Source organism: Niabella terrae, from assembly GCF_054783135.1.
Map to the genome: position 1 here is coordinate 1 of NZ_BAAGRD010000041.1, position 57,671 is coordinate 57,671.

The window sequence follows — 57,671 nt, forward strand, 5'->3', positions numbered from 1 at the left end:
ATATCCTGAAATAATATTATAGGAGTAAAGTTCAGGATTTTAACCGGAATCCTAAAAGCAGCCGGGAAAATGCTCCCCATACAGATTTTTATTCAAATATCATAGGCCGTCCTCGTTGGATGTTTACCACTTTTAAATCATGATTGCCGGCAATAGTTGCAATTTTGCGTTTGCGGACTTCAGCAATTACTTCATTGGGCCAGATATGATATCCCACCAGGTCTCCCAGGCAATAAACTGCATCGGGCTGTTGCTGATCCATATCCCCCAGCATGGCTTCAAAAGCGGGCAGGTTCGCGTGTACGTCAGAAAAAAAAGCTAATCTCATATATTATTATCCGTTTCTTAACATATCTGCATAGGCATTCGGCAAAGGGCTGTCTTCTACTGCTTTTGCAGCTTTCTCCACATCATATTCAAAGCGGATAAATTCAACCTGAACACTATCCTTATCTTTAATAGAACTGTTTTCGTTGATTGTCAGCAGCACATAGCCGCCCCTGGGGTCGGAATCTTTGGGTTTACCCACAGAGCCAATATTTACGGCATGGCGATAATGTACGTCTTCTGTAACTTCAGTTGGTAAAATACGGTGGTAGGGCTTGTGCGTATGGCCAAAGCACATTACATCTGCATCGGCTTGCTCCATAATACGCATCAGGCTTTTTTCGTCCCGGTCTTCAAACAGGTATTCATTTACCTTTCTTGGACTGCCATGTACCAGGAGCACATTTAATTTGTCGTTGTTCAACTGGAACTCTAACCGTATATGTGCGGGAAGGGTACGTAAGTAGGCACGTTGTTCATCTTTTACAACTTCATTGGTGTAGGATATAGATACCTTGCCCATTGCTTTTTCTTCATCCGTTTTGTAGGCACAGCCACAATCATCACTGGCACGTCCAATGCCAAAATCATAATTCCCGGCGATAGTTGGAATGTGCCTTTTACGAATTTCATTGATCACCTCATTAGGCCAGATATTATACCCCACCAGGTCACCCAAACAATAAATGGCATCAGTGTTACGGGTTTCTACATCCTTAAAGAAAGCCTCCAGTGCAGGCAGGTTTGCATGAATATCGGAGAATAGTGCAATTTTCATTTTTTATTTGATTGTGTTACTGTATTGCTTTTGCCGGTTGGTAATATTTATCCCGGAGCCAAAAAGCCAGGTTCACCAAGGCAATAAGGGCTGGTACTTCTACCAGTGGCCCTATAACGCCTACAAACGCCTGTCCGCTGTTAATACCAAATACGCCAATGGCAACAGCAATGGCCAGTTCAAAATTGTTGCCCGCGGCGGTAAACGCTATGGAGGCGCTTTTGGAATAATCTGCGCCCATGCGCTTCCCTGCAAAAAAGCTCACCAGGAACATGATGGCAAAATAGATAACCAGCGGAATGGCTATCCTGATTACATCCATTGGTATCTGAACGATTAGTTGACCCTTTAGGCTGAACATTACCACGATCGTAAAGAGCAGTGCAACTAATGTAATGGGCGAGATAACCGGTACATATTTATTTTGAAACCATTCTTCCCCTTTAAGTTTAATGAGGACATACCGGCTCACTACGCCAGCAACAAATGGGATGCCAAGGTAAACACCTACACTCTTTGCAATTTCGCCAATGGTAATATGTACTTCCAGTCCTTTAATACCGAATAACGGCGGCAGGACGGTAATAAAAACATAGGCATAAACACTATACAGCAATACCTGGAAAATGCTGTTCAGTGCAATTAAGCCCGCCGCATATTCCCTGTTTCCTTCGGCCAGTTCGTTCCAAACCACTACCATTGCAATGCAACGTGCCAGCCCGATCAGGATAAGGCCAATCATATATTCCGGATAACCTTTCAGGAACAGGATGGCGAGGGCAAACATAAGGATCGGCCCCACAATCCAGTTCAGGAAAAGAGACGTACCTAACACTTTTGTATTTTTAAAAACTTCACCCATCTTTTCATACCGCACTTTAGCCAGCGGTGGATACATCATCAGGATGAGGCCGATAGCCAGGGGAATGTTTGTAGTGCTACTGGAAAAGGAATTAATAAAAGTGGCAGAAGATGGAAAGAAATAACCTATCCCAACACCAACAGCCATTGCCAAAAAAATCCACAGGGTGAGGTATCGATCCAGGAAACTTAATTTTTTTCGTTCGTGAGCGGGGGCACAATTTTGAGCAGACATAGTTTTTTTCGATTTAGAAACCAATATTATCTTTTACAAAGTCCTGGCTATATTTTTTAATCATATCACGTACCCGGCGGAACTCGTTCATCACCTCTTCATCAGTACCGGTAGCCTTTGCCGGGTCAGGGAAATTATAATGAAATTTTTGCGCTTTGGAAGGGAATACTGGGCAGCTTTCTTTAGCGTTATCGCAAACAGTAATCACATAGTCAAAGTCAATACCAGCATATTCATTTACATTGTTTGAGGTGTGGCCGGAAATATCCATCCCGCTTTCTGCCATTACCTGTATTGCTTTGGGATTTACGCCGTGCGTTTCAATCCCGGCACTGTAAATTTGTGCCTTATCGCCCGCAAAATGCCTCAGAAAACCTTCTGCAAGCTGGCTCCTGCAACTGTTCCCGGTACAGAGTACCAATACTTTTTTCATTATTCTAAATTTTAATCGCCTGCCTGTTTTCGTACAGGTTAGGTCATCGTTTTTGCTTTATTAAATGCACTTAAAACTTCTGCCGCAATTTGCGTAAACAATTTATCCGCATCATCTTCGGTAATCCCGGCGTCCGGATTTACAAATGGTAATGCCTCTTTATAAAATGCTCCTTTCATATCAGGGCAGGTATTATCCGCCACGGGGCACATTTTCATTTGTAAAAAACTACCCGGTATCGTAGCATCATTACTATTCTTTGCGTAAACAGTAGATGTAGGCATATTAGTACCAAAAGTAACCGAATATGCTTTTTTCCCATTTACTGCGGCTGCTTCAGCAACTTTATACCCATGCTTAGTTAAAACTTTTATCAAAACAGGGTTAATATCCGTTGCCTGGTAACCGCATGATGTTACGCCCAGTTTATTGCTCTTATTGGCCCACAGCAGGGATTGTAAAACAAGCTGTGCTGAAACACTTGCAAAAGAATTGTCCTTATCACATAAAACCAAATCTATTTTCTTTTCACTTCCCATTCCCTGAAGTATGTACTTCTGGAGATCGCTCAAGCCCAGTGCATGTTGCGGATCGGGCGAAACAGCATTCAGGCTTTCATAAAACTTTTTTAGTTCCGGAAACAATTCAGGTTTTGGCCCCCCGGCCATCACTGGCAAACTGGCAAGTAATAAAAGGGGCATACTTAGCAGAAAAAGTAACTTTTTCATATTTTATTTTTTTGGTTGATTTGTTTAGCAGCAGCCGCCTCCTGGTGTGCAGCAGCTTTCTTTGGCAGTTGCCAGCTCTGTCAGTGGCAGGTACTGTTTATCAGCCGGTACCCCACATTTTTCTTGCGCAAGGCAGGCCGTGGCTGTTGACACTAACAGGAAGGCTTCGCCATTAAAATCTAATGTGTATTTGCCGATCGTATCGCCCTGGTATTCCACTTCTATATCCAACGCTTCATTGATACTTAATTTTTGTTCACTTAGCTTTATGATGTTCAGCAATTTGCCGGGCTTTAAACGGTGCTCAAAATCATTTGCATTCCATAATTGAAAGTTCACCTTAGATTCATAACGGGTAGTGCCTCCACAATCAATAAAATGTTTGTTTACTATACCCACTTCTGTAACATGGAAATGCTCAGGCACTTTTGTTCCGTCTGGCAGAATAAATTCAACATTATCAAGTACCGGCAGTATGCTTTTAATTTCAGATAATTTCATTTCTATATTTTTATTGTTTTATAATATTGCATTATTGCGATGTATTGAATCAAATTTTTTTAGCAACAACTATTTTCAGCCCCATCATAAGAGCCTAAGAAATCGGACAGTTCCTTTTTTACCTGCCCCCATACTTTATTATCAATACAGTAGCAAATACTGGTGCCCTCAATAGTCCCCTGAATGATGCCGATATTTTTTAATTCTTTCAGGTGTTGGGAAATAGTAGCCTGTGCCAAACCCAATTCATCTACCAGGTCATTACAAATGCAAGCTTTTGATTTTATAATATGTTGGAGGATGGCAATACGTGCAGGATGGGCCAACGCTTTTAGCGTTGTGGCCAGTTTATTCTGCTGTTTATTAAATATGTCCGTGCGGGTAATGCCCATTAGTATTAATTACATTGCAATATTACGATAAATATATTAACTCAACAAAAAAAACTGTAAGTTCCTTTTAAGTCTTTGGTTTTAGAAATGTTTTTAGCATTCCGATCAGGTTATTTTTGTGAGCAGGTGAATGAGTGTACCCTCTTGTTAACAACAACAGGATTCTCCTTTTTGAATCGGAGGACATTTTACAGTACCATAACTGCAATAAACACAACAGTCGCCCTGTTTTGGCTTTAATCTTGTCTTGCAATTTTCGCATTCGTAGAAATATTGGCAGGCATCTGTAGGCATTGTCTCTTCCTTCTTATGTCCACAATCAGGGCAGGTAATGACAGATTGTAGTATTAGTGTTTTTTCCATTATTGCTTAATTACTGTTTGAGAAATTACTTTGTAACCCGTGTTATTAATAGCAGTAGCGATGTTGTCAACCGAAGTTTTACTGTTGTCAAATTTTACAGTGCTGCTTCTCTTTTCATAAGATGTATTAAAGGTAATTACGCCCGATGTTTTTGAGAGTTCGCTGTTTATATGTTCTGTACACCCCTCACAGGTCATACCCTTTATTTTAAATTCCGCAGTCTGTATTTTGCTTTTATCAACAATAATAACTTTTGTATCCTGCGGCTTGGGGTAAAATACTTTGGCATAGTATGGAAATGCGATCAATAATCCGGCGAGAACTGTAACAATAGCTAAAAATGATTTTGATTGCCAAAATAACTTTTTATTGTCAGCTTCACAGTCGCAGTTAACCTGTTTCTTCTGTTTTAGTTTTTGATACCACGCAAATGCAAAAACTGCAATGGTCAACCCGATTAAATATGGACGATAAGGCTCAATCCATGAAAACGAAGAAGCAAGCCCGCTTGCACCACCTAAGAAAGCCAAAGCAGGTGTAATGCAACAAAGCGATGCTGCAATGGCAGCAAGAATGCCGGCGATCCAGCTTTTATTATTTTTTGTTGTCGCTGTCATATTGGTTGCGTCGATTTTTTTTACATCTTCATGCCAGCCATTGGCGAAGCACCTTTCTTAAAAATATATTCACTGTTAATTAAATATGCGCCTCTTGTTACAACTGCTTCGCCCTGCATTAAGCCGCCGGTAATTTCTATCCGGTCACTGTTTTCCGCGCCGGTTGTTATCATTTTACTTTTAAAAGTATGCTGCCCCGTTTGCACCCAAACGGTGGCTCCGTCAGCATTTCTAATTACAGCATCGGCAGGCAATGATAAAACATTTTGTTTACTCTCTCCTAATACAACGTAAGCAGGCATACCGGGTTTTAACTGGTTACCCTCGTTGGGTATAGTAACTCTTATTAAATTTATCCGCTTATCCGGACTGATCTCAGGATTTACAAATTCGACCTTTCCTTTTATCGTTTTGCCTATGTCTGGCAGTTGTACCGTCACACTGCTGTTTGTATTCAACTGTGAAAATAAACTTGTATAAACCTGCGCCTCAGCCCAAAGTGTTGACAAATCAGCCAATTGCATTATTGTACTGCCTTCTGATACATAGGCACCCTCCTGGGCATCTAATTCCGTAATGTAGCCGCTTTCATTACTGTAAATAGTGGTGGTCAGACTGGTTTTATTATTATTCCCAAGTGCATTTACCTGGGCTTCACTCATGCCCCACAAGCGTAGTTTTGTTTTGGCGCTGCTAATAACCTGGTCAAAATTGATGAGCGAATTATCAAGCTGCTTTTTTCGTTCTAAGGCGAGTAAATATTCCTGCTTTGCATTGTTCAATTCTTCGCTGTACACATCCATTAAGGGCTCACCTTTTTTAACATAGTCACCGATGTTTTTGTGATAAAGCCTGTCGATTCTTCCGGTTAATTTAGCGCTTATAGCTGATAGTTTTTGCTGGTCGTAATTCAAAGTGGCCGTTAATACCGTTTGATTGCCAATCACACCTTTCCCGATCGTATCTACCCGGATATTACCCAACTGCATCTGTTGTTCACTTAACTCAATTTCATCGGCTTTCGGTACGTTACTCTTTTGTACCGGGATTAAATCCATTCCGCAAATGGGGCATTTACCCGGTTTGGGCTCCATTATCTGCGGGTGCATCGAACAGGTGTAAAAAACATCATTCTTTGCAGTTTGTTTTTTAGGCTGCTTACATGATGCTAAAGTAATAATCGAACTGGCAAGCATTGACAGCATAAAGAATTTATATTTTAAGTCCATATCTACTGTTTTACTTTGATGAAACTTTCACTATCGAAAAGATATTGAACATTGGCCGCGACGGTATCTGTAACTGTTAAACCACTTATTATTTGCACCAGGTTATTTTGCCTGATACCGGTTTGTATTTTTTTGGCTATAAAACCACCATCAGATTTTGTAAATGCAACCTGGTTTAACCCTAACGACAAAACGGCTTCCTGCGGCAACCAATCGGCATTTGTAATAGTACTGGAAATAGTCGCCCGGAGCTGGCTGCCAATGGGGAGATGCAAAGCAGCATTTTTAAAATATACCCTTGCCGTTATCGTTTTACTTCCGGATCTGTAAAAAGGTTCAATGAAATTGACTTTTGAATTAAAGGCTTTTTGCGGCATCGCTTCCGGTATGATTCTTACCGGATCGCCCACCTTTACAAGGTTTTGATTCTCCGGGAAAATATTTAAAATGGCCCAAGCTTTTTCTGGATTGGTCAATGAAAATATTTTTTGCCCAAGCTGTACATACATGCCTTCCTTTACAGCCAATGGCAATGTTTCGGCTGATGCAGTTTGCATTTGCCCGGTTACTCCCATTGTTTCCTGACCCGCTTCATGTATATGCCCCATCGCATTGGAATATACAGATACAGTGAAAGTTGCTTTTTGTGTCCGCATCAATTGCTGTAATTGTCCAATACTCATTCCCAGCAATAACAATCTTTGTTTAGCCGCTTCAATCAATGAAGTATTTGCTCCGTCGTTCCTTAAAAGAAATATGAGGTTCTGTTGGGCAGTGGCGATTTCAGGGCTGTATATATCCATGATCTTATCTCCCGGCATTACCATTTGATAGCGATAACGAATGTATAATTTTTCAATTCTTCCGGTGGCTTTTGCAGATATAGTTGCAAATTCCCGGCTGTCGTTCTGAATATTTCCGGTTGCTTCAATCGTGAATGCTTCATTGCTTTTTTTGATGGCGGTTACCGGAACCGAGCTGATCACAAATTCGTTGACAGGTTTCAACAAATCTTCCAATTGTATATCATTTATTTTTTTTGCATTATCGACCTTCTCGATTAATTCCATGCCACAGATGGGGCATTTGCCTGGTTTATCCCTGATAATCTGCGGATGCATGGAACAGGTGTATAATTGCTTGTTATTTGCGATCTCCTGCGTTTCTGTTTTATTCTTTGCGTTCCCGCATGATGAACCGGCAACTGCAATAATTATGCTTGCAAAAAAAATCAGTAAATATTTGTTGTACTTCATGAACAGTGTCATCGTTGATAATTTTATTTCAGCTCCAATATCCTTTCCATTTCTGCCTGCATGGTTAATAGCTGTTGCAACTGGTCAAGATATTCAAGTTGTGTTTTATTCAATGTTTGCCACGCATCAAAGAGCGTAAATAATTGCTCTGTGTTTTGCTGGTAACCCAATTGTATTACCATATAATTTTTCCGTAGTGCCGGAATGATATTTTCTTCAAAAAGGGTTACCTGCTTTTTTTTCGCTTCAATTCCTTTACTGATGCCGCCTGCCATACCCGATGCTTCATTTAACAGCATTTGTTTTTGTTGTGCCAGGGCCTCCGATTTCCATTTCAGACTTTCTACATTGGCTTTGGATGCCCTGTTAGCCTTGCCAATGGGTATCTTTGCTTTAGCCATTAAACTGTATTGCATAGGCAGTCCGCCAAAACCAAACATGTGGTCATATTCAATGCCAAATTCTGGTTTCGTTTTCGATTTTTCTACGGCTTGTTGCAGGTAGGCTAATTGTATATCCTTGTCTATGGCTTTTATATCACTCCTTGCGTGTAAAGATGTTGTATCAAAGGAATTAAAATCTTTCATTGTATAAACCGTGTCAATATCAAACAGTACCGATTTATCCCTGTTCATTAGGGTGTTTAAGAAAATCCGTTTCTGGTTGACCTGGTTCTCCAGTTCAACTTTCATGGTTGCAACATTGCCCAGTTCTGCCTTTGCCTTGTAATAGGCGCTTAACCGGTCAAGCCCGTTCTTATAGCGTATTTCTGCATCTTTGATCATGAAGTTCAGGAGCTTTTCATCCTCATTAAGAATGCCGATTTTCTTTTTAACAATTAACCATTCGTAATAATTCTTCTTTGCATCGGCATACAATTGGTTCAATGCATATTTTTTTGTTTCCTTTTCCGAAGCCGACATTCCTTCCATATAGGCAGCTTCTGCATCCTGCTTTTTTCTGTTGGGAAACATTTGCTGCACCGAAAACATATACTGCCCCATACCGGTAGCGCCATTATCAGCTTTTCGCCACATTGCGGGGTTATAGGGCGTCATCCAGAGACCTGTTCCAAACTCAGTGGGCATCCAGCTTCTGGCACCCTTGGCCGCTTCATCCATAGAACGTATTTGCGCATCATACATTTTTGCAGAAGGGTTAGTGCTGTCTATTTTTTGAATGATTTCACCTAATCCAATTACTTGCTGGGCATTAGCTACGCCGCAGATCAACAGAACAGAAACGATGAATAATAATTTAACTTTCATGTTTAATGTTTTACTTCAAGTACATCAATTTTTCCATGTTTCCTTAACTCATATTCTTTCGTCATTAGAAAAATTAACGGCGTTACTAATAAAATATGTGTTGCTGAGGTAATAACACCTCCAATCATAGGCAGCACGATTGGTTTCATCACATCGCTGCCTACGCCCGTGCTCCAGAGAATGGGGATTAAGGCGAACAGGGAAACACTCACCGTCATTAGCTTTGGCCGCAATCTTTTTGCTGCGCCAGCAATTACAAATTCTTTTAAATCAGTTCTTGTAATCGTTTCGTTTGAATTGCCTTTTAAAGCCACCAACTGTTGCATGGCATCATTCAGGTAAATAACCATTACAATGCCTGTTTCTACCGCCAGGCCAAATAATGCGATGAAGCCAACCGCAACAGCGACTGAAAGATTAACACCCCAGAAATAAATCATAAAAGCGCCGCCAATTAATGCAAACGGAATGGAGATCAAGCTAAAGAAAGCTTCTCTTGCTGAGTGGAATGCAAAATACATTGACAGAAAGATGATGATTAACACTACCGGCAATATCAACTTTAATGTTTTTTCGCTTCTTATTAAATTTTCGTATTGCCCGCTCCATTCAATAAAATAGCCTTTAGGCATTTTGCCAATCATCTTTTCCAGGTTTGTTTGTGCTTCTTTTACCGTCCCCGCAAGGTCGCGGCCCCTGACATTAAATAAAACAGTACCTCGTAACAGTGCATTCTCTGAATTGATCATCGGCGGGCCTTCCGTAATTTTTACATCCGCGACAGCAGCTAAAGGGATAGGACCAAAATTCATTGTCTGCACTTGCAGTTGTTTAATAGCTTCAAGATTATTCCGGAAATCCTGCCCAAACCTGGCATTAACAGAAAACCGTTGCCTGCCTTCAATAGTAGTTGTCAGCTTCATGCCTCCCAATGCCGTTTCAATAACCGTATTTACATCATCAACGCTTAACCCATACCTGCCGATTTCATCTCTCTTGATGGCTATATCAATGTACTTGCCCCCGGTTATCGGTTCAACATATAAATCGTTTACACCGGTTATTCCTTCTAAAGCAGTTCTTACTTTTTGTGCAAATACATTGATGGTGTCTAAATGCTGGCCATACACTTTTACCCCCACATCGGTGCGGATGCCTGTTGAAAGCATATTGATACGGTTGATGATGGGCTGTGTCCAGCCATTGGTAACGCCAGGTATCTGAAGTTTTCCGTTTAACTCATTAATGATTTGTTCCTTTGTAATACCGGCCCGCCATTCATGTTTCGGTTTTAAGGTGATGATGGTTTCAATCATGCTGATGGGGGAATTATCCGTAGCCGTATTTGCCCGGCCAGCCTTGCCTAAAACATTAGCCACTTCAGGCACTGATTTGATCAATTTATCCTGCACCTGCAATATTCGTTTTACTTCGGCGTTGGACACATCAGGCAGCGTTACCGGCATAAAGAGAATGGAGCCCTCATCCAAAGGCGGCATAAATTCCCGTCCTAAACTAAATACCAGTGGAATACTTATGATCAACGCGATAATATTAATGGCGATGGTTGTTTTTCGCCATTTGATACAGATCCTTATTACAGGTTCATATACCCGTTCAAGAAAACGGTTTACTGGGTTCGCATTTTCTCCCCTGAACCGGCCTTTCATAAAGAGCGAAATGAGTACGGGCGCTAATGTCAATACCAGTATAGCATCCACCACCATTATAAAAGTTTTGGTATATGCCAGCGGGCCAAACAATTTTCCTTCCTGCCCGGTAAGCATAAATACCGGGAGAAAGGATGCGATAATAATAATAGTAGAAAAAAACACGCCCCGCGATACCTGTTTGCTCGATTTGGCAATAATATCAACCCGGACATCTTCAGGAATTTTTGTGTAATCCTGTTGCTTAAACAGTTTCTTGCTGTGTTTAAAGAATTTCATGTCAGACTTTTTTATTTGCAGGATTATTTTGCCATGCTGAAAGATTCCGGTACGCGTTTTCGCTCATAATTATCCCATTGTCCACGATAACCCCGATTGCGAGGGCAATACCTGTTAATGACATAATGTTTGATGAAATACCGAAAGCATTGAGCAATATAAAACTGATGGCAATGGTTACCGGTATTTGTATAATGATGCTTAATGCGCTTCGCCAGTGCAGTAGAAAAAGGATAACAATAATACAGACGATGGTGATCTCTTCTACCAGCTTTGTTTTAATGGTTTCAATGGCGGCTTCTATTAAACTGCTCCTGTCATAAGCAATTTTGAATTTTACACCATCCGGCAATCCTTTTTCTATATCCTTCATTTTTTCTTTCACCGCCTTAATAACCTTATCCGCATTTTCGCCATAACGCATTACTACAATTCCGCCTACGGCTTCACCTTCTCCGTTATTATCAAATATGCCTAAGCGCAGATCGGCCCCCATTTGAACACTGCCTACATCTTTAATCCGTACAGGAACGCCATTGTTATTGGATAAAGCAATACTTTCCACATCTTCTTTGTTTTTAATATAACCCAGGCCCCTTATAATATAAGCCATGTCCGACATTTCAAACTTCCTTCCACCTACATCATTATTGTTTGATTTTACTTTGTTCATTACATCCATCATAGAAAGGTTGTAGAACTGGAGTTTAACAGGGTCAATAACTACCTGGTACTGTTTTTCAAAACCTCCAAAAGATGCCACTTCGGCAACGCCGGGAACAGTTTGCAGCCCGAACTTTATATACCAGTCCTGTAGCGCTCTTTGTTCCCCTAAATCCATGCCTTTTGTGTCTAATGTGTACCAAAAGATATGTCCGACACCTGTGCCGTCAGGCCCCAGTGTTGGCGTTACGCCTTCGGGCAACAATCGCTGGGCATAATTCAATCGTTCCAATACCCTTGTTCTTGCCCAATACACATCGGCATCATCGTCAAAAATGATGTAGACAAAGCTCATCCCGAACATCGACGAAGCTCTTATATTCTTAACCCTGGCGATACCCTGCAAATTGCTTACCAACGGGTAGGTTACCTGGTCTTCAATTACCTGGGGACTTCTGCCATTCCATTCCGTAAATACAATTACCTGGTTTTCGGACAAATCGGGTATGGCGTCAATAGGATTTTTATTGATAGAGTAAATACCCCATGCGAACAAACCCATTGCAACAAGCAGTACAATGAGCCTGTTGTGCAGGGAAAAATCTATGAGTTTATTAACCATGATTTTATTCTTTTGGCTTTACATAAGTGCCTTCTTTCATCATTTTCATTTGTGCCTCGGTCATTTTTTGTTTTACCAGCTCCATACCACATTTGGGGCATTTGCCGGGGTGGTCACTCATCACCTCGTTGTGCATGGTACAGGTATAAGTTTCGTCTTTTGCCAGTTGCTCCGTTTTCTTACTATCTTTTCCTGAGCAAGCGGTAAAAACAAAACCTATCGTCAAGAGCACCGCTGCTATAAAAAATATCTTTTTCATTAGTTTGATTTTTTAAACAGGAGGCAGCAATTATTGCTGCCTCCTGGGTTGTTATTATTTTTTTATTGACGCGCTATTTTTTGCCATCTTCCTTTTAACCAATTGCATACCGCATTCCGGGCATTTGCCTGGCTTGTCGGCCTGAACATTAGGGTGCATCGGGCAAGTGTACATTTTCGTCACCTCCATTTTCATTTGTTCTTTTTTTGAAAGAACCAAATCCATATTGCACTTAGGGCATTTACCGGGTTTAGAACTGGCAACTTCCGGGTGCATGGGGCAGGTGTAGATCGCAGTGGCTGTATGCCCTTTTCCCGGGTTTCCTTGTTTTCCTTTTTGAGCGTAAACTGCTGTTACAGATGCAATCATCAGCATCAGCATGAAGAACTGTTTCATGTTGTTTGTTTTATTAATAAGTAAATAAATATGGATTAGCTGTTGCGATAGTGGCAGCAGTCGGGTAATTTATTATATACCGAATCAGCGGCTTTGTACTTTTCTGTGTCGTTGCCAACGGCAGCTATTTGCTTTTGCACATTGTCGGCTGCACCTTTTTTAAATACATCATATTTTAAGGTAAGTACCTGGGTATATTCGTCCCAATCGGCAGATTTCACCCCGTCCACGCTGTATGCGGCGGTTTCAATACGTCTTTTATCCATGCTGCAGGTGCCGGAAATTTTTATGTTTTGGGTTTTTATGCCAATAGTTCTTTGTGTTTTATCGCTTTGGGCATTGATGGTCTGTGTGGCAGCAAATGCAAAGAACACTGCAACCAATATTTTTATCGTTTTCATTTTGTAATAATTATGAGTAATTGAATAAATGCAAAACTTGCTAACCGGACTAACAGCAGCAAGTGGAATACAATTAATCAATCATCATATTCTGAAAACGCAAAACAAAATATTACGGGAGGGGAGAATACCTGGCGGCGGCCTTTTGCATAACTGGGTTATATTGCTATTTATAGCAATATTTGAAACCATGTAATTCTCTGTATGAAGAATAACCGGTGAAAGCGGGGCATTAAAATGAAGCGCTGTTTGTTCCTGGCTTTTCTGGTCGGTCTTTAGCTTTACTGTAACCGTTTTATTGTTGCAGCAGCCTTTGCCGGTTTTGACTTTGCAATTTTTTTCTTCGGTGTTAATTTTAAATGAAACAGTTTTTAATTTACCGCAGCAATAAAAATAATTAAGGCTTACCCCAAACGACGCGATGGAATAAGAAATTAAAATTGCTATGATTAATAAACGCTTCACTCCACTGATTTCTATAACATAAAGGTATTTATTTCTCTGCTCAATTTATTGTAAAATTTCGTATAAGATTTATGAAATTTCTCAAAAGCATTGTCAATCACATACTACCACTTCTAATCTTTAATTGCCAAAAATGATTAATATGTTTTTAAAGACTTCATTATCCAATCTTTACGCTTTATAATCTAATTTTTATTCCTCCATTCACCACAAATCCATCCAGGGGCGCATATATATCCCTGAATACCGGGTTGGTGGTTGTTCCCGTGTAAATACTGTCAAACCGGGTCTGCCTCGTATCAGTAAAATTCTCAAAATTGGCAAACAACGAAAAATGCTCCCAGATTCTTTCCGCCATAAACCCGCAAGTCCAGTATGCTTTCCCCGTCTTACCATCATTTAATGCCTGCCTGCTATAATAATAGGCTTCCAGGCCAATTTTCCATTTATCCTCAACTTCATACATCAGTACATCACTGCCTCTTTTTCCTTTAGTTGCTTTTGCTTAAACAGTGGGTTGTCTTTTATGAATTGTTGTTCAAAATAAGAAAGATCAAAAGGCACTAATTCATCGGCAAACTTCTTCGCATCCGTTTCGATCTTTTGAAGATTGATGCGGATTTGTTGCAACTCATTACTAATACGGGGTGCTGAAAATTTTTGATAATCTTCTTCAGATAGATCATAGATTGTTGGGTAGTATTCGCATTTTCGATCTACTGTTACTCTCAACTTCATAGGATAAACGCCTCCTTTCTTCGGTCTCCTTGTGTCCTGGACAATTACAATACTTACTGACATTGTAAAAAGATTTTTTGATTAAAAAATCCTTCCCGGCAAAAATTTGCAAACAGATTTGCAAACAATCAGCGGTTAAACGCCATAATAATGGAGTTGAGCGCAAGTAAGTTTATTTTTGTAAATTATTGAAATATAAACAGTTATGATAAAACAAGTGCAATCCGATTAAATGAAATAAGATATTCTGTTTGCCTCAAAATCTGGTTTCAGCAATGGAGTGCAGGTTCGATTCCTGTTCTGGGCACCAGTAAAAGGTTGTAAATCTATAATTTACAACCTTTTATATTTTCAGGTCAGTCAAATTTCAATCACTTCTTTACAATAAAATCTCCTTGCGTTTTTATTTTGCGCCGGTTTAGCGTTTGTTTTTAATTGCAAAATGCGCAATGAAAATATCATCATTGCCCACTGATTTATCTTCTTTGGATAGTTTTCCGGATAATATTTCTTTGTTTTCTTTGCTGTTATTATAGCAACCAGCATCGGGGGCGGGCTCGGCACTGTAATCGGAGCTATTCTTATTACAGAATGCAGGCGTATATAATTCAGAAGCGTTGTTGTGATTCATTTTTTTGTTTATATTGATGTTTTGCATGATTTAGAAGTTGATAGAATATTCCTGCACAAAATTTAGAAACCTGTTAAACTTAAAGAAGAATGAAGATTGTTGTTTTGCTGATGATTTTTGTTTCCGCGATTATTTCCGACTTTTTGCTGCCTGAGAAGCTTACTGCGCCTGAAACGTTTTTGACTGCGAAGGACATTGGTGTGACCACATTAGCAGATTCTTCGACTATTGAACCGGTGGTTCACGGGGATTTTGCGGATCCTTCGGTTATCCGCGTGGGGGATAATTATTTTGCGACAGGTACTTCCTCCGAATGGGCGCCTCATTTTCCGCTTTTTAAATCAAAAGATATGGTTCACTGGACACAGCAGGGCTATATTCTTCCACAGACCCCACAATGGGCTTCTTCGTCTTTCTGGGCGCCTGAGTTATTATACAGAAATGGCACTTATTATGTGTATTATACTGCAAGAAAAAAATCGGATGGCATCTCCTGTATTGGTGTGGCTACTGCCAGAAATCCTGAAGAAGGGTTTACCGACAGAGGTATTATTATTGAGCTTGGCAAAGAAGCGATCGACGCTTTTTTGGCAGAAGAAAACGGAGTATGGTATATTACCTTTAAGGCGTACGGATTGGATAACCGGCCAATTGAGCTGCTGGGTTACGAACTGTCAGATGATGGGCTGAAAACTGTTGGTGAACCATTTATGCTGCTGCGGGATGATGAAAAGAAAGGGTTGGAAGGGCAATGCATTATTCGGCGAAATAATTATTATTACCTGCTTTATTCAGCCGGCGGCTGTTGCGGAGTGCAATGCAGTTATCATGTAAATGTAGCAAGAGCTGAAACCATAAAAGGCCCATACACCCCGTTTCCTGGCAATCCTGTATTAGCGGCATTTGATGACTGGAAATGTACAGGTCACGGAACCCTCGTATCCAATAAGGAGGGCGAGGACTATTATCTTTTTCATGCTTATAACAAAGAAACAAATGTGCATACCGGCAGAGAGGGAATGCTGGCCAGGGTCAGCTGGAGTAAAGAAACGGGATGGCCTTCTTTTCATCCTGTTTCGGGTAAGCCAGCCACAGACTATTCCGATGATTTTTCCGGCAGCGCCCTTGACGCCGCATGGCAATGGGATTTCAGGCATGCGCAGCCGCAGGTAAATTTTAAAAAGGGGCAACTGCATTTATCGGGAATTAATAAAACGGACAATGCAACGGGTACTGCAATAACAGTAAGGCCGTCTCATGCGGATTATGAAATAACAACGGCTGTGGTTAATCATAACAGTGCGTTAAAAGGGTTGACCTTATACGCAGATGCGGCTCAGGCCGTTGGTGTTGGCGTAAAGGATGAACAGGTAGAAGTTTGGTTTGTGAAGGATAATATTAGAAGGGTAGTGAAGATCATTCGGCTTAAGAAAACAGCGCCGGTTCATTTAAAAATGGTGGTGAAGGATGGGAATAAGGTCAGTTTTTTCTATTGCAGTGATCCCAATCACTGGAATGAAATCGTTGCAACCGACGCCGATTTTGGTGAAGGATTTATGCCCCCCTGGGACAGAAGCTCCCGTCCCGGCCTATTGCAGCAAGGGCATGAGGCCGCTGTATTTGATTATTTTAATATCAGGTATTTTTAACATGATCGATTGTTGAGCGGTTGTTTATCGTTGAAACTAATAAATTTTTCCTCTTGTTTTAACGGAAAATTATCTGTGCTGAACGGGAGCTACCGGCAGTGCTTATTGTGATACGGTACTTTTTTTTTGAAACAGACCCGAGCATTTTTGTGTGCCGCTCATCTTTATTCCCTATTGATGTAATGCTTCTTTAATGGCCTGCTGCACTATCGGCTCCATTATTTTGTATCCTTCCAATATAGGGTGCACTCCATAACTGGACAATTCTTTTTTCATCCCTTTTCGTTGGTCGGCCATCGTCGTCCAGTAATCGGCATAGATGCAGTTCTTTTGTATCGCATATTAGTGCAATAATTTTTTCAGCTGGATTAAGTCCGGGTTTCCACGGATAATCAAAAGCAGGTGTTACAGAGCAAAGAATCACTTTTATCCGATTGGCCTGTGCCAGTTCTACCATTGACGCAATATTATTCTGGATCATCTCAGGAGTAGAAGGGCCGGTATTCAATGTTGAGGTGGTTTGACCAGTTAACACTTCACGGCCATTTAAATTATTTATTATCGAAATACCGGAATTATCCGTATTACTTGAAATCGTAAATTTCTGGCGAAATCCACTAATAATCGTGGCCCAATTGGAAAGACCCATTACAATTATTGAGCATGAAAATGTTTCGGTAAGAAACTTCTTTATTATTGTAAAAGTCTGTCAAACTTTCCCTCTTAGTTTAAGTTTCTTTATCAGTTGATCGATTCGCCTTTTGTTTTCCTGTTGCAATAATGAGGGGTATAGGTTCATCAATATATTCACAATCATGATAGTTAACCCAAATATGAATCCGAATTTCAATGCTTTGATGACAGCAAAAACGCAAATAAAAATAAACGCGATCAAATGGCTGATTTCAGATATGGTCATTTCGTTACGCAGGTAATTTAATATCGACATATCTATTTTACTTTTCAATTTTAGCTTTTGATTAAAAAAGCTAAAAAAAGTATTTTTCACGATCCATTTAAAAACGCCGATCCCTATGATCTTATTTACATTTTCATTTTTAATGAAGTTTAGATGGGATAGTTCTTGTTTATAAAAGGGCGCTTTTATGATAAGCGCATTAACGATCATCCCAACAATCCAGGAAATAAAGGTTATTGCGATGCTGAATGTTAAATATTTAATTGTCATTCGGTAGGCAAAAAATACAGTTAAAAGTTGAAAATTAAGGAACTCCTCCAACTATATGCTATATTCTTTACGGTACTAAGGCATTTTACACTCAATTTTTTTGTTATTATTCGTAATCACTTATATCTAGGGAGAATTTATCGGCAAAATTAATTCAGTTTTAAATAATCGTTTAAATTTTCCGGTTTGTACTCAAGATTGTCATCTCCGTTAGAATATGAAATTTTAAAAGTAGTGGTTTAATATCTCCGGATGTAAAATTTCCGTCTTCGTCGCTGCCTTTATTTTTGGAGCAGGAAATTGCCGGCAAGAGCGGTAACCTGACCAGCAGGACTGCATTGAACAAAAATTTCATAAGTCAGTTTTTTTGAGTTGAAGAACCAGATCGAGTTCTCTTTGCAGCAACTATTGTCCCAAATCCGGAAAGCTGTTGACAGATTTTCAGAGGGCGCTCGCAGTTTGAAAGGTGTAAGGGGTCAGACCTGCGATGGACTTGATTGCAAAGATATTCTGAGCAGTATTTGGGTGGTTACTGTCAACGATAGCAACCCGCTCCGCCAGCACACTCCGACAGGATCCAATAGAGATAAAGCCATTCCGCATTTTCAGGCGGGTGCCGACAGCCTGCACTACAAAAGCGCCTGGAGAAGCCCAGGCGCATCGCAGCTGGCGATGAGCGCTATTGCCTGCAGCAATAGGATATCCGGGCGTGTCACAGCCCTCCGGAGTTGTAGCTTAGCTGCCCAGTAAGGAATCTGAACTTTGATGAATGATTTTACCGAATCGCTATTTTTTAAATATTCGGAAAGTACCGAGACCGCTGGTGCTGGCGCCTGATCCCCAGGTGCCATCCATGGTAGTAAATCCCTCATCCACAGTGGCTGTCGTTGAATAGGAGGTGCTGGGGGGGTAGAGGTAGGTGGTTTTTACTGTATTGCCGGTGACAATATAAGTGCCTTCGGCTTTTCCTGCAGTAGCCGTGTCTTCGCTGTCGGCATATACCCTAACTGTTCCATTGGATCGAAACAAAAAGTAATACGGATGCGAGGGGATATCATTACCATTTCCATATTCGCCCGTCCAGTATCCAACGACCGTAGGCTTGGGGTTGTCTTTTTTGCAGGCGAGCAGACCACATAATAAAAAGAAGGCGACTGCCATTAATGTTTTGATAGATGATTTTAGTTTCATACAGTTTCAGATTTTATTGGTGAGTTAAAATGGATAAAAGCCTATTTGTAAATGCTGATCATGGTTGAGGTAATTCCTGTTGGTTGTTGATATCTTTAAACAGGAGTATTTTCCCGATTTTTGAAGAAGCGCCATTGTAGAAACCTGTTTCCTGAACAAAATCTTTGGGATTTCGAAAAGTGCCAAAAAGAATATCAAACAGCGGAAGATCCGAATAATTATGAGCGTGAATGCCCTTGGCATGGTGCAGTCAGTGGGATTCCGGACGTTGGAAAATATAACCTGTCCACTGTGGTGTTCGGATATTGGTGTGTTGGATGACAGCCAGAAATGTTGCACCGTAAATGGCATAAATAGTGGCCTGGGCTGTAAATCCGGCTACCCATACCATGGCCAGACTGGTCAGAAAGGTGAATCCGATCATGTCCATCAGACTGAAATAGAAGGCGCCATAAACATCGACACGCTCTGCACTATGGTGCATTTGGTGAAATACCCGCCATAAGACATGGCTTTTGTGCATCGATCGGTGCCAGACATATACCCCAAATTCATAGATGATCAGGGCCGTCAATCCACCCCAGTAATCGCCCAGAAAAGTCAGATCGAATATCTTGTATTCAGCTAAGTAGACGTTCCAGATTAAAGGGAGATAAGATGAGACAAAAAAATAGATAAAAAATGCTGTAATGCCCTTGATCCTCCAAAACCGTATAACCGGCAAATTTCTTCCGGGTATCAGGATTTCCGCAAACATCAGCACAACAAATATTGAGATTACAATAATTGATGCGGGGTCCGAAAGTATTTGCCAGGGCGTAGGAATTTGTAGAATCCTGGTAAGCATATGATGTGTTTTTAAGTTATCTTTTTTTCGGATTGCTGTTTTAGCGCTCGCGCGTGATAATGTCAGTTTTAACCTGAGACCTATATCTTGACTTCCCCCGCCGGCACTTTTTTCCGCTTTGTGTTGTAATACCCTTATTGATTTCCTTTATTGCCGTTTTTTTGATCTACCCGTCTGTTAGCAGCAGACCGCCGCTTTTTTTCTTCTCATTTCGGTTTATTTGAGATCAAAAATACGTACCGCTTTACTGAACCACAATACCTAATTTACGGGAGTTTTTGTCTGAGTTATTGATATGCAGCCTGTGGTAATACAGATTTTGTATTTTGCTGGAATCCGATCAGTATGGATTTTTATGGCACTCGAAAAGAGGCCGAATTAACACAGCGGTCCAGACCATTGTTCTTTAAAACTGTCTGGTACTTTTATTTAGGACTGATACAGGATTTCCCGTCCGCGAGCGGGAGGAGAAAATTAAAGGTTGGTTTTAGCTCAGATTAGGCTTCTAGTCATGCGATTACTGTGAATGCTTTTTGAAAAAGTCTCTTATTGCTGTAAAGTAAACTTCAGGTGCTTCCATATTTAGATTATGTGCCGCACCGGTGACGATGGTAAGCTTTTTTTGCCCTTCAGTCAAAGATCCCAGGCCTGCATAAATCATTTCTGCCTGACGGGGTCCGATGCTATAATCTTCGGCGCCCTGGATGACCAGCGTCGGCGTGTTTACTTTTGGAAGTTGGTCGAGAATATTGAGATGATTGTAGGCTGCTGTATTCCGAAAGACCCTGTTAACATAGTCAAAGCGTTGCATCGCGCTGTCAAACCCCGCCATCGTATATCCCGCCCGCGCATAATAAGCGGTGTCTTTCCCTAATAAGGCGGCCTGCTGTCTTGCCGAATCATTCGCCCAGTAGACATTAAAACCCAGCAGTTTTGGATAGTCGTGTTTGAGCTGATTAACAGACTCGTAAAACGCCTCCATATTACTTTTTTCGATCGCCGGCAGTTCTTGCAGCATTTGGTTGATTTGTTGTCTCTGTTTCGGGTTGAGGTCTGTTTGTAACAAACTATCTGCCAGCGCCCGCTCATGGCGGATGAGTGCCTGAATCGGGTAAACTCCGTCGGCTTTTCCGCTGACACAGGCAAAAGCGTTGACTTTTCCTGGGTGGGCAATCAAATAAAGTAGTCCCAGGCTTCCGCCCCAGGACGTCCCGATCAGATTAACGGGCTTACCGGGATACCCCTTTCGGAGGCTGTCGATCACCAGGTCAAGGTCGGCCACAAATTGTTCCATATTTAATTTGGTGGAGTCGGGTTCGGGATCCGACCTGCCGCCTCCCCGCTGGTCCAGGTAGGCTACCAGATATTCGGGCTCCAGTTCTGGACGGTAGGTTTCCCGGTCAAAACCGGAAAAAGCCCCCGGGCCTCCATGTAAGTTTATAAGCAGAGGCCCATCCGGGTTTCCTGCCAGCCGGATGAAGAGACGACTCTGATCTACAGCAACAAAAAATGACTGATCGACGGGTTCGGTATTGGGCCGGCATGCCGCGAATAGCATAGAAACTAGGATGAGTACCGGCAGGGTACGGGCTTGAGTGGCTTTCATGATATCTGGGTTAAGAAAAGCCGTAAAGCTAAGCAAAACTTTCCGATTTGATCTTCGTCCCCGGTTGCCGCGGCTGTCTGTGTTGTTTCTGCTGGTCAGGGCCGGATGGTATTAGCCGAGCTGGTGTACAATCCGATCAGGGCCCCCGTAAAGCCACCAGCGACGTTAGTGGAAAGAATATCACCTGTGACGGGGGATCCCATATTCTTGAAATGAATGCCATCCAGCGAATAACTGAACTGGTAGCTGTCACCTTCGGAAGCCTTCACTTTCAATACCAGCTGTTGTCCCAGTTTGACAGGACAGCTTTCCAGAACTATGCTACGGGCTGAAGCCGGGGTAGCAGCGCCTCCCTGTGCGGGTTCACCGGATGTTCTGGCCAGCACGAGATAGTTCTCAATGCCTTTTTTGGTCAGGCCGAATACATAATGATAGGATTCGCTCTGCAGGCAGGTAATGCCTGCTATATCTTTTTCTGAAAGGGGCTGAAATTTCAAAGTGGCGCTGGCTTCAAACCGGGCGTGCTGTTGGCGGAAGAACCAGGCGGAGATTGGTGCCCGATCCCGTATTTCAGTCCGGAGGGGACGCATGCTCAGACCGCCAGTCGGAAGTATCCTGCTAAAAGCTTCCCGGGGGCCACGCAGCGTAACCCATCTGAAATCGGGAGTGGCTTTTTGAAAATCGTCGGTAAAACTGAAATTACCATTGGGTAGAAAGCCGTTTTTCCCGTGCTGATTGCTTACGCCTTCCGGTAGTTTCAGGCGCGGTGTCAGCGGGACCAGACCGTTTTGAAATACCGGGAAATCGCCGGACCAGTCGACGGGCAACAGAAAGGTTTCCCGTCCGGTATTTACGCGTCCCTGATCATTTGGCCGGACACCCAGAAATACGCCATAGTACCGGCCGTCTCGGCCTTTTACCAGATCCGCATGACCGGTCCATTCTACCTTATTATTCCTGTCTTTATCCAGGTAACGTTGGGTAAGAATCGGGTTGGAAGGCGCCGCCCGGTACGGTCCTTTGGGATGATCACTGACAAATACCACTTCGCTGTGCCAGTCACCGGTACCACCTTCGGCGCAGAGCAAATAATATTTTCCGTTCTTCTTATAGATATGGGGGCCTTCAATCCAAATAGGTTTTTGGCGGATGTCTACGCCACCATCCACAATGATGCGGGAAGATCCGGGGACTACCTGATCCTTATCAGTGTCATAGTCCCATATTTTAATAACCCGGTGGCCCTCGTACTGCACCTTGCCTTGGTCCGGCGCATCGTTATGCACCAGATAGGCTTTACCATCGTCGTCAAAAAACAGTGAGGGATCAATGCCACCGAATGCAAGTTTGATGATATCGCTCCAGCCTTTAAATGGATCCTGGGATTTGACTACCATATTTCCGACACCGCCTGCAATCAGGGTGGTAATCATATAAAAAGTCTGGTTGACCGGGTTATAGCTGATGGCAGGCGCGTAAATTCCTCCGGAAATACCTGCCTGTTCCAATGGCAACTGGGAAGGCCGGTCCAGGACATGACCGATCTGCTTCCAGTTGACCAGGTCAGTGGAATGGAATATAGGGACCCCCGGAAACATGGCAAAGGAAGAATTGACCAGAAAATAGTCATCGCCCCGACGGACGATAGAGGGATCCGGATAACAGCCCTGTAAAATGGGATTGTAAAAGTCATCGTCGCCCAGCGGATGCTGCTGATATACCGGATCCAGACCCCGATAAGTAAATTGGGTGAACAGGACTTCCTGCTGCATGGCAGCGGGGGCAGATTGGGCTGAGGCCTTCGGTAACGTATAAAATGGTAAGAGCCATAGGCAGCAGACAAGATGTATGGATTTTTTCATGATTTCATTTTTTGGGGCGCCAGGTAAAAAGACTCAGATCCACAGTTTCTCCCATTTTCCGGTAACCGGCTTCATTGGGATGTAGCATATCGCCATCCTGCAGCGGTTTCTGAAGCATTTTGATAGCAGTTGGATCGCGCATAGCCGTATCAAAGTCCACCAGCCCATCGAAGGTGTCCGTTCGGCGGATCCAGACGTTAAGGCTGTCTCTGGCCGGTTGCCGGAAGCTGCTGTCATAAAAGGATCCTCCAAAAGGAAGGAGGGTGGCCGCATATACTTTGATGCCTTTTGCTTGCGCCAGGCGGGCCATTCGTTCATAAGCATTCATCAATTCTCTGCTTACCCTGCCGGCGGTAACAGCATCCCTGGTACTGCCGATATCGTTGATGCCTTCCAGAAGGATCAGCCAGCGGACATTGCTCTGGGTAAGGATATCCCGCTCGAAACGCTCCAGTGCCGTTGGACCGAGACCGCCTCTTAACACACAGTTACCGCCGATACCCAGATTCAGTACCGCGATATTCCGGGTTGTCGGGTTTTTGAGCAGTCGTTCAGAAAGAATATCAGTCCAGCGATTTTGTTGATTGGTTCCCGACCCCCGGCCATCAGTAATGGAATTGCCCAGCACCGCCACGGCTGCTGCTTCTGGTGCTGACAAAACGTCCAGCCGGCTGATCAGGTACCAATGGTCCGTTTTGACAGCCTGTTGAAAATCAGCGGAACCTGTCCGATCATCCTTCAGTATATAAGAAGTAGTGCGCGAACCGGGATGTCCGGTAAGCTGGACCGGAACCTGTTCGGAGTAAATTGTAATGGCTAACCGGGCACCGGAAGCAAGCGGAAATCGTATCGGATCCGACCAGGCTTCAGCGCCGGCAGGCAGGGTGATAAAATCTTGGTGAGAAAACTGAAGCCATTGCAGGGAAGGGGGCATGATGCGACTACTGTCAGCGGCCAGGGCCATGGAGACTTTTTTAATTACCAATGGCTCCCGACCGAACAAATTGGAAAATCGTAAACGAAGGGTATTGCCACCGATGGACACGCGGATGATCTGACGCAGGCTATGATGATCCAGTCCCGGCGATGGCGGCATATTACCGGGTTCCACCAGCTGTAGGGCCGTAGCCCAGCTGCCGGTCCACAGTGAATCTTTTTTCTGGTAGGCTGCTGACTTGGCGCTCTGGCAGGTAATCAGAAAATAAGCCGGCATGCCGGTGACAAGAAGGATAATGAATATTTTTAGGATACGAGCCATCTTCGTTTATTCTGCAGTGATTTCAATTCCCATAAGTTCCAGCATGACAGCGGCATACCTTTTGCCGAGTTTTCGATAACCGGCGGCGCTGAAATGGAGGTGATCCTCGATGCCCTCACAGCCGGCTGAAGAGATAATATGTGCCTGGGGCAGGGTTTGGGGAAGCTGGCGAATAATTGGGTTCATCCTGGCACAGACGCCCTGCTGATCCGTGCCCAAAACCTCGCCGGCCAGCAGGGGTATCGAACCAGGTGCAAGTTGCAGATCCGCTAGCAGACGGTCATAAACTTTCTTCACTTTTTCAGGCCAAAGGCTATCACCGGTATTGGACTCCCCCTGATGCAGGAGAATACCTTTGATCACGCCATCTTTTTGGGCCAGCCGGCCCATTTCGACCAGGCGGCGGTAGGGGTTGCCGCCGTATTCTTTGACGATGGCCTGCAGCCAGTCTGCCGTAGTGGGCAGGTAGCTGCTGAATTGGTCCTCATCGAAAAGTTCGATCTTGCAGCCGCCCACGGCAACATTGATAACACCAACACGGATACTGTCCGGTAAGGCATCGGTCATGGTCCGGCCAAAATAGTCCGCCGGAGAGAGTCCGCTATAACAGCGGGCCAGTGGCGGCAGGGCCGGATACCACTGCCCCGTATGTCTACCCCGATGCACGCAATCTACGGTTGACATCATGGTAAACCGATCACTGATTCCCAGACTGTCCTGATGCTCCGCTTTGGAGGCACCTTCCATATTAGACTGTCCCAGACAGAGATAGATGTGAAAATTCGGATCCTGAGCCACTGCGTAAACCTGCGATAGCATTAATAAAAGCAGTAAACTAAGCCCTCTGAATTTTAGCAGATTCTTCATATGATATAATGTTGTAGTTTATTGAAATTCAAATCAATATATTAATTATATAATATTATTATTTCGTTTCAATGTCTAATTGTATTTCCGAAAGACCGGGACTGCTGACCTTTAGCAGGAGTCGACCCGGCTGATCCTTTGTGCCTTCCAGAATGACCAGGGCCCGTCCATGATAAGCCTTGCGTTCCATAGCATGAAAACTCGTCATATCTGCAGGGTCGCCATTATCCGTAGCAAGGATCCTTCCCGGTCCCTCCAGGCTGAAGTGAAGCTTGTGTTGACTGTCCGGCACCGGACGGCCCTGGGCGTCCAGAATGGAAACGGTGACAAATGCCAGGTCCTGACCATCTGCATGAATACGGCTGCGATCGGCTTTTAACTCCAGTCGGGTCGCCGGACCCGTCGTTGACACGGAATCCATAGCCCAACGCCGACCATTCTTATAGGCCACTACTTTTAATGTCCCCGGTTCGTAACGGATTTCATCCCAGCGTAGTCTGTATTCGAAGGCGCCTTTCTTTTTTCTGCCCAGGGATTTTCCGTTCAAAAAGAGTTCGGCTTCGTCGCCGGAGGTAAACACATGGACCGGAGTAACCTGATCCATTCTGTCCGGCCAGTTCCAGTGCGGGAGGATATGTGCCATTGGCAACTCCGGTCTCCAGCGGGACTGGTAGAGATAAAAACGGTCCTTTTTAAATCCCGCCAGATCAATGATACCAGAGTAGGAACTGCGGGCGCCATAATAAGGTGTGGGTTCGCCCACATAGTCCCAGCCGGTCCAGACAAATTCACCGGCTACAAAGGGATGTCGGTCCTGGGAGGCGAACACTTTATCTGGTGAAGCACCAAATTGGGCCGTGTATAACTCATAGGCACTTACCGACTGGCTCACCGGCTCGCCGCCACTGCTGTCGCTCACCGGCGCGCTGATTCCGGGGGTCACCGGAAAGAAATAATATTCTCTTGAACTTAAGGTAGATGCAGTTTCACTGCTAAATATCAACTTGTTAGGAAATTTTTTGTGAAATGCCGGATAGAGCGGCGAAGTGCGGATCCCCTTCAAGTGTGCATAAGCGGGTGCGTCCCGGATACCTTCGCCCTGATAGTTCAGGCTGATGATATCCATTTCCGCCGCAAAGGGCATATCGGGTTTGGCAAAGTTCATGGAAGCGGTGGCCGGGCGGCTATTATCTTCCTGGTGAACTATTTCATACAGGGAACGCGCCAGGGCGGCACCTGCGCTATCGGTATACTGTTCGCCTACTTCGTTTCCAAAACTCCAGGCAATTACTGAAGGATGATTTCTGTCCCTGCGAATAAAGGAGCGGATATCAGCTTCATGCCAGTCATGGAAAATCAAGTGGAAATCATGCGGGGTCTTACCTTTTTCCCAGCAATCAAAGATTTCATCAATCACCAGAAAGCCCATCCTGTCAGTTAACGCGAGCAGCTCCGGAGCGGGTGGATTATGGGCCAGGCGGATGGCGTTGCAACCCAATTCACGCAACATTTCCAATTGCCTTTCAGCGGCCCGCAGATTGAAGGCGGCGCCCAGTGCCCCCAGGTCATGATGTTGGTTGACACCCTGAATACGGTATTTTTTTCCATTAACCAGTAAGCCTTTTTCGGCATCGAACTCCAGGGAGCGGATGCCAAAGGGTGTCGTATATTCATCGATCAGTCGCTCATTTTCATATACGCGGGTGACGGCCACATACAGGTTTTGTTGCTGATCAGGAAGGGGCTCCCATAGTTTTGGTGCTGCCAGGCGCGTTTCCTGCCGGAGTACCTGGGTGGTTCCGGGCTTCAGGGTCAGGCTTTGCGCTTTAAATCTGCCGGCTACGGGCCCGGTAGGCCTGCCTTCTCCGTCCTGGAGGTACAGCGCCGTTTGCGCCGTAATTTTCCTGGTCTTTTCAGCCTGATTGACAATTTTGAGTTCAAGTTCGAGCTTTGCAGCAACCTTACTGATATCAGTAGCCTGAATAAAACTACCCCAGTGTGCGATATGCACCGGGCCGGTGCTTACCAGCCAAACGTTGCGATAAAGTCCCGCACCCGGGTACCAGCGTGCAGCATAATTAGGATTGTCGATCCGAATGGCGATCTGGTTGTCTGCTCCCGGTCGAAGAAAGGGCGTCATGTCGATCCGGAAGGAATTATAACCATAAGGCCAGCCTCCGGCCAGTTGTCCATTGATCCATACGATGGCATAGGACATCGCCCCGTCGATATCCAGAAAATATTGCCGGGTACGGTCGCCGGCAGGGATTTTTATTTTTTTACGGTACCAGCCCACCCCCTGGATGGGTAGTCGTCCCATTCCACCGCCAACCACAGCGGGCTCGCCGACATAAAAAGGACCGCCGATGGCCCAGTCATGGGGGATTTGTACGGTTTCCCAGGACTGGTCATTAAATTCCGGTTCTGCAAATACGGGTCCTGCAGGCGGGGGCGTGGCGGGCCGGGGCCAATGCCGGGCAGGATCCTTGATAAAGGAGTTGGCGCCAGGTAGAATCCATTTTTTCAGACCGCCGTCTGCTGTCTGTGCCAGGGCAGATTCGGTGGCTCTGGTATCGGCCACTTTGCCATCTTTATAGGCCGTAATATCCGGCCGGCGTTCATAATAATTACTGTCAGTTGCTTGCTGTGTTTTGAAGAATTTCCATTGCTCGTTGAACGGGATACGTTGCCGGACAGTGGTTTGAGCTGCCACCGAACAGATCGCCGATATGAAAAATAATTGAATCGGGACTAAAATTTTTAATGTGGTACACAGCATATTGCTTACAACTTGAGCCTTGAGTTTTTAAATATAGTCGGCATATTCGACAGACATAATCAAGAAAAATTCAATAATTAGACCAGTTCGGTCTCGCTTAAACGATGCAATCCAGGAAAGCTAAAGTAATGAAGTTTTACATAAATTGCAATCGGTTGCAGTAAAAATATTTTTGTCTATTTTTACTGCAGTCATAGTGACGGAAATATAAAATAATCAAAAATAGTACAGTTGGAGGTGCATGCAATTTTACAATTGTTTATTTGGGTAAACCAATGTTCGCCACGATAATTTAAAATAGTATCGAATTGAAACTAATCAAATCCTTACTGTTCTTATATATTCAGATCTGCGAACCCCGGATATTATAATGAGAATGTTGGCGCCGGGATTTTTAAAATATTAAGTCCATATGGGCTAAATGAAAATGTTTATGAACCGGATAATTTTATGCATTTGCTTGTTTTTTATGGGTACCACTGTGAAAGCGGAAGACGGTTACCGGCTCTGGCTTCGGTTTGACAAGCTGCAGGATACAGCGGTACTGCAGCGGTACCGTGCCCAATTGTCCGGCGTCTGGCTGCCGGGCGAATCCGCCACTCTTCGTACAGCTGCCGGCGAACTGACCCGGGCGCTCAGCAGCCTGCTGGGCCAAGAGGTAAACCTGCAGGACCGGGCAATCCACCACAGTGTGATAGCCGGTACACCGGCGACCGTTCCATTGATCCGGGACCTGCTGGCTGCCGGCGACTTTGACCCGGGGCCGGAAGGTTATCTGATCTGCAGTCAACAAAAGAACGGGCAGGAATATACCATTATTGCTGCCCGTACAGATATCGGCGTTTTATACGGCGTCTACGCATTTTTACGTGTCCTGCAGACCGGGCAGGCCCTGCAACCACTCGATATCAAAAGCCGGCCACGAATACAACGCCGGATACTTAACCACTGGGATAACCTCAACCGGACTGTTGAGAGAGGCTATGCAGGTGCATCTATCTGGAACTGGCATACCCTGCCGGATTATCTGGATCAGCGCTATATCGATTATGCACGTGCCAATGCTTCCATTGGTATCAACGGTACGGTGCTCACCAATGTAAATGCCGATGTCTTGATGCTCACGCCTCGCTATCTTGAAAAAGTAAAAGCGCTGGCTGATTTGTTCCGGCCTTATGGGATCCGGGTATACCTGACGGCAAAATTCAGTGCGCCGGTAGAGCTCGGTGCGCTGAAAACGGCGGACCCCCTGCATCCGGAAGTCATCAAATGGTGGCAGGATAAATGCCGTGAAATATACCAGTTGATACCGGATTTTGGCGGTTTTCTGATCAAAGCAAATTCCGAAGGCCAGCCAGGCCCCCAGGGTTATGGCCGCAGTCATGCTGATGGTGCCAATATGTTCGCCGATGCCCTGGCTCCCTATGGTGGCATTGTGATGTGGCGTGCTTTTGTCTATGATGCCCGGGTGCAGCTAAAGGAAGAAAATTTTGAAGAAGGGCAGGGAGGTCATCATACCCAGACGATCGCTGCGACAGACCGTTTCAAACAGGCTTATAACGAATTTCAGCCCCTGGATGGGCAGTTCAAAAAAAATGTAATGATTCAGGTCAAAAACGGTCCCATAGATTTTCAACCCCGGGAACCCTTTTCTCCCTTATTTGGCGCGATGCCCCAAACCCCCTTGGCCATGGAATTTCAACTGACCCAGGAGTATCTGGGCCAGGGTACCCATCTGGTATACGAAGCGCCGTTGTTCAAGGAATGTCTGGACGCCGATACCTATGCCAAAGGACCGGGCTCCACAGTGGCTCGCGTTATTGACGGTTCGGTGGATCAGCATCAACTGAGCGCCATTGCCGGTGTTGCGAATATCGGCAATGAACGAAACTGGACCGGCCATCCTTTCGGACAGGCGAACTGGTATGCCTTTGGCCGGCTGGCTTGGGACCATCAGCTGGGGGCAGATACCATCGCGGCCGAGTGGCTGCGTCAGACCTTTTCCAATGATCCGGCATTTGTACAGGCAATGGTGGAAATGATGCGGGAATCTCGCGAAGCCGTGGTGAATTATATGACCCCACTGGGACTTCATCATATCATGGCAACCGGACATCATTACGGGCCGGCACCCTGGGTAGACAATGCGGGAAGGGCCGACTGGAATCCCGTTTATTATCATCGCGCAGATCGTCAGGGTATCGGTTTTAACCGGACAAATACCGGTAGCAATGCCCTGGCCCAGTACCAGCCGCGGGCCCGTAGTAAATGGGAGGACCCGAAGATCTGTGATGAAAAATATCTGTTATGGTTTCATCACCTACCCTGGAATTTTCAGATGAACAGTGGCCGGAACTTGTGGGAGGAACTCTGTTATAAATATTATACGGGAGTTGATACGGTCCGCCGGATGCAAGCCGTCTGGAAGCTGCAGGCGGCTTATGTCGATCAGGAGCGGTTCCGGCAGGTCGAAATGTTGCTGGGTATTCAGCAACAAGAAGCAATATGGTGGCGCAATGCCTGTTTACTGTATTTTCAGATTTATTCCGGAATGCCGATTCCATCTGGCTATGAGAAGGCTGAACAGGATCTGAACTATTATAAACAACTGAGATTTCCCAATGCTCCAGGGATCGGTGGTAATTTATAATACCTACCATAGTGACTAAAACGCTTTAGGTTTTCGAAACGAAAGCAATTGGATTTTATTGTAAAAAATTACCCCCAGCCGACACATATCTTGTATCCCTATTTTTTGAAGCGCAACATGAACCCAGGAACGGGAAATAAAAATAAACGATGGGGTAAATAAGCTAAGGGTATTGATTGATTTATTCTGTGGGATTTCCTTTTTGGGATTTTTCAATCTTCAATGTTTCTTTCGGACCCAGATAGCTGGTTTTCAAACCCCCGGCATCTACTACAATTTTTTGGAGCACAATACCCTGGGATATCAGCCAGTATTTGAGTGTGTGTTGTCCTTTACTGGTAATGTTGTGTTTACTCGAAGTGATATTGATATTGTCAGAAACCCATCTGGCCCATGCGCGGCTGTCGACTTTTTTTTCAGAGTTTATAGAAACAAACTGCGGCTTCGCGCCATCCAGTGAGATAGCATATTGAAGCCCTTGGGGAGCATTGTGAAAATTGAGTGTAGGCGAACAATAAACGAATAATTTCACTTCCCCGGGATGGTATGCGTAAAAATCATACTCCAAGTGAGGGGTTTTTGCGCTCAGCGTATCTATGCCTTTGGTAACCGGGAACGTTGTAATGCCGTTACCTTCCCGACCAATGCCGGGGAGGACTTTCCACTGAATATCCGCAGCATTTATTTTTCTTGAATAATGATCCGCAAGTATCGAAATATAACCGTCCGTTTCCGTAAAAATATTTTTAGGGTTTTTTGAAGGGGCGGTTAAGTTGTTTGTTGCCGCAGTCGGCAGCGTTTCCGGAATCACCTGGTTTCCGGCGGCTGATACGTATTTTACTGCCGGCATTATCTGACGTTCAGGTTGCTGCCAGTTTGTATAGCCAATATGTAACTGTGCCATTAGATGATTCCATTTTCCGTTGTTCAGCAAGTGGTACTCATTTGTGATTATCGAATCATTTTTGTAGAAATAAAGTACGCTATCCGCATATTTATTTGCCAACGAATTTCCTTCTGCGGCATAATATTGATTCTTTGCGGTTGCCGTATACAAGTTCTGAAGATTCGCATATGCTTTTACGGGATGCAGTACCAACTGATAAAAAGCACCTTTCTGGTCCTTATTGATCATTCTGTTCAGATTTTCGGCTTGCTGTAGTAAAATGTTCCAGTCTTTGGTAATGCGATCTGCTTCCTGATAATGATGAATACTGTAGGTTTTGGCATCCAGGAGTTCCGGTTTTCTTCTTGCAGCATAACTGGCATATCTTGAAAGGATGGAGGCGATCTTATCAGCATTTTTTACGCCAAACTGTTGCTGCGCCCACATTTTGTAATAAGCTGCCAGGTTGTTTTCGTTCCATCGATTTACGTTCCAGGCATAGTCCAGAAAAAATGTCATAGGCAGTTCCATCGGTTTGAGGTCGCCTACATTAACAATCCAGATGTCCTTTACGCCATGTACATAGGCCAGGTGCATTTGTTCCCAAACCCGCGCTATGTTATTGGTATTGATCCATTTGTAGTTTCTTGGCCCACCCACATAGTCGAAGTGGTAATAAATCCCATAGCCTCCTTTTCTGGGTTTTTCGTCCAGACGGGGCAACCGCCGTATATTACCCCAGTTGTCGTCGCAGAGCAGTAAGGTAACGTCATCCGGAACCCGCATGCCTTTATCGTAATAATCCTGCACTTCTTTGTATAATGCCCAAAGTTGGGGCGTCTGATTAGCCTTCTTTTGGGTGACTTCTTCAATTATATTTCTTTGATCGGCTACGATTCTTTCCAATAAAGCCGTCGCTGTTTGGCTGGACATGGGTTCATCACCATCACCACGCATTCCAATAGTTACAATTTTTTCATTTGTAGCCCTTTGAAGACCTTTTTTCCAGAATTCCTTTAAACGCAGTTCATTGCTGTCATAATTCCACTGGCCCTTTCCATATCTTCTCCATTCATCGTGTGCTCTCATTAAAGGTTCGTGATGCGATGTCCCGATTACGATACCGTATTCGCCAGCGATTTTGGAGTTTAATGAATCATCATCATAGAATGCATTGCCCCACATTGCGGGCCAGATATAATTTGCCTTTAACCGCAGCAGAAGTTCAAAAACCTTTGAATAGAATTTGTGATTGAATCCCCCAAATTTCTCTTTAGCCCAACCGCTTAATGCGGGCGCTTCATCGTTAAGAAAAATACCTCGGTATTTTACGGATGGCGATGGATAGTGGTAGCTGCCTTTATTTATATAAATGGAAGATTGTTTTTTTACTGGTACATCGGCCCACCAGTACCAAGGAGAAACGCCTATCTGTTTTGAGAGTTCTAATGCGCCAAATGCTACACCGCGTTTATCACTTCCGGCGATAACCAGTGCGCGTTTCACCATTGACAATGGTTGATCGACAGTTTGGAGCGAGAATGCTTCCCACTGATCGTGAATTTGATCCAGCTTTATTTTTCTTTTTTCTAAAAGCTGTTTTAATAGGGGAGACTGACCGGCTACTCCCAGGATAATGAGTTGCGGGTAATCAGTGGAAAGAGAGGATATAATTTCCGGGTGCTGGCCGGTTACCCGGGCGATGTCCTGTTGTAGAAGGACGGCAGTTTTATGTAGGAGCGGATCGGCGTCTTTGTCCACATATATCGGAGCAGCCCAACTTGTATCCGCCAAAAGAATAGCAGGCCCCGTTTTCTTAAAACTTATACAATTTTGAGCTGGCAACTGGGTTATTAGGAAACTTAATAGAAGCGATAAGGATATTCTAATCATAATAAGGGGGTAATATAAAAAAAAGAGATAGCAACATCCCGTCATTTTCGACACACTGAAAACAGGCAGATACTCGATCAAAAACTAAAATTAATAAAAAATACTGCAATCGGTTGCATTTTCAAAAAAAAACCTATTTTTGTTTTGTCTTACACAAGAGAAGATGCTAAGATCAGAATGGTTGCAAAAGCTATAGAACATAAATGTCCCTTATTTTAAAGGGTTTAAAAGGTTTTAAACGGATATTAAACGATGCTCTTATTCAACTATTTGGGTTTTTGGGGTCATTTTTTGTGAGAGTTGTTTTACCAAAATTTGATAGTATATGGGCCTAATATGGCTTATATTCTGCAATCGCTTACTTTAATTTTTAAAATGAAAAAAATGCTTGTCCAACTTAAAGTGGTTTGCTGCCAAGACGCAGCATACCTCAAGAAACTGCTTTTCAGTTTTGCATTGATCCTTCTGGCGGGTTTATCCATGGCACAAACACAGAAAGTAAACGGAACGGTTCTAGACCTCTCCGGACAGCCAGTGGCGGGAGCTTCCATTATTTTAAAAGGATCCTCGGTAGGAACCAATGCGGATGCGAATGGTGCTTTTTCAGTAGATGCGCCGGCTAACGGGGTTCTGGTAGTTACAGCGGTAAATTACCAATCACAGGAAGTCCGGATTAATGGCCAACAAAGCCTTGTTATTACCCTGGCACTCCAACAGGGAGCGTTGGAGGAAATCGTTGTAGTCGGTTACGGTACTCAGCGAAAGGAAGCTGTAACCGGGTCGGTGGCCTCCATTGGCGGCGCCGAGATGCGTGAAGTCCCCTCGCCTAATATTTCGCAGGCCTTACAGGGGCGCCTCGCAGGGGTACAGATGAATCAAACCTCTTCAAAGCCCGGAGCCACGATGCAAATTCGGATCCGGGGAACAAGATCATTGAATGCTGATAATAATCCACTGATCGTTCTGGACGGAATTCCGTTTCCGGGATCAATTGGAGATTTAAACCCCAATGATGTAAAAAGCATTGATGTGTTGAAGGATGCATCGGCAACGGCTATCTACGGTTCGCGGGGTGCAAATGGAGTTATTTTGATCACTACCAACAGAGGTCAAAAAGGCAGAAGGGCAACTATTTCTTATAATCCCTATTTTGGAAATCAAACTGTTTTTGCGAAGTACCCCATGATGAACGGGTCAGAATTCGCTGCATTACGTGCAGCGGCAGGTATATATTCAAATGCACTCGATGAATCCGATGACGTCAATACAGACTGGCAGGATTTGGTTTACAGAACAGGAACTGTAAATAGTCAAGATGTGTCGCTTTCAGGTGGCTCGGAAACTGGAAGTTATAATGTTGGGTTAGGATATTACCGCAATCAAAGTGTGATCCCTTCACAACGCTATACACGGTATGCCTTCAGAACGTCGATTGACCAGCAGGTTGGTGACTATTTCCGATTCGGATTTAATACAAATAGTAATTATAACCTGAGTGAAGGCAATCAGGTTGGCATATTTGGAACTTTAGCTAACTCGCCCATTGCTAACCCATATAATGAAGATGGTACTTTAAGGCGTACTGTAAGGCTAGCCCTGGGTGAGAGCTACGTTTTGACTAGAAATCAGATCGAGGAATTGCAGGAAGACGGATTGTGGATCAACGAGACCAGGAACTTTGCCACTTATAATGCTATATTTGGAGAAGTAAAAATCCCATGGGTTCAGGGATTGAAGTATCGGGTAAACCTTGGTCTTGACTATATTCAAAGCAATTCCGGTAACTATACCGGCGAAGGTGTCAACAATGTGAATCCTACCACAGTTTCGACCGCAGGTATAGGCAATGCACATACCTTTCATTGGACCCTGGAAAATCTGTTTACTTACGATAGGACCTTTGCGCAGAAGCATAATATCAATTTTACCGGTCTTTATTCTGCCGAACAGCAGAAATACAACAGCTCCTCTGTGTCGGCAAAAGACATTCCTTCCGATGCCTTCCAGTTCTATAACCTAGGTCATGCAAATGGAGAGATTACTGTCAATCCGGCCAATCAGAATTACTATGTATGGGGGTTGACTTCATGGATGGGTCGTATTATGTATGCCTACGATAATAAGTATATGATCTCAGCTACTTTAAGATCAGATGCGTCTTCGCGTTTAGCTGATGGCTACCAAAGACATACCTATCCGGCGATTTCGGCTGGTTGGAATTTAGCCAGAGAGTCTTTTATGCAGGAGGTTTCCTGGGTTAATTCCTTGAAACTGCGGGCTGGTTACGGACAAACTTCCAACCAGGCTATTTCACCTTATGCAACATTGGGCCGGTTGAGCACCAGACCATATAACTTCGGAAATGATGATTATGCCGTAGGTTATTATGTTACGCAATTACCAAATTCCAGATTGGGATGGGAGTATTCTGAAACCTGGAACTACGGCTTAGATTTTGATCTTTTCAATAACAGGCTTTCGGGTTCTTTAGAATATTATGTTACCAATACAAAGGACCTCTTGCTGGAATTAGGCCTTCCCTCAACAACAGGGGTAACCAGTTATACAGCCAATATTGGTCAAACACAGAACAAAGGGGTGGAACTTACTTTAAACGGTACTATTATTAATAATAGAAACGGCTGGAGTTGGGATGCCGGCTTAAATTTTTATGCCAATAGAAACAAACTGGTAGCGCTGGCTTCCGGTCAAACCAGAGACGAAGGCAATGCCTGGTTTGTAGGCCATAATATCAATGCGATTTTTGATTATGAAAAAATAGGCCTTTGGCAGGAGGGCGATCCTTACCTGGAAGTTTTGGAACCTGGTGGGGAAGTCGGCATGATTAAAGTAAAGTATACAGGCGATTACAATGCAGACGGTACGCCAACTAGAGCTATCGGGCCGGCCGACAGACAGATACTTGATGTGGATCCGAAATTTGAAGGTGGTTTTAGTACCCGTATAGGCTATAAGGGGTTAGACCTGAGTTTAGTGAGCATATTCAAAAGCGGCGGCTTACTGGTGAGCACTTTATACGGTTCAAATGGTTACCTGAATACACTTACCTCCAGGAATAATAACGTAAAAGTTGATTATTGGACACCGGAAAACACAGATGCCAAATATCCTAATCCTGCGGGACCTTTAAGCGGCGATAATCCCAAATACGGAAGCACACTGGGATATTTTGATGCATCCTATTTCAAAATCCGTACGATTACACTGGGTTACGATTTCAATTACAGTTTATTGAGCAATAATAGTACCCGGCTTCGGGCTTATTTTACGGTACAGAATCCATTTGTATTGTTCTCCCCCTACCATAAAGAATCGGGTATGGACCCTGAAACGAATTCTTATGGTGATGAGAATGCAGCGGTAAGCGGTTACCAGCGCCGTATTCTGACTATTGGCACCAATACACCTTCGACTCGTAATTTTATTTTTGGTATTAATCTAACTTTCTAAAAATATCGTTATGCAAAATATTTATAAAAAAACGGTTATCATAGCAGCCTTTGTTGCTTTATTGACAAGCGGCTGTTCCAAATTGTTAGACGAACAACCCCGTAGCACGTTTACACCCGATTACTTTAAAACCGAAAAAGGTGTTAAGGGAGGAATAACCTCGCTATATGCGCATTTAAGATGGATATATGGCCAGGCCTACTATTTTAACTCCTGTCTTACCGGCACTGATGAAGTTACCTGGGCGCAAAGCGCCGATGGAAATTTTAAGGACATGGATATGTCTGGTGTAGGCAACGTAACATCCGCCAGTTTTCCTACCAGCATCGTATGGTCAACAGCATTTCCCAATATCAATACGGCCAGTGGTATTATCGAAAATGCGAGTGCGGTGGGCCTGATGGAATCTTTAATCGCAGAAGCGCAGTTTTTCCGCGCATTTGATTATTTTCTTTTGGTACAGACTTATGGCGGTGTACCGCTTGATCTGGGAGCTGGGGAGCTGAAGTTCAATACCAATCCCGTGCGCGTTTCGACACGCAACACTGTGCCGGAAGTTTACACCAAAGCCATCTTCCCCGATCTTATTGCGGCTGTGGCAAATCTGCCTGAGACTGGCAGGGTACAGGGCGGAGCGACAAAAACGCTGGCAAGGCTCTATCTCTCGAAAGCCTATCTTACTTATGCCTGGTGGCTGGAGAATCCCAAAAATATTCCTACTTATCCCGAAACCGCCAGAACGGATCCTGACGGGCACGATGCGCAATGGTATTTTCAGAAGGCATATGATATTGCTACAGAAGGTATAGACAATCCGGGCAGTTTCGCACTGCAACCGACGTTTTATGATGTGAATTTAGGATCCAATGATCGCAATAGTGAAATTTTGCTGTATGCCGATCATACAGAAACCAGCGAGTTTTACAATGGTGGTAGTCTTACTTATGGCAGTGGCGGGGCGCCGGATAATTTCGCGATGTGGATGATGACCTGGAATTATACCGAAATAAGAAGTAGCTCCAGCTCTTCCTCCTGGACGGCAGTGAGTTCGGTGCAGCGCGAAGCGGAGCAGCACCTGGGTAGACCCTGGACAAGAATGTGTCCGACTATTGGTGCACTTACAAACACATTTGCTGATAAGTCTAACGACGCACGCTATGACGGGACTTTTGTTACAGTCTATCGTGGCAACTGGGATAAGGCAGGCATGTCCGGAACTTTGTACAATGCGAATTCCTTGCCGGTAAACCCCGGAGATGCGATTTTAAGCTTTGTTGAAGATGTTCCGGGAGTCATCAATTATACAAATAATCAGAGTAATGTTGGCGGTGGCACTTTACCAGGAAGATCCGACTTTGTCATTTCAATAGATGATATTAACAGAAGAGCTTATCCAGGATTGTGGAAATTGGGTACTTACCGTACCGATAACGCTGGTGGCCTGGGTCAGCCGAATGCCGGTTCCACCCGACCTTTCAATATCGCTAAGTTCTCCGAGTTGTATTTTATCGCTGCTGAGGCTGCAGTAAAGGGTGCGAGTGTCAAAGCAGGAAAATCGGCACGTGAATTAATTAATGTAATTCGAGAAAGAGCCGGTAAATGGCGCTTTGATAACAATGCCAATGTAGCGAAAGTAGCAGACTACAGTGCCGTTATGAAGGCAAATACGCCCCTGAACATTGATTTAAATTACATATTGGCGGAACGTTCGCGTGAGTATTTTGGCGAGGGTTATCGCTGGTATGATTTGGTCCGCACGCAAACCTGGGCTGATCTAGCTGGCTCTTATAAGATTGGCGGGGTGGATTACAAGGATCATAATCCGGTTGTTAATACACGGACGATTCAGTCATTTCACTATTTACGTCCGATTCCTGAATCTCAGTTAGAGGGAATGGAAATGACTCCCGAGGAGAAGGAAGCCTATCAAAACCCGGGCTATGAATAGGGTAAAAGAATGGTAATTCACAAATGAAGGGGTAATCGCCCCTTCTTTTGTTTTGAATGGGTTACGGTAAATCAAATAGCAGTACATTTTCAACGGCAGCTGTCCGTAATAGGTGGTAATGCTAATCGCGCAATGATATGGATCAGATCATCAGAAACGGACGCAGGATCTAAACACAGAAATTGACCAGTTTTAGATGGATTCATCAACCAGGTAAAGAATTGACTCATAGTTTTTTTTCACCGCTTCTGTCATAGCCATTTCGCAGGTTTTGGTAGAAGCATAGTAACCCTCGCAGGGATGCTGAATGACTTCCTTAGCCTCATCTGAAGTAGCGGACGCCGTAAGTTCGGGAAAAAGAAAGCCCCGGTCACCGGCCATGCCACAGCAACCTGCATGCAGCGGGGTGATCACGTTTTCAGCATAAGCTTTTGCGACTGCGGTAAATTTATCCTGGATCCCCATTTTTTCCAGTGCGCACACAGGATGTAGGACTATATCCCTTTTTTTGGATTTGGCCTGTGTTACCGGAATAATATAGTCGTGCAGGTAATCGACGCTGTCCAGGATTTGCAAGCGGTCATACCGTTGCTGGTTTTCGGGCGTCAGGGCAGGTCGCAGGTGGTGCAGGGTATAGGTGCAGGAACTCACGTCCATTACCACCGGGATTGCTCCCTGCCGGCTGTCCTGCCAAAGATGTTCAATAATCGTATTGGCCGTGTAGGTATAGGCCGGATAAAAACCCTTGGACGAAAATATCTGACCGCAGCAGCTGCCCGTCGGCTGGCTGAGCAGTTTTACCTGGATGCCGGCCTTGGCGGACACACTTATAAAAGTTTCCATCAGGTTTTTTTTGCCGACCAATCCCTGACCCAGTACCCGCGAGATGCAGGCCGGAAAATATAGGATGGTCGTTCCGGTCAGGGCCCCGTCAGGCTGCCTGACTTTCGGTACGGCCGGTGGCCTATCCAGCTGAGGGGTCCACAAGGGCAGGACCGGAATCAGTTTGCGTAACCCACCCGTTAGCCGGGTCATAGCGTTTTTACCGAAGATACGATTCAGGGTAATGCCTGATTGCAGTGCCCAACGGACTGTCTTTTCCACGGCCCCAAAATTTCCGGCCACCCAGCGGGCCTGCCGGTTGGCCCGGACGGAATGGTTTTCCCGGCGCAGCCTCTTGACCAGCTCGCCGGTATTGATGTCAACCGGGCATGCGGTGGCGCAGAGACCATCTACGGCACAGGTATCCAGCCCATCATAATCGTATTCTGAGCGCAGCTGCTGATAAGCGGCCTGATCTGTCCTGGATAATTGCTGTAAGGCCCTGCGGGCGACAATCCGGCGTCGGGGTGTCATGGTCAGATCCCGGCTGGGGCAGCGGTGTTCACAATAGCCGCATTCCATACATTTATCGACCTCTGATTCAACGGAGGGCAGCGGTTTCAGGTTTTTGACATGTGCTTCCGGATCCGCATTGATGATGACACCCGGATTCAGCAGATTTTCAGGATCGGCGGCTTTTTTGATTCTTTGCATGATCGCATAGGCCGGACCACCCCATTCTGTTGCCACAAAGGGCGCCATATTCCTGCCGGTGCCATGTTCCGCTTTTAAGGCGCCGTCATAACGGTCGACCACCAGGGCAACTACATCCTGAATAAATCCGTGGTACCGGGTTATTTCATCCTGGGTTTCGAAAGCCTGGGTGACCACGAAATGCAGGTTGCCGTCTTTGGCATGACCAAAGATGATCGCATTGTCATAGTCATGTTTTTTAAAGAGCGCCTGGAGGTCCAGAATGGCGTCGCCCAGCCGGGGCAAGGGGAAAGCCACATCTTCCAGTATGACCGTGGTCCCGCTGGCACGCACTGCACCTACAGAAGGAAATAGGCCTTTACGTATTTTCCAGTAGAAGGCGCTCTTGACAGGATCCTGGGTAAATTCCGGCTGGTTGAGCAGTGCCAGGGAAGTTGCAGATTGAAGAAAGGCGGCAACCTGTGCCTCCAGTAAACCGGCTTCCTGCTGCTGAAACTCGACCAGCAAAGCTGCTGTCGGTTCCGGAAGGGTTTTAATGTAGGGGTCGATGCCCTTGATGTCTTCCACCGCACGCAAGGAGGCGCGGTCCATCAGTTCCACCATTTCTGCACCGGCGGCGATCAGTGGTTCAATTGCCTGACAGGCCCCATAGATGTCCTTAAAATATAATAGGGCGGTGGATTTATGGGGCAGATCCGGTACGGTCTGCATCACTGCTTCCGCGATAAATGCCAGGGTGCCTTCTGCGCCAATAAGTAGATGGGCAAATATATCGAGGGGATGTTCATAATCCAGCAGCGCGTTCAGGCTATAACCTACCGTATTTTTTGTCTGGTATTTGTACCTGATTCTTTCACTGAGTTCAGGATTGTTTTTTATTTCCTCCCGAAGTTGTCGGAGTTCCGTCGCCAGTGACGCATTGTCCCGGACAAAGCGATCATAGTCTGCACGGTGCTCGGTATTGTACTGATGGCCGTCCGGCAGAATAAAGCGGATATGGCGTACCGTATGATAGGAATTCAGTTTGACGCCACAACACATGCCGCTGGCATTGTTAGAAAGGATACCACCCATCATGGCCGCTGATATACTCGAGGGATCCGGGCCGATTTTGCAGCCATGGCCGCGGAGATGGGCATTCACCATTGCGCCGGTTATACCCGGTTGGACCCGGACCCGGCGGGCCTGGTCTTCAATGATCACTTTTTTCCAGTACTGGCTGAGGTCTACCAGGATGCCGTCAGTAATGCATTGTCCCGAAAGACTGCTGCCTCCGGCGCGAAAGACCAGTGGAATCTGGTGGGTATGTGAAAAAGCAAATAAGTCTACGATCTCCTGTTCCCGCATCGGTTGGACGACTGCCTGGGGAATCAACTGATAGAAGCCTGCATCCGAAGCGTAGGTAATTCTATCGATCAATCTGGTCTTGATTCTATTTTCGGGCAGTACCCCGCCCAGTAAAGTCTGTATGCTCATGATTCCTTTAATACAGCGTTTATCCCTTTCCGCATAAAGGCAACAAAGTTAGCCATTCGGCCTCAGACTCCTGTTGGTTTTAGCCGCCGCCGGGCATAAAAAATCCCGGAGCGATCGCTGGAAGGATGCCGATGAAAAAGCGGTAGCTGTTTGCGAATCGGTTATCGTTCTGTTGATGCTCCGGGATTGGGCCGGCTGCCCCCTGGGCTGCACCGGCCTCATCCTTACTTAACACTATTCTGCCATTACTTTGACGGTTTTAGAGTAATGGGTACTGTTATCAATGTCGATCTGGGCCACCCGGAAGAAAATATCCGGCTTGGTGGCAATTTCCTGACGATCCTTTTTGCGGCAGGCCAGGAAGAAAGTGGCCATCATTAGTGATCCTGCAATGCCCAGCACCATGAACCGGCGTTTTTTGATCAGTGCCATCGCCATGATGGAGCCCAGCAGAAGCATGCCTATCAGGGAGTACCCCAGCTCGGCACGCATTTCCTCCCAGGATTTACTGAAACTATATTCCAGTTTCGTGTCAGAGTTGCCCTCTTTGGCCAATGAAGCCACGGTGCCAATGGGTTGGAAGGTAGTACCGTCCTGGGAAATTTCTATCCGAAACTCTTTGTTATTGGTTTCTGACAAAGTTCTCCATTTGGCTGTAAACCGGTCACCCCGGAAAGCGCCTTCCACATAATCAAAAGCCACCGGCAGCGCCCCTTCGGTATAGCCATAGACCTGCACATCATCATCTGTTGTCAGGTTATTGGTTACCATACCTGGTACAATATTGACATTGATGCCATGACCGGCAGTACCGGCAGTGGCAGGTGATGGTTGCGTAATAATGGCATTCAGGGATATCGTGGTACCATCTGCATTGGCTGGTATGTTTTGATTCTGTACACCGATGACGGCAGATAAAGAGGGATCGTAAGTCCAGGTAAAATACGTAGCCGTGGTTCCGGTCCCGCTGATTTCCGGTTCATTACTGCTGTTGAGTACCGGTACCAGTTTATTAAGTGTAATATTGATCCGAATGGGATCGGGGGTAGCACTAATCGCCGCCGCGTTAATCGGAATATTGAAATTAAATGACAAGGTAATCTGCCCGTTTACCGGGGCGGGATTCGTGTTGATCGTAGCACCATTGACACTGATATTCTGTGCCGAAAGGCTGATGATCGTGAAGAAAGCGGAGATAAGTAGTAAGGATTTTTTCATAAAATAATATTTTAGAAAATTAAAATTTAGGATGTTTATTGTTCTTCCGGATTATAGACGACTTTATCCGAATCATTATTATTGGTGGGATCTGCTTCTCCACCGCTGCCGTCTACCACAGTGGCCGTCATATTATCTGTTCCGGACAGGGTGCCGGCAGCAAATGTGATGGTAATACCAAAACGGGAGGTCGCATTTGCTGCAATGGCCTGGGTATTGTTGGTGCCACCCAGTTTAAACAGGTAATAGGAGTTATTGGTATTATCCAGCGTCCAGTCGGCATTCCCGACGGGCAATCCCTGCGCACTGGTTAAAGCCGGATCGAAACTGATGGTATAATTGGGTGATTTGGGAATACTGATCGTCACATCAGTTCCGTCTGTTGCCGTTGTGGTGGGATTTGAGACAGAAACCAGACCCGAAAGGCTTTGGGCGCCGGTGACCTGCGCCGGAAGGACTGATATGGTCACCTGAAGATCAATACCGCCATCCGCCAGCGTGTATACATAAAGGGTGCCATTTGCGCTGGCCTGCGGGTTACCGTTATCAGTAGTAGTATAAGTGAACTGCGCGACACCGGAATAACCATTGGCCGGCGTGAAGGTGAAGCTGCCATCTGCGGCCAGTGTGAAGGTACCCCTGCTGTCGGTGATATTCTGTACCGTGATGGTTTGCTGATTGCCTTCAGCATCCGTATCATTGGTTTTGACATTACCGGATACCGCCTGGTTGATCGTCGTTTTTGCAAAATCATCTGCGGTCTGGGTGGTATTGATATTGGACGGCGTCACATTCACGATGATAAAGGCGCTGCCACAATTCGTACCCTCTGGTTGTTCGCAGACATTATAGACGATCGTATCTCTTCCTACAAAACCTTCCTCCGGAGAATAGGTGACGGTACCATCCGGGTTCACGACAGCGGTGCCGTGTTTGGGCTGACCTGCTGTTGGTATCGTCGGCGTACCCAGTGTCTTGTTCTCATTGCTGGGCGCATCATTGATCAACACCGGAATGATCACACTGGTAGGCGTTCCTGTATTGGCAGGTACTGTAGCGATATCCGTGTTTACAACCGGCGGATTGCTGGTCGTATTTGTGGGATCGGTAACGATGATGGTCAGCATTTCCGGATAGAGAATGCCAGTAGCGGGATCCGTCATGGTAGTCTGGTATTGATAGACACCGATCTGGGTAGCCTGGAAGCTGTAACTGCCATCATTGTTAAGGGTGATCGTAGCACCGGAAGGATTGGATGCACCGTCTGCACGAATAGCCGGTGTCGCACCGCTATAACTGGCATTGGCCGGTTGTTTGTCATTGGTGGCAACAGAACCGGTGATTTCTGTATTGATGGTGCCGTAATTGATATCGGGGTTTGTTTGAACAAAAGGACAGGAAAGACCTGGCGTGCCCGGTGTGACAAAACGGGTATCCACCACGGCGCCGAATACATCTATTTTTCTGGGAAGCGCTGCATTGACCAGATCTGCCACTGTGATTTGTATTTCATCATAGGGCAGGGTGGTGGTAAATCCAACATTCTTCAGACCATAATTACCCAGAATCGGAACGACTACTGTCAGTCCCAGCAACTGTGTGGTGGTACGGCTTTCCTGTGGGACGCCATTATTATAGGTCGTAATCGTGATGCCTTTGAGTAAATCTGCCAGTAACAGGGGTGGACTCTGATCGCGGATCAGGAAGCCCGCAAAGGTACCAGCGGGGAAAGTATTGGCACCATCCACGACGGCGATTGAACCATCGGCCAGGGCGCCGACTGCTACTTCGATGGTGGCAAAGTCGGTGAGATTGGAATTGATGACATTTGAAGCGTCACGGACGGTGGAAGCTGCTGTTACCAGACCATTGAATCCGGTACGGGCGCCATCGATGACGACACCGAAATTCGGCGTTACCAGCTGGTTGATGGTATTACACACGAGTGGACTGGTACAGTTCTGCTGCCAGATCACATCGTAGACCATCACGGTTCCCAGGTTCGCACCCACCGCTGAATTGAAAGTAATTTTTACTTCGTCGAAAGGCACTGTTGCAATTACACCGACATGCTGCCGGCTGGAACTGGTTAATAAGCCGGTGGAAACACCTGCGAGTAAAGCGGGTCCTGTAGTGGTTTGCACCACCGCACCATCATTCATCAACGTAATAACAACGGCATTGGGTACGGACAGGGACAGCAGTGTCGGCATCTCAATATCATATCCTGCGTAAGTGCCGGCCGGATAATCGGTCACCGCATCTCTTACAGCGAGCGATTGGGTGGACAGCGCACCGACGGCAAAATTTAAAGTAGCGGCTGTCGTTGTATTGCCATCGATGATATTATTGACATTATTAATCGCACAACTAACGCAGGCAGCACCTTCGACACCCGTATTTTCTATATCGATATATACCGGCTGTGAGGCTGCATTCATCGGTGTAGGTGTATTACAAACCAGGGTACCGGCGCAAAACTGTTTAATAACTGCGGCATATATGGAAGTGGTACCCAGGCTGACATTGGCTGGTTGGGCAACGACGTATCGGATTTCATCAAAAGGCAGTGTCGTTACAAAACCGATTGTGGAACGACTGCTACCGGAAAGCAGGGGCGCGGAGAGTAATAAGTTATCTCCTGTAGCGGATTCCTGTTGGGTGCCATCCAGGTAGGTGACAATGGAAACATTCGAGGCCAGACCCAGGCCGGCTAAGGTCGAATTAGAGATATCAAAACCTGCAAAATAACCGGCCGGATAACTGGTAACGCCGGCTGATGTGACACTCACATAAGCGGTGGTCAATACGTTAAGGGCGGGCAGCGTAATGGTGCCGGCGTTGGAAGTGTTCGCATCGACAATATTGTCCAGATCGGCAAATATATCACTGAGCAGACCGACATTTACTTCTGCCACGCCTGTCGTGCCGGAATTCACGATGGCGGGATAAGCAGTTTGCACCAGTGGTGTCAGGGTATTACAGTCAGGAACAGGGCCGGCTGTTGGCACCAGCACTTCTGCGTAGTAAACCGTGCGACTACCTGCGCCCACTGCGCTAAAGTTGATACGTATCGCATCAAAGGGCATGGTAGTTACCAGCCCGATTTTACCCCGATCATTCCCCAACAGGGAAACCGACAGGGCGCCATTACTGGCATTATAGGTCTCCTGCAGCGCACCACCGAGGTAGGTTTCTACCGATATGCTGCCGGCCAGATCCAGTAAGGCAGAAGTGCCAATTACAAAACCTGCGTAGGAGCCGGTGGGATAAACATTGGCACCGGTGGCACCATTGTCCCGGACCTCAATCCAGGCGCTTCCGGCAATAAGATAATTCCAGGTAGCACCGTTATTTAGGTCGGCGTCTATTAGAAAATTTTTGTTGGCGAATTCATCACCAACTGCCTGACTGCTGGTAACGGTCAGGCTGCTGAAGGGAGCCGGCGCGATCAGCGGTTGATAGGTATTGGAGGGCGCGGCACCGGATTGCGCCCATAATGGGGTCGAAGCCAGCAGGCTGGTCAACGATAGTAAAAAGACCACAAGGGTCTTGAACTTGAACTCAAGGGTAGAGGCTAGGTCGTTCATTTTCATGTTCAGGATTTTAAAGGGATGAGCAATTCCAGGCAGCAACGAATTCATTCGAATTTTTGCCGATAAAACATAATGCAATCATACGCTCCCCCTTTCAGGGAACCTGAATCATTGAACTACCTGATATGTTGATCTTTTGTTTTCTTTTTTGATTATAGTTAGTCGTATCAGTTGCACACTCATATTGCAAGGTCTAAATAGTTTGGGCATAATTTCGTCAGTGTGGTCGCTTACTACAATCGGTAATAAAGTTACAACATTAAATATTAAAGTTCCAACTTTAAACGATTATTTTTTTTCAAATCAAAAAAATCGATCGATTTTTTTTGATTTTTCAATAATCGTCGGAACGAGGCAGGAGACGCTACGCGCCCCAATGACCAGTGATCCTGCTGGGAAACCGGCAGGCATACAGCAGCCGAGAACCCTGTTTTTAAACGCAGTGTTAGATATTATATTTAATTATAATTTTATATTTTTTCAATGAAATTTCACCAAAATGATGGCTTTTGGTGTTGTGACACTAATTAATTAAGGCCTTAATCTATTATTATGTCTTTGGGGGGTGTTTTTTTAGATTCTTCAGACCTGAGTCCTTGAAATTTTCTTTACGGTACAGAGGAGATAATATCCTTTTGCCGGCTTTTGGGGCTGATCTGCAGCACCTGGATTTTTCCGGAACGGAGGCGGGCCTCTACGATGGTATTGCCCGGCGCGTGTAACCTGAAATGCACATCCCAGGAATCGGGCCAGGCCGGAAATAAATAAAGCCGGTTGTCTACTGCCTGTAATAACATTTCCTGCAGACCGATCATGCCGGAGCCCCCCCAATTGTGATCCGGCACCCAGTCAAAACCCGGCCCCCAGAAAGCAGGAAAGCGCCGTTCGCTGTCCTTTAATTTGAGTAGGGTCAGGCGGGCGGCTTCCTCGGTGAGTCCCAGGCGGGCAGCAAAAATATTATCCTGTTTCCATCCTTTGGCGCTGCGGAATTTTACTGCGAAACTGTCGAGTCTGTAGGTATTAATTGCTGTATCCAGTCCTGGACGGCCCATACCGAAAAGGCCCCATGGAAAAACCGGATAGAGCTGGGGTGTTTCCGTATTATTTACCCGGGCCCAGGTGATGGCCGGTGCAATGGTAGTGTGCCCCTTATACTGCATATAGGGAATCGGCGGGATGCGCTGCTGAAATTCCTGGAAATACTTCCGGTCCGCCGGTTGCAGCAGACTGTCCGGCAACCGGAGCAAGGCTTCGGTCAGACTGGTCAGCGCCGCAATTGTGGAGCTGGGATTATATGCCATTTTGAAAGTTTCTGCAGCTGAACCGGGGTAGAGGATCAGGTGGCCGTTTTCGTCCATGGTCCGGGCACTTCTTTTGCGGGCCAGGTACTGGTAATGTTCGTCAAAAAAGATCAATGCATTTTGAATCAGCGGCAGGTACTGCCTGATATCGCTGCCATTATAATAATAGGTATCCAGGATCATGGCACAGAATTCCAGTACGGTATCCCATTCGTATTCCAGCCAGGCATTGTATTCCAGTCCCGGGTCGAAGTCAGTTGGACGTTTCCAACCATACTCGGTGGGATTCGGCAAGCCGAAATTCTCCACCTGTTCATTGAAATGCGCGCCGCCATGATTCCAGTAGGTTCGCGTGCGGAGGAGTGCTGTTTGGAGTAAGCGATTGTAAAAATCAAACTGGGGGCGCATCATATCGAAATCCCCGCTCTTAAGCATGGGCCAGTAGACCAGTCGCTGGTTCTGGGCCGTAAACGTACCGCCGCCCCAGTTCCGGTGATCCGGCGTACCCTTGATGGTCGAATCTGTAAAAACAGGATCAACGGTGAACAGACCACCGTTGAATTTGGTGGGATAAGCGCCATAGGCATTGCATCCCAGCATATACCGAAACAACTGGTAATTGCGGCCCGCCTGCCAGGCTTCATTCTGTGGATCAGGCCCGCCATGGGTATTGATAAAAATAAAGCTACGTTCCCAGAACTGCCGCCACCAGTCCCGGCTGGCTTCCGGACGGGCTTTATACTTGTGGCTCATGGACTGAATTTCCTGCTTCCATGCTTCCGCAGAAGGCGTTTGCTGCTGCAGCAGGAATATCCGCACCTGATGCGAACGGGATGGCCGTTCGCTGATGAGACTATACCCTTCGAAAGGTGTGTTGATATAGATGCCTGCTGATTTCCGCCCCTGCTTAAAATGTTTTCCTGTTATCAGCCCGCCACTGGTTAACCCGGCCAGCGGATTGAATAGTTGGTTTTTTATTGAATCCAGTCCCTGTTGCAGCACCGTGGCATCGAAAACCGTAGGACTGCTGTTGCGGTGGTAGAACATCAAATCCCGGCCTTCATAGCCTACCTGGTCTTTCCGGGTCATAATGGTGAGGTGTTTGGCCCATTTCCAGGAATTGGCATTGTTTAACTTTCCCGTCTGGACCTGGTCCCTGAACCGCCAGGTTTCATAAATCGCTTCGGCTTTTGTGGCTTTATTGGTCTGTATATCGATATGGATGACCGGATGGAAAACATCCACCCATAAATGGATCCTTGCCCGGATGCCTTTATTGGCCGAGTTGATATAAATACTACCGTCGGCCAACCGGAGTTCCTGTCTGAAATCGAGATTGGAAATGGGATCCGGGCTCAGTCTGATGCGTAGCCTGCCAGATTTTAAGAACGTATTGTTTTCATCAAAACTGCCACTCTGGGAAAAATACAGCAATAGTTCATTGTTTTCTACCCATACATTACAGCCAATACCGCCCCCGCCGAGCGGCATCGAAGCCGCCGCGTTTTCACTCTGGGTGGACCATACCACATTATATTGTCCGAGCTCAACTGGTTGGGCCAATAGCTGCATGGGGCCTGTTAACAGCAAAAAAAAGGAAATAATATAGTAGGGAATCAGCCGCATATTTTTATAAAACCTACCGTAAAACCCAATAGTCTTAGCTTTTGGGATCTAAGGCAGAAAACTGTTTTTTGTATAAATGGGTCGTTCACTTCACCTGTATTTCCGGCTCCCAGTCATCTGTTCTGAAAGAAGAGGCCGGAAGACCTGCCGTATTAAATAAATGTCCCTGAATATAATCTTTGAAGGCATACCGAACCGCCACGGGTGAAGGGACTTCCGCGGCAGACACTGCTACACCGCCGGCTACCAGCCGGGCCCGGGCGGGGTAAAACTTTTTGTCGGCACCGGCGATTTCAAAACCGGTCAGTTCCTGGCCATAAGCTGACAAACCGTTGGGGGCATGGCTAAAATGCAGCAGGGCGGTCTGGTCCTTGATTTCCAGACGCTCGAATCGGGGACTCTCACTTTGAAATCCTTTCATCTGGTAGGTTTGCTGTAAGGCCAGCAGGGCCAGCCGGTAAGCTACCGTTTTTTTATCACGGGGATGAATGGTCTGATCATCACCGATGTCCATGGTGACGACCATGCCGCTGTTGGGGATTTTTTCCAGTGCCTTGCGCTGGGCATCCCGCAAATAAGCGGAGTTCAGCAGGGTATCGCCTTTTTTCTTATTGCCATTATAATCATAAGGAGCGATCTGAACATAATAGAAGGGAAAATCGCCTTGACCGAACCGGGCCCGCAGCATGTGGACAAAATCGGGAAACAATTTTTCGTATTGATCCGGTCGGGAAGCATTGGACTCTCCCTGGTACCAGATACAGCCCCGGATGCCATAACCCTCCAGGGGATGGACCATTCCATTATACAGAACGGTAGGCACCTGGTTGCTCAGCCGGCTGGTGGTTGTTGGATCCGGCAGCTTGAAATCATAATCCTGCAGGGAAGCGGCGTCCATAAAAGCTTCAACCGGACTGCCACCGTAACTGCAGTTGATCAGGCCTATCGGAACCTGGAGCTGATCGTATAATAGTTTTCCAAAATAGTATCCGACGGCACTGAAATTTTCAACAGTTTCCGGGCCGGCTTTTTTCCAGTAATTGTTTTTACTGGTGTCCAGTGGGAGGGGACGGGTGGAACGGGGAATGGTATAGATCCGGATTTGATCATTTGCAGATTCCAGGATCAGCTTATTGGATCCATCAACGGGCTGATTTCTGAACCCGCGCAAAGGCATTTCCATATTGGACTGGCCCGAACAGACCCAGACTTCACCAATGAGAATATCCCGGATTTGTTTTGTGCTGCCGTCCGAAACCGTGATTTCGAAGGGGCCTCCCGCGGGTGGCGTCTTCAGCCGGACCGTCCAGCGTCCTTTTTGATCCGGTTGGGCAGTATATTTTTTGTGGTCCCAGGAGCTGATCACAGTGACGGCCGCTTTCTGGTCGGTCCAGCCCCAGATGGCGGGTTCAGATTGTTGTTGCAGCACCATTCCATCACTGAAAAACCAGGGCAGCTGAATTTCAGCGCTGGAGAACAGGGGACAGATAAATAACAGGGCCAGTAGGCGGCAGGCATAAACAGGGACTTTCATTTTTTTGTTCGTTTTGGGCCGAATATAAGTAAATGAAGGCGGAATAAGAATTCTGAAAACTGAAACGGACCGTAAGGAAATCGGTTAAAAATTATTAATTTAGTTCCCTTTAAAGGATAAGGATTGCAATGTTCCTAATAGAAATTTGATTAATTGATGAGTACTGAAGAACTTAAGCAGGGATCCCGAAAAAATATCTGGTATGGCGTGGGGCGTAGAAGAATAGAAATCCCGCGACCGATACTCAAGGCCAATGTACAGAACAATCCCCTGATGAACGGATTGTATATCTCCAGCCTCGGATTCTATCCCAAGGCGAAGGGACATTTTACCAAAAGAAAGCATGGCCTGCATGAAAATTTTCTTTTTTATTGCGTGGATGGCTACGGCATGTACGAACTGGAGGGACAACGCTATACGATCGGTCCGAATGAGTTTTTTATCCTGCCGCAGAATGTCGAGCATGCTTACGCGAGTGCGGAACATGATCCATGGAGTATTTACTGGATACATTTCGGGGGGCTGGGTTTACCTGCCCTCAACAGGCTGCATACAGTACGTGCCCATTTTGAACCGAGATACGTAAAAGACAACGGTGATATTATCGCCACTTTTAATAAAATGTACCAGACCCTCGAATTGGGTTACAGTCAGGATCACCTGATGTTTGCCAACTGGTGCCTTTCCCAGTTTCTCTCCCTATTTGTGTTCAACAGCCGCCATTATACAACCGTCGAACAGACCAAGCCGGATTGTGTGGATCAGGCCATCCTTTATATGCAGGAGCATATCACCGATATGCTGACCTTAAAGGATATCAGTAATTATTCCAATTATTCGGTATCCCGATTTTCAAATCTCTTCAAACAGAAGACCGGCTATGCGCCGATGGATTACTTTATGCAGATGAAGATTCAGCTCGCCTGTCAACAATTGGATTTTACCGATAAATCCATCAAGGAAATTGCCCTTACCCTGGGATTTGACGATCCCTATTATTTCTCCAAAAGATTCAAACAGGTTACCGGTATGCCGCCGGTAAAATACCGGTCGGTCAAGAAGGACTAGAACAACCAGGCCGTTCTTCGGCTGGTCAGGGAACAGCGGGATAGGTTTCCAGAACCCGGGTGCAGTACCATTCCTGCCTGGGCAGGTGGAAAGGCCCTTTGAACAGATTGCCCTTGGCGGTTTGCGCTATCCGGCCGTCCCGGTGAAGATAGCCATACCATTCCCCGAATTCAGGGTCCTGAAAATGTTGATAGCTATAGTCTTTGATCTGTTGATGGCGGTACAGGTATTTTTCGTCACCGGTCATCAGATAGGCCAGTAAAGTGGCAATAATGGTTTCATTCTGCGGCCACCAGAATTTCATATCCTGCCAGTACTCCTGCACCGGTTTGCCATAGACATCCCTGAAATAAAAAATACCGCCGTACTGCGCGTCCCAGCCCCGTTCCCACATATAATCCAGCATCCGGCAGCCCAGGGCCGTCAGGTGTGCATCGTTATTGCGATAGCGGGCTTCGTGCAGGATGAACCAGGCGCCCTCAATGGCGTGACCGGGGTTCAGGGTGCGCCCGTCAATATGATCGATGATGCTGCCATCGGGGGCTACCTGTTCCATGACACACTGAATATCATCTTTGACAAAATCCCTTTCTATTTCTTCAATCCAGCGATCGATGTAGGCGTCACAACGGGGATCACCGATGGTTTCCCGGATCTGTTGTGCGGTATTGATCATGATCATCGGCACCCCGATGCCTTTGGCAGGCCGGGTCTCCGTAAATTTTGGCGACAGGCTTTTTTTGCCTGATGCATATTCAATGCAGGTACTGAACAGGTCACGGGCCCTTTCTGCCATCCCGGCATCACCGCTGGCCTTGGCATAGGCAGCATGGGCGATGGCCGCAAAAGTTTCTGAGAAAAAGTACCGGCGTTTGCGTATCGGCTGGCCCTCGCGGGTAACATGAAAGTACATCTGGCCGTCCCTGTCAAAACAATGACGGTTTAAAAAATCGATTCCCAGCCGCGCGCCTTCCAGCCAGCTTTCCCTGGGCTCGATGGTATTGTACAGGGTCGCCAGCAGCCAGGCCGTCCGACCCTGAATCCATACCGCTTTATCATCATCTATCAGGGAGCCATCCCGGTCCCGCATCAGCAAATAGCCTCCGTATTCGGTATCATAACTTTTCGGAAACCAGAAAGGAAGGGTATTGTTTAACAGCTGGTTGCGGTAAAAAGTGGCTAAATCGCCGAGTTGTTGCTGGTTCACGATATTGAGTTTATGGATGTTGAATGGAGTAGATAAAACTACTGGCCGGTAAACCTTCCTGATTGACCAGGTTGGCCCGGGTAAAAGGCTGCCAGCCGTAGGCAATTTTAATGACCGCGAGATCAGCGGGTATTTGAAGGTAGACCCTGTCCTGGTGAATAAAAGCCGGTACCTTCAGGAATTCGCCTCTGGCGGTCTGGATTTCGAAACCCCGGAGGGCCTGGCCGTCCGAAGTGCGAAGTCCCTTACTGTATTTGAATGCTATGTTGATCTGATCACCTGCCAGCCCGGCGCGCTGAAACAAGGGCCCCGAAGGAACGATATTCAGGTGATAACTGAAATGAAGGGCCAGCCGGGCCAACCGGCTGCCTACAGGAATTTTGTCTTTATAATGCACATCAACAGGATCACCAAGATCGCTGGTGACCGCCATACCACTATGGGGAATCTTTTCCAGCAGGCGCCGTTGCAGGTCCCTGAAATAGTTCCAGCCGGGCCGTTGAATACTGGAGAGCTGCACATAGTAAAATGGAAGTTCCGAATGCCACTGCCTGCGATAGTCCCGGACCATCAGCGGAAACAGCTTTTCATAGAGTTCTGCATTTTCCGCATCGCTTTCACCCTGGTACCAGATGATGCCCTTCAACGGAAAAGGAACCAGCTTTTCAATGGCTGCCTCGAAATTAAAGGCGGGCTCATAACTATGCCGCTGATAAGGCTGCTTGGTATTTTTAAGATTTTCATCTGCGCGCTGCCGGCACCAGCCCATCAAATAATCTGATTGGCGCCAGTTTTTAAAGGCGGGTGCAAACAGGGGATCCTTTTCCAGGGCTTCACGGCTCAGCCAGGAGATCAGTGGCGATCCGCCCACGGCGACTTCGATTAAACCGACAGGCACCCCGAGCCGGCTTTGTAGCTGCTGACCGAATACATAGCCGACCGCCGAAAAAGCTGCAGCTGCGGCAGGGCCATCTGTGTGCCAGGAACCTGAAAAAAAATCCAGTTCGTTGGCTTTGATCAGGGCCTCAGGGCTCCAGGCCTTGTTATCGGTTTGGGCATATACATCATAATTGAAAAGTCTTAAGGGCCGGCCCGGATCCGAATGCCGGATCAGGCTGTCAGCACCCAGACTCTGGCTCAGGGGATAATACATATTGGACTGACCTGCGCAGAGCCATACATCACCGATCAGGATATTATCGATACGGATGCGGCGACTGCCGTCACTGATTTCCATGCGCCGACCCTTTCGATCCGCCGCAGCAGCAGGCAGTTCAGTCTGCCATTTACCATTGTAGCCGGCTTGGGCCTGATAGGTTTTTTCCTTCCAGCGGATACGAATCCTGCTGCCGGCATCCGCCAGGCCCTGTATGCGAATAGGCTGATCACGTTGCAGTACCATATTGCTGGTATAAACAGGGGGCAATTGCAGCCCGCCAAAATTGCCGCTGAGGTACTGGTATACGATTCTGGCCAGTTCAGCAGCACCCGACCGATTGGGATGGAGGGTGGCGGCATCCGTGAACAGATCGGGCCGGTTATGGAGTGCCTCATGAAAATCGATCAGTGGTAATTGCCGGGTCCGGGCAACCTGTTCTATATCCTGCTGCAATGCTTCGTACCAGTTTTGGGTACTGGAAAGAAAGCGGGGGTGGCCGGTAAATATCGGCGTCATCTTGCAGATATAAATTTTTATGCCTGGATTGGTTTTCTGAAGGGTATCGATCAGCCAGTTATAATCTGGTATAAAATCGTCGCGGTAAAGGGGGAAATTCCGCGGATCGGTATCATTGAGTCCCAGGTGGATGACTGCGATCTGTGGCCGGAAGCGGAGGGCGGCCTGAAATGCCGCGGTTTTGTAATAGGGGTTATGGCCCTTTCTTAAAAGGGTAGCACCGCTATGTCCGAAATTTTCCACCTGGTAGCCCGAACCCAGTCGCTGTTGTAATACCGCAGGATAGGAATTGCGCCCGCGGTCTTGCAGCCCCCAGCCATAAGTCACAGAATTGCCGATGCAGGCGACCCGGACGGCCGGTTTCTGTGCAGCAACAGGTGCCGCTATTCCAAGACCCAAAAAAATCAGGAGCAGCAACCACCACCTGCCCCTGGGCCATAGCTGGCCCGCCGGGTCGCTTTGCAGTCGTCGCTGCCCCGGGGAGCTGCCACCTGTTCCTGGGGAACCCGGATAGAAATGATTTCTTATTTCCATTGAACAGTGGTAAATGCAATTTCACGATAACCATCTTTTTCAAACAGCACACCAATGTGGCCCCGGTCCAGGGCAACGATATCGGAGTAGGCGGCAGCATCTTGCTGGTTGGGATTGGCATAGATCAGGATACTTTTTTTCCAGCGCTTCCCGTTGTTATGGCTGATTCTCAGGGTCAGGTGATTGCGTCTGGCGGTATCGGCGGCATTACAGAATGCCAGGCTGCGCCGGCCGATAGCAATCAGACTGCCCTGACAAACCGGATCCGGCAAATTCCTGTCGAAACGCTGCCGGTACCAGCTTTGACCGCCATTCTTGCTTAAGGCGGTGTAACGGGCCTTGACATGGCCCTGCTGGTTGCGCAGGTTCAGCATGAGGCGGCTGCCGCTGATGGGGGCCGCCATATTTTCATTGCCACCCTCCAGGTCCACATTCTCACTCAGCCGGAAAGTCTTACCGTGATCATCGGTATAAAATCCATGGGCCCGGTAATCCTTAAAATGAGGCTGTGGATCGCCTTCCGAATGATTGGCGGCCACGTAGATCCGACCTTTGTATTTCCCGCTTAAAAACTGCATGGCATGGCCGGGGGTATTGGCATAGCTGCGCCAGTCTTCCTTAAAATTGTAGGCGGGATTGATATCGGGCTGTTTGGGGCGGTGGGTCTGGGTGGTGATATTGACCGGTGCCGACCAGCTTTGGCCGCCATCGGCAGAACTGGTATACCATACCTCCCGCAGTCCATGACCCTTGCGGACTTCTCCCTCATGGTTGTTGCCGGTATTATAAAAAAGAAAAACCCTTCCCTGCGGATAAGCCGGATCGGTGAGATCGACCACGGGTGCCGGATTGCCAGCCTGCAGGTCGCCGGCATCTACAACGGTCTGAATCGGACTCCAGGTAGCGCCGTTGTCTTTACTGGTTTTCAGGACAATATTGATATCCCCGAAATCTCCTGCACCGTGCACCCTGCCTTCCGCAAATGCCAGCAGGCTGCCGGAGGGCAGCCGGATGATCGCGGGAATCCGGTAACTTTTATGACCTTCTTTTCCGGATACAAAAACCGGTTTCATTTGCTGTGCTACTGCCGGCGCTGCCTGGAACAGTAAGATCAGGCTTAACAGCAGGATGCCGGCTTTCGTTAGGATCCGGAAATTTTTTTCCGGAATGGGGGTAGGGAGGGAGCTGTTCATTTTATTCATAATATTTTATTTAGTGCGCTTTCGTCGCGGGTCAATTACCCGCATCGGAGAACTGCTGATGTTGCGGTTTTAGAAAAAGGAGTTGCAGGACCAGTGCCAGTGCAACGATGATGGCCAGTACAGCAAACCCCAGACCGAGGTTTCCGTCATCGGTAAAGCTGCCCAGCACCTGCGTCACGGCGGCGCCTGCAAAAACACCAACCATATTCATAAAGCCATAAGCGGTCGCCCTTAAGCGGGGCGGTACAAACTGACAGAGTATGGGCATATTATTGGCATCGAAAATGCCGAATCCGATCCCGAAACAAACTGCCGCACCAGTTACCGCCAGAAAACTTTCTCCGGTACCCAGGAGGATCAGGGAAGGGAGGGTCAGCCCCAGCCCAATGGCACTGGTATAAATCCTGCCCCTTATATGGCGCTGTACCCATCGGTCGGAAAGCAAGCCGCCGGTGATCACGCCTACAAAGGAAGACAATGCAATGATTAT

The 57,671-nt window shown here is 46.2% G+C and carries 45 protein-coding genes (1 of these 45 running past the window's edge); 5 read left to right on the forward strand and 40 right to left on the reverse strand.

Annotated elements, in window-relative coordinates:
• Window positions 1–88: 88 nt before the first annotated feature.
• The 21 genes from ACYVI9_RS17385 to ACYVI9_RS17485 all read right to left on the reverse strand — a co-directional run bounded on the left by ACYVI9_RS17385 (window position 89) and on the right by ACYVI9_RS17485 (window position 15,112).
• Window positions 89–328, reverse strand: a complete 240-nt coding sequence (locus tag ACYVI9_RS17385) for a metallophosphoesterase family protein (protein ID WP_460767182.1) — start codon at window positions 326–328, stop codon at window positions 89–91.
• A 6-nt stretch (window positions 329–334) separates the two neighbouring features.
• Window positions 335–1,105, reverse strand: a complete 771-nt coding sequence (locus ACYVI9_RS17390; protein WP_460767185.1) for a metallophosphoesterase family protein — start codon at window positions 1,103–1,105, stop codon at window positions 335–337.
• Between the two features lie 16 nt (window positions 1,106–1,121).
• Window positions 1,122–2,201, reverse strand: a complete 1,080-nt coding sequence (gene arsB, locus ACYVI9_RS17395; protein ID WP_460767188.1) for an ACR3 family arsenite efflux transporter — start codon at window positions 2,199–2,201, stop codon at window positions 1,122–1,124.
• A 13-nt stretch (window positions 2,202–2,214) separates the two neighbouring features.
• Window positions 2,215–2,634: an arsenate reductase ArsC gene (locus tag ACYVI9_RS17400; RefSeq protein WP_460767191.1), complete on the reverse strand. Its 420-nt coding sequence runs from the start codon at window positions 2,632–2,634 to the stop codon at window positions 2,215–2,217.
• 38 nt (window positions 2,635–2,672) lie between these two features.
• Entirely contained in the window at window positions 2,673–3,362 is a 690-nt protein-coding gene (locus ACYVI9_RS17405) for a hypothetical protein (RefSeq protein ID WP_460767194.1), read from the reverse strand.
• A 24-nt stretch (window positions 3,363–3,386) separates the two neighbouring features.
• Window positions 3,387–3,863, reverse strand: a complete 477-nt coding sequence (locus ACYVI9_RS17410; RefSeq protein ID WP_460767197.1) for a DUF6428 family protein — start codon at window positions 3,861–3,863, stop codon at window positions 3,387–3,389.
• Window positions 3,864–3,922: 59 nt separating this feature from the next.
• Window positions 3,923–4,255, reverse strand: coding sequence for an ArsR/SmtB family transcription factor (locus ACYVI9_RS17415; protein WP_460767200.1), 333 nt, complete (start codon window positions 4,253–4,255; stop codon window positions 3,923–3,925).
• Window positions 4,256–4,402: 147 nt separating this feature from the next.
• A complete protein-coding gene (locus ACYVI9_RS17420; RefSeq protein WP_460767203.1) occupies window positions 4,403–4,618 on the reverse strand; it encodes a GDCCVxC domain-containing (seleno)protein in 216 nt (71 codons plus the stop codon).
• Complete coding sequence (gene merTP / locus ACYVI9_RS17425; RefSeq protein ID WP_460767205.1) at window positions 4,618–5,235, reverse strand: mercuric transport protein MerTP; 618 nt, start codon at window positions 5,233–5,235, stop codon at window positions 4,618–4,620. The genes ACYVI9_RS17420 and merTP overlap by 1 nt, the downstream gene beginning before the upstream one ends.
• A gap of 20 nt (window positions 5,236–5,255) precedes the next feature.
• Window positions 5,256–6,464, reverse strand: a complete 1,209-nt coding sequence (locus tag ACYVI9_RS17430; RefSeq protein ID WP_460767208.1) for an efflux RND transporter periplasmic adaptor subunit — start codon at window positions 6,462–6,464, stop codon at window positions 5,256–5,258.
• 2 nt (window positions 6,465–6,466) lie between these two features.
• A complete protein-coding gene (locus ACYVI9_RS17435; RefSeq protein WP_460767211.1) occupies window positions 6,467–7,732 on the reverse strand; it encodes an efflux RND transporter periplasmic adaptor subunit in 1,266 nt (421 codons plus the stop codon).
• Between the two features lie 11 nt (window positions 7,733–7,743).
• Window positions 7,744–8,988 carry a TolC family protein gene (locus ACYVI9_RS17440; RefSeq protein WP_460767213.1) on the reverse strand — a complete coding sequence of 415 codons (1,245 nt, stop codon included), beginning with the start codon at window positions 8,986–8,988 and terminating at the stop codon, window positions 7,744–7,746.
• A 2-nt stretch (window positions 8,989–8,990) separates the two neighbouring features.
• Entirely contained in the window at window positions 8,991–10,937 is a 1,947-nt protein-coding gene (locus tag ACYVI9_RS17445) for an efflux RND transporter permease subunit (RefSeq protein WP_460767216.1), read from the reverse strand.
• 1 nt (window position 10,938) lies between these two features.
• A complete protein-coding gene (locus ACYVI9_RS17450) occupies window positions 10,939–12,222 on the reverse strand; it encodes an efflux RND transporter permease subunit (protein ID WP_460767218.1) in 1,284 nt (427 codons plus the stop codon).
• A 4-nt stretch (window positions 12,223–12,226) separates the two neighbouring features.
• A complete protein-coding gene (locus tag ACYVI9_RS17455; RefSeq protein WP_460767220.1) occupies window positions 12,227–12,481 on the reverse strand; it encodes a heavy metal-binding domain-containing protein in 255 nt (84 codons plus the stop codon).
• Between the two features lie 54 nt (window positions 12,482–12,535).
• On the reverse strand, window positions 12,536–12,877 hold the full coding sequence (locus ACYVI9_RS17460; protein ID WP_460767223.1) for a heavy metal-binding domain-containing protein: 342 nt from the start codon (window positions 12,875–12,877) through the stop codon (window positions 12,536–12,538).
• Between the two features lie 35 nt (window positions 12,878–12,912).
• Window positions 12,913–13,278: a heavy-metal-associated domain-containing protein gene (locus ACYVI9_RS17465; RefSeq protein ID WP_460767226.1), complete on the reverse strand. Its 366-nt coding sequence runs from the start codon at window positions 13,276–13,278 to the stop codon at window positions 12,913–12,915.
• Between the two features lie 84 nt (window positions 13,279–13,362).
• Window positions 13,363–13,743: an HYC_CC_PP family protein gene (locus tag ACYVI9_RS17470; protein ID WP_460767228.1), complete on the reverse strand. Its 381-nt coding sequence runs from the start codon at window positions 13,741–13,743 to the stop codon at window positions 13,363–13,365.
• Between the two features lie 178 nt (window positions 13,744–13,921).
• The gene (locus ACYVI9_RS17475; protein ID WP_460767231.1) at window positions 13,922–14,209 is read right to left on the reverse strand and encodes a hypothetical protein; all 288 of its coding nucleotides are present in this window, start codon (window positions 14,207–14,209) and stop codon (window positions 13,922–13,924) included.
• Window positions 14,209–14,544, reverse strand: a complete 336-nt coding sequence (locus tag ACYVI9_RS17480; RefSeq protein WP_460767234.1) for a hypothetical protein — start codon at window positions 14,542–14,544, stop codon at window positions 14,209–14,211. Before ACYVI9_RS17480 ends, ACYVI9_RS17475 begins: the two co-directional genes overlap by 1 nt.
• A 355-nt stretch (window positions 14,545–14,899) precedes the next feature.
• Window positions 14,900–15,112: a hypothetical protein gene (locus ACYVI9_RS17485; RefSeq protein WP_460767237.1), complete on the reverse strand. Its 213-nt coding sequence runs from the start codon at window positions 15,110–15,112 to the stop codon at window positions 14,900–14,902.
• Window positions 15,113–15,201: 89 nt separating this feature from the next.
• Between ACYVI9_RS17485 and ACYVI9_RS17490 the strand changes: the two genes are divergently transcribed.
• On the forward strand, window positions 15,202–16,761 hold the full coding sequence (locus ACYVI9_RS17490; protein ID WP_460767239.1) for a family 43 glycosylhydrolase: 1,560 nt from the start codon (window positions 15,202–15,204) through the stop codon (window positions 16,759–16,761).
• Between the two features lie 190 nt (window positions 16,762–16,951).
• On the opposite strand, the gene ACYVI9_RS17495 is transcribed toward ACYVI9_RS17490, so the two are convergent.
• The 9 genes from ACYVI9_RS17495 to galB all read right to left on the reverse strand — a co-directional run bounded on the left by ACYVI9_RS17495 (window position 16,952) and on the right by galB (window position 28,294).
• On the reverse strand, window positions 16,952–17,410 hold the full coding sequence (locus ACYVI9_RS17495; RefSeq protein ID WP_460767242.1) for a hypothetical protein: 459 nt from the start codon (window positions 17,408–17,410) through the stop codon (window positions 16,952–16,954).
• Window positions 17,411–17,470: 60 nt separating this feature from the next.
• Window positions 17,471–17,950 (reverse strand): glycosyl-4,4'-diaponeurosporenoate acyltransferase CrtO family protein, encoded by a 480-nt coding sequence (locus tag ACYVI9_RS17500; RefSeq protein ID WP_460767245.1) that lies wholly within the window; start codon window positions 17,948–17,950, stop codon window positions 17,471–17,473.
• A 786-nt stretch (window positions 17,951–18,736) separates the two neighbouring features.
• On the reverse strand, window positions 18,737–19,141 hold the full coding sequence (locus ACYVI9_RS17505; RefSeq protein ID WP_460767248.1) for a hypothetical protein: 405 nt from the start codon (window positions 19,139–19,141) through the stop codon (window positions 18,737–18,739).
• Between the two features lie 250 nt (window positions 19,142–19,391).
• Complete coding sequence (locus tag ACYVI9_RS17510; RefSeq protein WP_460767250.1) at window positions 19,392–19,988, reverse strand: sterol desaturase family protein; 597 nt, start codon at window positions 19,986–19,988, stop codon at window positions 19,392–19,394.
• Between the two features lie 517 nt (window positions 19,989–20,505).
• Window positions 20,506–21,594 carry an alpha/beta fold hydrolase gene (locus tag ACYVI9_RS17515; RefSeq protein ID WP_460767253.1) on the reverse strand — a complete coding sequence of 363 codons (1,089 nt, stop codon included), beginning with the start codon at window positions 21,592–21,594 and terminating at the stop codon, window positions 20,506–20,508.
• Window positions 21,595–21,689: 95 nt separating this feature from the next.
• Window positions 21,690–23,456 (reverse strand): glycoside hydrolase family 43 protein, encoded by a 1,767-nt coding sequence (locus ACYVI9_RS17520; RefSeq protein ID WP_460767255.1) that lies wholly within the window; start codon window positions 23,454–23,456, stop codon window positions 21,690–21,692.
• A gap of 4 nt (window positions 23,457–23,460) precedes the next feature.
• Complete coding sequence (locus ACYVI9_RS17525; protein ID WP_460767257.1) at window positions 23,461–24,714, reverse strand: SGNH/GDSL hydrolase family protein; 1,254 nt, start codon at window positions 24,712–24,714, stop codon at window positions 23,461–23,463.
• Between the two features lie 6 nt (window positions 24,715–24,720).
• On the reverse strand, window positions 24,721–25,581 hold the full coding sequence (locus ACYVI9_RS17530) for a sialate O-acetylesterase (RefSeq protein ID WP_460767260.1): 861 nt from the start codon (window positions 25,579–25,581) through the stop codon (window positions 24,721–24,723).
• A gap of 58 nt (window positions 25,582–25,639) precedes the next feature.
• Window positions 25,640–28,294, reverse strand: a complete 2,655-nt coding sequence (gene galB, locus ACYVI9_RS17535) for a beta-galactosidase GalB (RefSeq protein ID WP_460767262.1) — start codon at window positions 28,292–28,294, stop codon at window positions 25,640–25,642.
• A gap of 499 nt (window positions 28,295–28,793) precedes the next feature.
• On the opposite strand from galB, the gene ACYVI9_RS17540 reads away from it, so the two are divergent.
• The gene (locus tag ACYVI9_RS17540; RefSeq protein ID WP_460767264.1) at window positions 28,794–31,010 is read left to right on the forward strand and encodes an alpha-glucuronidase family glycosyl hydrolase; all 2,217 of its coding nucleotides are present in this window, start codon (window positions 28,794–28,796) and stop codon (window positions 31,008–31,010) included.
• 181 nt (window positions 31,011–31,191) lie between these two features.
• Here ACYVI9_RS17540 and ACYVI9_RS17545 read toward each other — a convergent pair whose 3' ends face one another.
• Entirely contained in the window at window positions 31,192–33,690 is a 2,499-nt protein-coding gene (locus tag ACYVI9_RS17545) for a glycosyl hydrolase 115 family protein (RefSeq protein ID WP_460767267.1), read from the reverse strand.
• Between the two features lie 483 nt (window positions 33,691–34,173).
• Here ACYVI9_RS17545 and ACYVI9_RS17550 point away from each other — a divergent pair, with 483 nt between their 5' ends.
• Window positions 34,174–37,260 (forward strand): SusC/RagA family TonB-linked outer membrane protein, encoded by a 3,087-nt coding sequence (locus tag ACYVI9_RS17550; RefSeq protein WP_460767269.1) that lies wholly within the window; start codon window positions 34,174–34,176, stop codon window positions 37,258–37,260.
• Between the two features lie 10 nt (window positions 37,261–37,270).
• Window positions 37,271–39,208 (forward strand): RagB/SusD family nutrient uptake outer membrane protein, encoded by a 1,938-nt coding sequence (locus ACYVI9_RS17555; RefSeq protein ID WP_460767272.1) that lies wholly within the window; start codon window positions 37,271–37,273, stop codon window positions 39,206–39,208.
• A gap of 192 nt (window positions 39,209–39,400) precedes the next feature.
• Here ACYVI9_RS17555 and ACYVI9_RS17560 read toward each other — a convergent pair whose 3' ends face one another.
• From ACYVI9_RS17560 to ACYVI9_RS17580, 5 genes are all read right to left on the reverse strand, one after another.
• Window positions 39,401–42,220, reverse strand: coding sequence for an FAD-binding and (Fe-S)-binding domain-containing protein (locus ACYVI9_RS17560; RefSeq protein ID WP_460767274.1), 2,820 nt, complete (start codon window positions 42,218–42,220; stop codon window positions 39,401–39,403).
• Between the two features lie 234 nt (window positions 42,221–42,454).
• Window positions 42,455–43,438: a hypothetical protein gene (locus tag ACYVI9_RS17565; RefSeq protein WP_460767277.1), complete on the reverse strand. Its 984-nt coding sequence runs from the start codon at window positions 43,436–43,438 to the stop codon at window positions 42,455–42,457.
• A gap of 35 nt (window positions 43,439–43,473) precedes the next feature.
• Complete coding sequence (locus ACYVI9_RS17570; RefSeq protein WP_460767279.1) at window positions 43,474–47,034, reverse strand: Ig-like domain-containing protein; 3,561 nt, start codon at window positions 47,032–47,034, stop codon at window positions 43,474–43,476.
• A gap of 608 nt (window positions 47,035–47,642) precedes the next feature.
• Complete coding sequence (locus tag ACYVI9_RS17575; protein WP_460767282.1) at window positions 47,643–49,961, reverse strand: DUF5703 domain-containing protein; 2,319 nt, start codon at window positions 49,959–49,961, stop codon at window positions 47,643–47,645.
• A gap of 85 nt (window positions 49,962–50,046) precedes the next feature.
• Window positions 50,047–51,495, reverse strand: a complete 1,449-nt coding sequence (locus tag ACYVI9_RS17580; protein WP_460767285.1) for a sialate O-acetylesterase — start codon at window positions 51,493–51,495, stop codon at window positions 50,047–50,049.
• 156 nt (window positions 51,496–51,651) lie between these two features.
• Between ACYVI9_RS17580 and ACYVI9_RS17585 the strand changes: the two genes are divergently transcribed.
• Window positions 51,652–52,563 carry an AraC family transcriptional regulator gene (locus ACYVI9_RS17585; RefSeq protein WP_460767287.1) on the forward strand — a complete coding sequence of 304 codons (912 nt, stop codon included), beginning with the start codon at window positions 51,652–51,654 and terminating at the stop codon, window positions 52,561–52,563.
• A 25-nt stretch (window positions 52,564–52,588) separates the two neighbouring features.
• On the opposite strand, the gene ACYVI9_RS17590 is transcribed toward ACYVI9_RS17585, so the two are convergent.
• The 4 genes in view from ACYVI9_RS17590 to ACYVI9_RS17605 are tightly spaced (at most 31 nt apart) and all read right to left on the reverse strand, a layout consistent with a single transcriptional unit that may run on beyond the window.
• Window positions 52,589–53,770 carry an AGE family epimerase/isomerase gene (locus ACYVI9_RS17590; protein WP_460767290.1) on the reverse strand — a complete coding sequence of 394 codons (1,182 nt, stop codon included), beginning with the start codon at window positions 53,768–53,770 and terminating at the stop codon, window positions 52,589–52,591.
• A 10-nt stretch (window positions 53,771–53,780) separates the two neighbouring features.
• Window positions 53,781–55,979 (reverse strand): GDSL-type esterase/lipase family protein, encoded by a 2,199-nt coding sequence (locus ACYVI9_RS17595; protein WP_460767292.1) that lies wholly within the window; start codon window positions 55,977–55,979, stop codon window positions 53,781–53,783.
• On the reverse strand, window positions 55,970–57,181 hold the full coding sequence (locus ACYVI9_RS17600; protein WP_460767294.1) for a sialidase family protein: 1,212 nt from the start codon (window positions 57,179–57,181) through the stop codon (window positions 55,970–55,972). Before ACYVI9_RS17600 ends, ACYVI9_RS17595 begins: the two co-directional genes overlap by 10 nt.
• Window positions 57,182–57,212: 31 nt before the next feature.
• A protein-coding gene (locus tag ACYVI9_RS17605; RefSeq protein ID WP_460767297.1) for an MFS transporter crosses the window boundary here: on the reverse strand, window positions 57,213–57,671 show its 3' portion. It continues 801 nt past the right edge of the window; the window shows 459 of its 1,260 coding nt (coding positions 802–1,260); its start codon lies beyond the right edge, outside the window; it ends in the stop codon at window positions 57,213–57,215.

What these genes read in the sequence shown, in the direction of transcription:
- ACYVI9_RS17385 (WP_460767182.1), bottom strand. Translation starts at nt 328, where the DNA reads ATGAGATTAGCTTTTTTTTCTGACGTACACGCGAACCTGCCCGCTTTT.
- ACYVI9_RS17390 (WP_460767185.1), bottom strand. Translation starts at nt 1,105, where the DNA reads ATGAAAATTGCACTATTCTCCGATATTCATGCAAACCTGCCTGCACTG.
- arsB (WP_460767188.1), bottom strand. Translation starts at nt 2,201, where the DNA reads ATGTCTGCTCAAAATTGTGCCCCCGCTCACGAACGAAAAAAATTAAGT.
- ACYVI9_RS17400 (WP_460767191.1), bottom strand. Translation starts at nt 2,634, where the DNA reads ATGAAAAAAGTATTGGTACTCTGTACCGGGAACAGTTGCAGGAGCCAG.
- ACYVI9_RS17405 (WP_460767194.1), bottom strand. Translation starts at nt 3,362, where the DNA reads ATGAAAAAGTTACTTTTTCTGCTAAGTATGCCCCTTTTATTACTTGCC.
- ACYVI9_RS17410 (WP_460767197.1), bottom strand. Translation starts at nt 3,863, where the DNA reads ATGAAATTATCTGAAATTAAAAGCATACTGCCGGTACTTGATAATGTT.
- ACYVI9_RS17415 (WP_460767200.1), bottom strand. Translation starts at nt 4,255, where the DNA reads ATGGGCATTACCCGCACGGACATATTTAATAAACAGCAGAATAAACTG.
- ACYVI9_RS17420 (WP_460767203.1), bottom strand. Translation starts at nt 4,618, where the DNA reads ATGGAAAAAACACTAATACTACAATCTGTCATTACCTGCCCTGATTGT.
- merTP (WP_460767205.1), bottom strand. Translation starts at nt 5,235, where the DNA reads ATGACAGCGACAACAAAAAATAATAAAAGCTGGATCGCCGGCATTCTT.
- ACYVI9_RS17430 (WP_460767208.1), bottom strand. Translation starts at nt 6,464, where the DNA reads ATGGACTTAAAATATAAATTCTTTATGCTGTCAATGCTTGCCAGTTCG.
- ACYVI9_RS17435 (WP_460767211.1), bottom strand. Translation starts at nt 7,732, where the DNA reads ATGACACTGTTCATGAAGTACAACAAATATTTACTGATTTTTTTTGCA.
- ACYVI9_RS17440 (WP_460767213.1), bottom strand. Translation starts at nt 8,988, where the DNA reads ATGAAAGTTAAATTATTATTCATCGTTTCTGTTCTGTTGATCTGCGGC.
- ACYVI9_RS17445 (WP_460767216.1), bottom strand. Translation starts at nt 10,937, where the DNA reads ATGAAATTCTTTAAACACAGCAAGAAACTGTTTAAGCAACAGGATTAC.
- ACYVI9_RS17450 (WP_460767218.1), bottom strand. Translation starts at nt 12,222, where the DNA reads ATGGTTAATAAACTCATAGATTTTTCCCTGCACAACAGGCTCATTGTA.
- ACYVI9_RS17455 (WP_460767220.1), bottom strand. Translation starts at nt 12,481, where the DNA reads ATGAAAAAGATATTTTTTATAGCAGCGGTGCTCTTGACGATAGGTTTT.
- ACYVI9_RS17460 (WP_460767223.1), bottom strand. Translation starts at nt 12,877, where the DNA reads ATGAAACAGTTCTTCATGCTGATGCTGATGATTGCATCTGTAACAGCA.
- ACYVI9_RS17465 (WP_460767226.1), bottom strand. Translation starts at nt 13,278, where the DNA reads ATGAAAACGATAAAAATATTGGTTGCAGTGTTCTTTGCATTTGCTGCC.
- ACYVI9_RS17475 (WP_460767231.1), bottom strand. Translation starts at nt 14,209, where the DNA reads ATGTATGAAGTTGAGGATAAATGGAAAATTGGCCTGGAAGCCTATTAT.
- ACYVI9_RS17480 (WP_460767234.1), bottom strand. Translation starts at nt 14,544, where the DNA reads ATGTCAGTAAGTATTGTAATTGTCCAGGACACAAGGAGACCGAAGAAA.
- ACYVI9_RS17485 (WP_460767237.1), bottom strand. Translation starts at nt 15,112, where the DNA reads ATGAATCACAACAACGCTTCTGAATTATATACGCCTGCATTCTGTAAT.
- ACYVI9_RS17490 (WP_460767239.1), top strand. Translation starts at nt 15,202, where the DNA reads ATGAAGATTGTTGTTTTGCTGATGATTTTTGTTTCCGCGATTATTTCC.
- ACYVI9_RS17495 (WP_460767242.1), bottom strand. Translation starts at nt 17,410, where the DNA reads ATGGGTCTTTCCAATTGGGCCACGATTATTAGTGGATTTCGCCAGAAA.
- ACYVI9_RS17500 (WP_460767245.1), bottom strand. Translation starts at nt 17,950, where the DNA reads ATGACAATTAAATATTTAACATTCAGCATCGCAATAACCTTTATTTCC.
- ACYVI9_RS17505 (WP_460767248.1), bottom strand. Translation starts at nt 19,141, where the DNA reads ATGAAACTAAAATCATCTATCAAAACATTAATGGCAGTCGCCTTCTTT.
- ACYVI9_RS17510 (WP_460767250.1), bottom strand. Translation starts at nt 19,988, where the DNA reads ATGCTTACCAGGATTCTACAAATTCCTACGCCCTGGCAAATACTTTCG.
- ACYVI9_RS17515 (WP_460767253.1), bottom strand. Translation starts at nt 21,594, where the DNA reads ATGAAAGCCACTCAAGCCCGTACCCTGCCGGTACTCATCCTAGTTTCT.
- ACYVI9_RS17520 (WP_460767255.1), bottom strand. Translation starts at nt 23,456, where the DNA reads ATGAAAAAATCCATACATCTTGTCTGCTGCCTATGGCTCTTACCATTT.
- ACYVI9_RS17525 (WP_460767257.1), bottom strand. Translation starts at nt 24,714, where the DNA reads ATGGCTCGTATCCTAAAAATATTCATTATCCTTCTTGTCACCGGCATG.
- ACYVI9_RS17530 (WP_460767260.1), bottom strand. Translation starts at nt 25,581, where the DNA reads ATGAAGAATCTGCTAAAATTCAGAGGGCTTAGTTTACTGCTTTTATTA.
- ACYVI9_RS17540 (WP_460767264.1), top strand. Translation starts at nt 28,794, where the DNA reads ATGAACCGGATAATTTTATGCATTTGCTTGTTTTTTATGGGTACCACT.
- ACYVI9_RS17550 (WP_460767269.1), top strand. Translation starts at nt 34,174, where the DNA reads ATGCTTGTCCAACTTAAAGTGGTTTGCTGCCAAGACGCAGCATACCTC.
- ACYVI9_RS17555 (WP_460767272.1), top strand. Translation starts at nt 37,271, where the DNA reads ATGCAAAATATTTATAAAAAAACGGTTATCATAGCAGCCTTTGTTGCT.
- ACYVI9_RS17560 (WP_460767274.1), bottom strand. Translation starts at nt 42,220, where the DNA reads ATGAGCATACAGACTTTACTGGGCGGGGTACTGCCCGAAAATAGAATC.
- ACYVI9_RS17565 (WP_460767277.1), bottom strand. Translation starts at nt 43,438, where the DNA reads ATGAAAAAATCCTTACTACTTATCTCCGCTTTCTTCACGATCATCAGC.
- ACYVI9_RS17570 (WP_460767279.1), bottom strand. Translation starts at nt 47,034, where the DNA reads ATGAAAATGAACGACCTAGCCTCTACCCTTGAGTTCAAGTTCAAGACC.
- ACYVI9_RS17575 (WP_460767282.1), bottom strand. Translation starts at nt 49,961, where the DNA reads ATGCGGCTGATTCCCTACTATATTATTTCCTTTTTTTTGCTGTTAACA.
- ACYVI9_RS17580 (WP_460767285.1), bottom strand. Translation starts at nt 51,495, where the DNA reads ATGAAAGTCCCTGTTTATGCCTGCCGCCTACTGGCCCTGTTATTTATC.
- ACYVI9_RS17585 (WP_460767287.1), top strand. Translation starts at nt 51,652, where the DNA reads ATGAGTACTGAAGAACTTAAGCAGGGATCCCGAAAAAATATCTGGTAT.
- ACYVI9_RS17595 (WP_460767292.1), bottom strand. Translation starts at nt 55,979, where the DNA reads ATGGAAATAAGAAATCATTTCTATCCGGGTTCCCCAGGAACAGGTGGC.
- ACYVI9_RS17600 (WP_460767294.1), bottom strand. Translation starts at nt 57,181, where the DNA reads ATGAATAAAATGAACAGCTCCCTCCCTACCCCCATTCCGGAAAAAAAT.